General features: G+C 72.4%; 52 protein-coding genes and 2 pseudogenes (2 of these 54 cut by a window edge). 26 read left to right on the top strand and 28 right to left on the bottom strand.

Annotation, left to right across the window (positions count from 1 at the left end; all coding sequences use genetic code 11):
• Both ACQPZO_RS28995 and dacB read right to left on the bottom strand, forming a co-directional pair.
• Window positions 1–805, bottom strand: partial view of a zinc-dependent metalloprotease gene (locus tag ACQPZO_RS28995; RefSeq protein WP_433345191.1) — the 5' portion only. It extends 263 nt beyond the left edge of the window; only the first 805 of its 1,068 coding nucleotides appear in the window; it begins with the start codon at window positions 803–805; its stop codon lies beyond the left edge, outside the window.
• 82 nt (window positions 806–887) lie between these two features.
• The gene (dacB, locus tag ACQPZO_RS29000) at window positions 888–2,702 is read right to left on the bottom strand and encodes a D-alanyl-D-alanine carboxypeptidase/D-alanyl-D-alanine endopeptidase (RefSeq protein WP_433345194.1); all 1,815 of its coding nucleotides are present in this window, start codon (window positions 2,700–2,702) and stop codon (window positions 888–890) included.
• Window positions 2,703–2,857: 155 nt separating this feature from the next.
• Here dacB and ACQPZO_RS29005 point away from each other — a divergent pair, with 155 nt between their 5' ends.
• Window positions 2,858–3,364 carry an inorganic diphosphatase gene (locus ACQPZO_RS29005; RefSeq protein WP_387014221.1) on the top strand — a complete coding sequence of 169 codons (507 nt, stop codon included), beginning with the start codon at window positions 2,858–2,860 and terminating at the stop codon, window positions 3,362–3,364.
• Between the two features lie 32 nt (window positions 3,365–3,396).
• Here the strand turns inward: ACQPZO_RS29005 and eccD are convergent, their stop codons facing one another.
• Window positions 3,397–4,797 (bottom strand): type VII secretion integral membrane protein EccD, encoded by a 1,401-nt coding sequence (gene eccD / locus ACQPZO_RS29010; protein ID WP_433345197.1) that lies wholly within the window; start codon window positions 4,795–4,797, stop codon window positions 3,397–3,399.
• A 100-nt stretch (window positions 4,798–4,897) separates the two neighbouring features.
• Here eccD and eccCa point away from each other — a divergent pair, with 100 nt between their 5' ends.
• From eccCa to ACQPZO_RS29030, 4 genes are all read left to right on the top strand, one after another.
• Window positions 4,898–8,884: a type VII secretion protein EccCa gene (gene eccCa, locus ACQPZO_RS29015; RefSeq protein WP_433345199.1), complete on the top strand. Its 3,987-nt coding sequence runs from the start codon at window positions 4,898–4,900 to the stop codon at window positions 8,882–8,884.
• A 109-nt stretch (window positions 8,885–8,993) separates the two neighbouring features.
• On the top strand, window positions 8,994–10,367 hold the full coding sequence (gene mycP, locus ACQPZO_RS29020; protein ID WP_433345201.1) for a type VII secretion-associated serine protease mycosin: 1,374 nt from the start codon (window positions 8,994–8,996) through the stop codon (window positions 10,365–10,367).
• A 71-nt stretch (window positions 10,368–10,438) separates the two neighbouring features.
• Window positions 10,439–11,251, top strand: coding sequence for a phosphatase PAP2 family protein (locus ACQPZO_RS29025; RefSeq protein WP_433345203.1), 813 nt, complete (start codon window positions 10,439–10,441; stop codon window positions 11,249–11,251).
• Between the two features lie 30 nt (window positions 11,252–11,281).
• The gene (locus ACQPZO_RS29030) at window positions 11,282–11,989 is read left to right on the top strand and encodes a phosphatase PAP2 family protein (RefSeq protein WP_433345204.1); all 708 of its coding nucleotides are present in this window, start codon (window positions 11,282–11,284) and stop codon (window positions 11,987–11,989) included.
• A gap of 17 nt (window positions 11,990–12,006) precedes the next feature.
• On the opposite strand, the gene ACQPZO_RS29035 is transcribed toward ACQPZO_RS29030, so the two are convergent.
• From ACQPZO_RS29035 to ACQPZO_RS29060, 6 genes are all read right to left on the bottom strand, one after another.
• On the bottom strand, window positions 12,007–13,185 hold the full coding sequence (locus tag ACQPZO_RS29035) for a MarP family serine protease (RefSeq protein ID WP_433345206.1): 1,179 nt from the start codon (window positions 13,183–13,185) through the stop codon (window positions 12,007–12,009).
• A gap of 57 nt (window positions 13,186–13,242) precedes the next feature.
• Complete coding sequence (locus tag ACQPZO_RS29040) at window positions 13,243–13,941, bottom strand: NUDIX hydrolase (RefSeq protein ID WP_433345209.1); 699 nt, start codon at window positions 13,939–13,941, stop codon at window positions 13,243–13,245.
• On the bottom strand, window positions 13,938–14,612 hold the full coding sequence (locus tag ACQPZO_RS29045; RefSeq protein ID WP_433345211.1) for a TlpA family protein disulfide reductase: 675 nt from the start codon (window positions 14,610–14,612) through the stop codon (window positions 13,938–13,940). Before ACQPZO_RS29045 ends, ACQPZO_RS29040 begins: the two co-directional genes overlap by 4 nt.
• Window positions 14,609–15,397, bottom strand: coding sequence for an endonuclease III (gene nth, locus ACQPZO_RS29050; protein WP_433345213.1), 789 nt, complete (start codon window positions 15,395–15,397; stop codon window positions 14,609–14,611). The genes ACQPZO_RS29045 and nth overlap by 4 nt, the downstream gene beginning before the upstream one ends.
• Before the next feature lie 107 nt (window positions 15,398–15,504).
• The gene (locus tag ACQPZO_RS29055; RefSeq protein ID WP_433345215.1) at window positions 15,505–16,665 is read right to left on the bottom strand and encodes a CapA family protein; all 1,161 of its coding nucleotides are present in this window, start codon (window positions 16,663–16,665) and stop codon (window positions 15,505–15,507) included.
• Window positions 16,666–16,720: 55 nt separating this feature from the next.
• Complete coding sequence (locus tag ACQPZO_RS29060) at window positions 16,721–17,392, bottom strand: adenosylcobinamide amidohydrolase (protein WP_433345217.1); 672 nt, start codon at window positions 17,390–17,392, stop codon at window positions 16,721–16,723.
• A 217-nt stretch (window positions 17,393–17,609) separates the two neighbouring features.
• Here ACQPZO_RS29060 and ACQPZO_RS29065 point away from each other — a divergent pair, with 217 nt between their 5' ends.
• From ACQPZO_RS29065 to ACQPZO_RS29110, 10 genes are all read left to right on the top strand, one after another.
• Window positions 17,610–18,287, top strand: a complete 678-nt coding sequence (locus tag ACQPZO_RS29065) for a Crp/Fnr family transcriptional regulator (RefSeq protein WP_007073398.1) — start codon at window positions 17,610–17,612, stop codon at window positions 18,285–18,287.
• Window positions 18,288–18,372: 85 nt separating this feature from the next.
• Entirely contained in the window at window positions 18,373–19,116 is a 744-nt protein-coding gene (locus ACQPZO_RS29070) for a metallophosphoesterase family protein (protein ID WP_433345218.1), read from the top strand.
• Window positions 19,117–19,674: 558 nt separating this feature from the next.
• Window positions 19,675–20,280, top strand: a complete 606-nt coding sequence (locus tag ACQPZO_RS29075; RefSeq protein WP_433345220.1) for a TetR/AcrR family transcriptional regulator — start codon at window positions 19,675–19,677, stop codon at window positions 20,278–20,280.
• A 96-nt stretch (window positions 20,281–20,376) separates the two neighbouring features.
• Window positions 20,377–21,234, top strand: coding sequence for a TIGR03084 family metal-binding protein (locus ACQPZO_RS29080; protein ID WP_433345222.1), 858 nt, complete (start codon window positions 20,377–20,379; stop codon window positions 21,232–21,234).
• On the top strand, window positions 21,231–22,973 hold the full coding sequence (locus ACQPZO_RS29085; protein ID WP_433345224.1) for an acyclic terpene utilization AtuA family protein: 1,743 nt from the start codon (window positions 21,231–21,233) through the stop codon (window positions 22,971–22,973). Before ACQPZO_RS29080 ends, ACQPZO_RS29085 begins: the two co-directional genes overlap by 4 nt.
• A complete protein-coding gene (locus ACQPZO_RS29090) occupies window positions 22,970–24,109 on the top strand; it encodes an acyl-CoA dehydrogenase family protein (protein ID WP_433345226.1) in 1,140 nt (379 codons plus the stop codon). The genes ACQPZO_RS29085 and ACQPZO_RS29090 overlap by 4 nt, the downstream gene beginning before the upstream one ends.
• The gene (locus ACQPZO_RS29095; protein ID WP_433345228.1) at window positions 24,106–25,707 is read left to right on the top strand and encodes an acyl-CoA carboxylase subunit beta; all 1,602 of its coding nucleotides are present in this window, start codon (window positions 24,106–24,108) and stop codon (window positions 25,705–25,707) included. The genes ACQPZO_RS29090 and ACQPZO_RS29095 overlap by 4 nt, the downstream gene beginning before the upstream one ends.
• A gap of 13 nt (window positions 25,708–25,720) precedes the next feature.
• Window positions 25,721–27,712: a biotin carboxylase N-terminal domain-containing protein gene (locus tag ACQPZO_RS29100; RefSeq protein WP_433345230.1), complete on the top strand. Its 1,992-nt coding sequence runs from the start codon at window positions 25,721–25,723 to the stop codon at window positions 27,710–27,712.
• A complete protein-coding gene (locus ACQPZO_RS29105; RefSeq protein ID WP_433345233.1) occupies window positions 27,709–28,872 on the top strand; it encodes an acyl-CoA dehydrogenase family protein in 1,164 nt (387 codons plus the stop codon). Before ACQPZO_RS29100 ends, ACQPZO_RS29105 begins: the two co-directional genes overlap by 4 nt.
• A 219-nt stretch (window positions 28,873–29,091) precedes the next feature.
• Window positions 29,092–32,058: an N-6 DNA methylase gene (locus tag ACQPZO_RS29110; protein WP_433345235.1), complete on the top strand. Its 2,967-nt coding sequence runs from the start codon at window positions 29,092–29,094 to the stop codon at window positions 32,056–32,058.
• A gap of 410 nt (window positions 32,059–32,468) precedes the next feature.
• Here the strand turns inward: ACQPZO_RS29110 and ACQPZO_RS29115 are convergent, their stop codons facing one another.
• Window positions 32,469–32,663, bottom strand: coding sequence for a DUF397 domain-containing protein (locus ACQPZO_RS29115; RefSeq protein ID WP_433345237.1), 195 nt, complete (start codon window positions 32,661–32,663; stop codon window positions 32,469–32,471).
• Between the two features lie 11 nt (window positions 32,664–32,674).
• Complete coding sequence (locus ACQPZO_RS29120) at window positions 32,675–33,505, bottom strand: helix-turn-helix domain-containing protein (protein WP_433345240.1); 831 nt, start codon at window positions 33,503–33,505, stop codon at window positions 32,675–32,677.
• A gap of 404 nt (window positions 33,506–33,909) precedes the next feature.
• Between ACQPZO_RS29120 and ACQPZO_RS29125 the strand changes: the two genes are divergently transcribed.
• Window positions 33,910–34,128 carry a hypothetical protein gene (locus ACQPZO_RS29125; RefSeq protein ID WP_433345242.1) on the top strand — a complete coding sequence of 73 codons (219 nt, stop codon included), beginning with the start codon at window positions 33,910–33,912 and terminating at the stop codon, window positions 34,126–34,128.
• On the top strand, window positions 34,128–34,394 hold the full coding sequence (locus ACQPZO_RS29130) for a hypothetical protein (protein ID WP_433351322.1): 267 nt from the start codon (window positions 34,128–34,130) through the stop codon (window positions 34,392–34,394). Before ACQPZO_RS29125 ends, ACQPZO_RS29130 begins: the two co-directional genes overlap by 1 nt.
• A gap of 115 nt (window positions 34,395–34,509) precedes the next feature.
• Here ACQPZO_RS29130 and ACQPZO_RS29135 read toward each other — a convergent pair.
• A pseudogene (locus tag ACQPZO_RS29135) lies at window positions 34,510–34,746 on the bottom strand (endonuclease/exonuclease/phosphatase family protein); the annotation flags it as partial.
• A 180-nt stretch (window positions 34,747–34,926) separates the two neighbouring features.
• Between ACQPZO_RS29135 and ACQPZO_RS29140 the strand changes: the two are divergent.
• Together ACQPZO_RS29140 and ACQPZO_RS29145 are read left to right on the top strand one after the other, a co-directional pair.
• A complete protein-coding gene (locus tag ACQPZO_RS29140) occupies window positions 34,927–35,802 on the top strand; it encodes a sulfotransferase domain-containing protein (RefSeq protein WP_433345244.1) in 876 nt (291 codons plus the stop codon).
• Between the two features lie 138 nt (window positions 35,803–35,940).
• Window positions 35,941–36,411, top strand: coding sequence for a transposase (locus tag ACQPZO_RS29145; protein ID WP_433351324.1), 471 nt, complete (start codon window positions 35,941–35,943; stop codon window positions 36,409–36,411).
• Here the strand turns inward: ACQPZO_RS29145 and ACQPZO_RS29150 are convergent.
• Window positions 36,312–37,238 carry an endonuclease/exonuclease/phosphatase family protein gene (locus tag ACQPZO_RS29150; protein ID WP_433345246.1) on the bottom strand — a complete coding sequence of 309 codons (927 nt, stop codon included), beginning with the start codon at window positions 37,236–37,238 and terminating at the stop codon, window positions 36,312–36,314. The genes ACQPZO_RS29145 and ACQPZO_RS29150 overlap by 100 nt on opposite strands.
• 57 nt (window positions 37,239–37,295) lie before the next feature.
• On the opposite strand from ACQPZO_RS29150, the gene ACQPZO_RS29155 reads away from it, so the two are divergent.
• Both ACQPZO_RS29155 and ACQPZO_RS29160 read left to right on the top strand, forming a co-directional pair.
• Window positions 37,296–37,496: a hypothetical protein gene (locus tag ACQPZO_RS29155; RefSeq protein WP_433351326.1), complete on the top strand. Its 201-nt coding sequence runs from the start codon at window positions 37,296–37,298 to the stop codon at window positions 37,494–37,496.
• Window positions 37,497–37,547: 51 nt separating this feature from the next.
• Window positions 37,548–37,901, top strand: a complete 354-nt coding sequence (locus tag ACQPZO_RS29160; protein WP_433345248.1) for a hypothetical protein — start codon at window positions 37,548–37,550, stop codon at window positions 37,899–37,901.
• A 261-nt stretch (window positions 37,902–38,162) separates the two neighbouring features.
• Here the strand turns inward: ACQPZO_RS29160 and ACQPZO_RS29165 are convergent, their stop codons facing one another.
• From ACQPZO_RS29165 to ACQPZO_RS29175, 3 genes and pseudogenes are all read right to left on the bottom strand, one after another.
• Window positions 38,163–38,387, bottom strand: coding sequence for a hypothetical protein (locus ACQPZO_RS29165; RefSeq protein WP_433345250.1), 225 nt, complete (start codon window positions 38,385–38,387; stop codon window positions 38,163–38,165).
• Window positions 38,388–38,401: 14 nt separating this feature from the next.
• Complete coding sequence (locus ACQPZO_RS29170; protein WP_433345252.1) at window positions 38,402–38,812, bottom strand: VOC family protein; 411 nt, start codon at window positions 38,810–38,812, stop codon at window positions 38,402–38,404.
• Window positions 38,813–38,817: 5 nt separating this feature from the next.
• Window positions 38,818–39,178, bottom strand: a pseudogene (locus ACQPZO_RS29175) (helix-turn-helix transcriptional regulator); the annotation flags it as partial.
• Window positions 39,179–39,276: 98 nt separating this feature from the next.
• On the opposite strand from ACQPZO_RS29175, the gene ACQPZO_RS29180 reads away from it, so the two are divergent.
• On the top strand, window positions 39,277–40,086 hold the full coding sequence (locus ACQPZO_RS29180; protein WP_433345254.1) for a peptidoglycan DD-metalloendopeptidase family protein: 810 nt from the start codon (window positions 39,277–39,279) through the stop codon (window positions 40,084–40,086).
• A 99-nt stretch (window positions 40,087–40,185) separates the two neighbouring features.
• Here ACQPZO_RS29180 and ACQPZO_RS29185 read toward each other — a convergent pair whose 3' ends face one another.
• Window positions 40,186–40,629 (bottom strand): helix-turn-helix transcriptional regulator, encoded by a 444-nt coding sequence (locus ACQPZO_RS29185; protein ID WP_433345256.1) that lies wholly within the window; start codon window positions 40,627–40,629, stop codon window positions 40,186–40,188.
• Between the two features lie 147 nt (window positions 40,630–40,776).
• Here ACQPZO_RS29185 and ACQPZO_RS29190 point away from each other — a divergent pair, with 147 nt between their 5' ends.
• Window positions 40,777–41,517, top strand: a complete 741-nt coding sequence (locus tag ACQPZO_RS29190; protein WP_433345258.1) for a hypothetical protein — start codon at window positions 40,777–40,779, stop codon at window positions 41,515–41,517.
• A 27-nt stretch (window positions 41,518–41,544) separates the two neighbouring features.
• Here ACQPZO_RS29190 and ACQPZO_RS29195 read toward each other — a convergent pair whose 3' ends face one another.
• The 4 genes from ACQPZO_RS29195 to ACQPZO_RS29210 all read right to left on the bottom strand — a co-directional run bounded on the left by ACQPZO_RS29195 (window position 41,545) and on the right by ACQPZO_RS29210 (window position 46,625).
• On the bottom strand, window positions 41,545–42,588 hold the full coding sequence (locus ACQPZO_RS29195) for a hypothetical protein (RefSeq protein WP_433345260.1): 1,044 nt from the start codon (window positions 42,586–42,588) through the stop codon (window positions 41,545–41,547).
• Complete coding sequence (locus ACQPZO_RS29200; protein ID WP_433345262.1) at window positions 42,588–43,526, bottom strand: transporter substrate-binding domain-containing protein; 939 nt, start codon at window positions 43,524–43,526, stop codon at window positions 42,588–42,590. The genes ACQPZO_RS29195 and ACQPZO_RS29200 overlap by 1 nt, the downstream gene beginning before the upstream one ends.
• 130 nt (window positions 43,527–43,656) lie before the next feature.
• Complete coding sequence (locus ACQPZO_RS29205; RefSeq protein ID WP_433345264.1) at window positions 43,657–45,468, bottom strand: alpha/beta hydrolase; 1,812 nt, start codon at window positions 45,466–45,468, stop codon at window positions 43,657–43,659.
• Between the two features lie 221 nt (window positions 45,469–45,689).
• The gene (locus tag ACQPZO_RS29210; RefSeq protein ID WP_433345266.1) at window positions 45,690–46,625 is read right to left on the bottom strand and encodes a quinone oxidoreductase family protein; all 936 of its coding nucleotides are present in this window, start codon (window positions 46,623–46,625) and stop codon (window positions 45,690–45,692) included.
• 78 nt (window positions 46,626–46,703) lie between these two features.
• Between ACQPZO_RS29210 and ACQPZO_RS29215 the strand changes: the two genes are divergently transcribed.
• Both ACQPZO_RS29215 and ACQPZO_RS29220 read left to right on the top strand, forming a co-directional pair.
• The gene (locus tag ACQPZO_RS29215; RefSeq protein WP_433345268.1) at window positions 46,704–47,180 is read left to right on the top strand and encodes a MarR family winged helix-turn-helix transcriptional regulator; all 477 of its coding nucleotides are present in this window, start codon (window positions 46,704–46,706) and stop codon (window positions 47,178–47,180) included.
• 138 nt (window positions 47,181–47,318) lie between these two features.
• On the top strand, window positions 47,319–47,660 hold the full coding sequence (locus tag ACQPZO_RS29220; protein ID WP_433345271.1) for a hypothetical protein: 342 nt from the start codon (window positions 47,319–47,321) through the stop codon (window positions 47,658–47,660).
• Here the strand turns inward: ACQPZO_RS29220 and ACQPZO_RS29225 are convergent.
• From ACQPZO_RS29225 to ACQPZO_RS29255, 7 genes are all read right to left on the bottom strand, one after another.
• Complete coding sequence (locus tag ACQPZO_RS29225) at window positions 47,647–49,212, bottom strand: serine/threonine-protein kinase (protein WP_433345273.1); 1,566 nt, start codon at window positions 49,210–49,212, stop codon at window positions 47,647–47,649. The genes ACQPZO_RS29220 and ACQPZO_RS29225 overlap by 14 nt on opposite strands.
• A gap of 29 nt (window positions 49,213–49,241) precedes the next feature.
• Window positions 49,242–49,721, bottom strand: coding sequence for a hypothetical protein (locus ACQPZO_RS29230; RefSeq protein WP_433345275.1), 480 nt, complete (start codon window positions 49,719–49,721; stop codon window positions 49,242–49,244).
• A gap of 195 nt (window positions 49,722–49,916) precedes the next feature.
• Window positions 49,917–53,504: an adenylate/guanylate cyclase domain-containing protein gene (locus ACQPZO_RS29235; RefSeq protein WP_433345277.1), complete on the bottom strand. Its 3,588-nt coding sequence runs from the start codon at window positions 53,502–53,504 to the stop codon at window positions 49,917–49,919.
• Entirely contained in the window at window positions 53,501–54,313 is an 813-nt protein-coding gene (locus ACQPZO_RS29240) for an MBL fold metallo-hydrolase (protein ID WP_433345279.1), read from the bottom strand. Before ACQPZO_RS29240 ends, ACQPZO_RS29235 begins: the two co-directional genes overlap by 4 nt.
• 122 nt (window positions 54,314–54,435) lie before the next feature.
• Window positions 54,436–54,897: a RidA family protein gene (locus ACQPZO_RS29245; RefSeq protein WP_433345281.1), complete on the bottom strand. Its 462-nt coding sequence runs from the start codon at window positions 54,895–54,897 to the stop codon at window positions 54,436–54,438.
• Between the two features lie 5 nt (window positions 54,898–54,902).
• Complete coding sequence (locus ACQPZO_RS29250) at window positions 54,903–55,058, bottom strand: DUF4177 domain-containing protein (RefSeq protein WP_013736319.1); 156 nt, start codon at window positions 55,056–55,058, stop codon at window positions 54,903–54,905.
• Between the two features lie 42 nt (window positions 55,059–55,100).
• A complete protein-coding gene (locus ACQPZO_RS29255) occupies window positions 55,101–55,586 on the bottom strand; it encodes a hypothetical protein (RefSeq protein ID WP_433345283.1) in 486 nt (161 codons plus the stop codon).
• 347 nt (window positions 55,587–55,933) lie between these two features.
• Between ACQPZO_RS29255 and ACQPZO_RS29260 the strand changes: the two genes are divergently transcribed.
• Window positions 55,934–56,485: the 5' portion of an Rv0361 family membrane protein gene (locus ACQPZO_RS29260; RefSeq protein ID WP_433345285.1), read on the top strand. Its footprint extends 432 nt past the window's final position; 552 of the gene's 984 nt are visible here — the first part of the coding sequence; the start codon lies at window positions 55,934–55,936; the stop codon falls past the right edge of the window.

Consider the following 56,485-nt stretch of genomic DNA (forward strand, 5'->3'; position numbering starts at 1 on the left):
GGATCCGCTCGACGCTGGGGATGACCTGCGGGCCGACGCCGTCCATCACGAACTCGGCGTGCCCCTCCAGCAGGGTCATCAGCGCGGTGAGCCGGTCGAGCACCGCCCGCTGGGCGGGGGTCTGCACGATGTCCAGCACGCTGGCCCGGCTCTCCGGGTCCTTGACCGCGTCGGAGAGGGTGGCCACCCCCCGGCGCAGCCGCTCGACCAGGTGCTCGCCGCCCTGCGAGGCGTCCACGAACGCCTGCACCTCGCCGAGGAAGTACGCCCGCATCCAGGGCACCGACGTGAACTGGGTGCGGTGGGTCACCTCGTGCAGGCACACCCAGAGCCGGAAGTCACGCGGGTCGGCCCCCAGCTTCCGCTCCACCTCGACGATGTTCGGCGCGACCAGCAACAGTTGGCCGGGGTCGCCGGAGAAGACCTCGTACTGGCCGAGGACCCGGCCCGACAGGTACGCCAGCACGGTGCCGGCCTGGATTGCGGTGACCCGGGAGCCGATCGCCTCGGTGAGCGGGCCGGGTTGCTTGTCGCCGGCGAGCCGGCCGACCAGCGGGGTGATCACCTCGCGCAGGCCGGCGATGTTGGTCGCCGCCCAGTCCCGTCGGTCCACCACGCGCACCGGCGGGTGCACCACCTGCGAGCGGAGCCCCGTGTAGTCGGCCACGTGCCCGGCCGCCTCGTCGGTCAGTCGCCGCAGCTCGGAAACCACCTCGGCGGCCTCGGCGTACGACACCCGGGGCCCCGACTTGCTCAACGCCCCCGCGGTCGCGGCGGCCAGATCCCAGTCCACGAACTGCGCCATGCACCCACCGTACCCGCGCCGGGACACCCCCATCTTTCGCCGATGACAGGACATGCCCCCGCAAAAGGGTGCCGGGCCGGGTTCAGCGGCAGCCGCAGCGGGCCAGCGCGGAGGTGATCCGGTCGAGGGCCCGCCGGGTGTCGTCGAGCGAGTCGGACGGCGCCTGGTCGGTGAGCACGGCGAACGTGAGCAGGCGGCCGTCGACGGTGGTGACCAGCCCGGCGATGGCGTGCACCCGGGTCAGCGTCCCGGTCTTGGCCCGGACCACGCCGGCCCCGGCCACCGTGGCCGGCACCTGGTACCGCCCGCCGAGGGTGCCCGACCAGGCGGCGACCGGCAGGCCGCCGAAGACGGCGGCCAGCTCCGGGTGGGTGCCGTTGCCGGCGAGCGAGATCAGGTCGGTCAGCAGGGACGGGCTGATCCGGTTGCTCCGGGACAGCCCGCTGCCGTCGGCGAGGGTGATCTCGTTGGCCGACAGGCCCAGCTCGCCGATCACGATGTCCATCGCCGCCGCCCCGCCGACGAAGGACGCCGGCTGCTCGCGGGCCAACGCGACCTGCCGAGCCATCGCCTCGGCGATCACGTTGTCACTGTCGGTGATCATCAGATCGACCAGCCGGATCACCGGCAGCGACTCGACCTTGCCCAGCTCGGCGCCGGGCGCGGGGGCAGCGGCGGACGGGGCCGCGCCTGCTGCCGGGGCGGTGCCCCGCTTCACCTCGGCGGCGGCGCCGGTGAGCCCGAGCAGCCTGGCGAAGGCGCGGCCGGCCACCAGGTCCGGCTGCGGGACCCGCTCCGCCCAGCCGTGGCCGGCGTCGAAGTTCTTCTTCGCGGCCTGCGGGTCCCGGCGCGCGCCGTCGGTCATCAGCGCGCTGATCGCCGCGCCGAACCCGCCGGTGGGGATGTCCGAGTCCCAACCGGGGCCGTACACCGGGCCGGGAAAGAGCGCGGAGTCGACGGTGACCCCGGTCGGCGCGGTGCCGCCGAGCGCCTGCTTGACCTGCTTGGCCAGGTCGTCGAGGCGGGCCGCGTCGGGGTAGAAGCCGTCGCCGTCCACCGCGAGGGTCGGGTCGCCACCGCCGACGAGGACCACCTCGCCCGGGTTCGCGCCGGCCACCGCCCGGGTGGGGATGCGGTGGTCGGGCCCGCGGGCCTCCAGCACGGTGACGGCGGTGGCCAGCTTGGTCACCGAGGCGGGGACGGTGCCGGCGTCGCCGCCCCGCGAGTAGAGCGACCGGCCGGTCGTCACGTCGGCCACCGACACGTTGACCCGGCCGCCCAGCTCAGGGGCCCGCAGCAGCGGTTCGAGGGCGGCGCGCACCCCGTCCGGGGTGGGCTCGAGGGCGTTGGCGTCCGGGCCGGAGAGCACCGGGACCGGTTCCGGCTCGGCGGCCTCACCGGTCGCCTGCGGGGTGGCCCGGTCCGCGCCGAGCCAGCCGGCGACCGGACCGGGCCGGACCACCGCCAGCCCGGCCCCGACCAGGGCGAGCAGCACCACGGTGGCCAGCACGGCCAGCGGGAGGCGCCGGCGGCGGGCCGGCGGGCGGTCGTACCCCGGGGGCGACCCGGCCGGCGGCCCGCCGCCGGCGCCACCGGCCGCTGCCGGTTCCGGCCTGGGTGCGTCGAAGCCGGCGGCGGGGAAGGCCGGGGCCGGCACCCGGTCGGCCACGGGCGCCCGATCCGAGGGCCGCCACACGGGCGGCGGAGGCCGCTCCCCGGCCCTGGTGATCCGGGCCGTGGCCTCGGGGTCGAAGTCGTCGGCGGGGGGCGGCACGGGGGTGCGGGGTAGGTGCGCCTCGGGCACCGGGACCCGCCCGGTCGCGCCCCCGGAGCCCGGATGCCCGCCCTTCCGCCCGTCAACCCCCTCCGGGCGGTAGTGTGAATCTTCCCTCCCCACAGCCCCCTCCTCCCGCTTGGAAAACAGCTTGGGTGACACTACTTCGGTCCGAAGACTATGCGGCGGCCGGAGCAGGCGGGTGGGCATTCACCTGCCTGGCGAGCGGCGCCACTGGTTTCCGTTAGCCAGCGTGGGCAGACGAGGGAGCGTGGAAGATGGATTTCGACGTCACGGTTGAGATCCCCAAGGGTCACCGCAACAAGTACGAGGTGGACCACGCGACCGGCCGGATCAGGCTGGACCGCACCCTCTTCACGTCCACGCAGTACCCGGCGGACTACGGGTTCATCGAGGGCACCCTGGGCGAGGACGGCGACCCGCTGGACGCGCTCGTGCTGGTCCCCGAGCCGACCTTCCCCGGCTGTCTGATCCGCTGCCGCACCATCGGCATGTTCCGGATGACCGACGAGAAGGGCGGGGACGACAAGGTCCTCTGCGTGCCCTACGAGGACCCGCGTCAGGAGCACCTGCGCGACATCCACCACCTGGGCGAGTTCGACCGGCTGGAGATCCAGCACTTCTTCGAGGTGTACAAGGACCTGGAGCCCGGCAAGTCGGTCGAGGGCGCGACCTGGGTCGGCCGGGTCGAGGCCGAGGCCGAGATCCACAACTCGTACCGGCGCGCCAAGGAGGCCGAGGAGCGCGGCGAGTCCCTGCACTGACACCGGCAGACGTCGACGGGCCCGGGAGCCGCTCAGCCGAGCAGCCCCCGGGCCCGTTCGTACAGGTCGAGCACCGCACAGGCCACCGGCACCACGGAGACCACCAGCGCGGTGTCGGTCAGGTCGGCCAGCCGACCGACGTACGGCGACACGGGCCGCCGGGCGGACGTGGTGCCGGCGACCACGGCGACCAGGGCAACGACCGGCCCGCCGACGGCCAGCAGCAGCCCTCCGGCCGGACCGGAGCCCACGGCGAGCACCCCGCCGAGCAGGGCGGCCCCGGCCAGCCCGGCGGCCACCGGGGGCACCCGGTGGCGCAGCGCCACGAACAGCCGGGAACGCAACAGCAGCACGACGGACGCGACCGCCACCAGCAGCCGGCCGGCCGTCCCGCCCGTCGCGGCGAGCACCGCCGCCGCCCCGGCCGCCAGCACGGCGTGCCCGATCAGCATCCCGGTCAGCATCTCCTCGGTCCGGGCCACGGCGGCGTACACCCGGGTCCGGTCCGGCAGGTCCCGGGCGGCCTCGGCACCGGGGCTCCCGTCGCCGGGCAGGGTGATCGGCGGCAGCGGCATCCTGCCCAGCCGGATGGCCAGCAGCGGCAGCCCGCCCAGCGCGAAGACCAGGACGCAGACCAGCACCGCTGCGGCGTCCTCGGCCGGCAGCGCCAGCCCGCCCAGCGCGACGAGCGCGCCGGCCGCGCCGACGGTGCCGCCGGCCACGAAGACCCGGACCCGGCTGGCCACCCCGAGCAGGCCGAGCAGCGCCACCAGCAGCAGCGCCACCGTGCCGGCCAGCAGCTCGGGGGCACCCAGCCAGCGCAGCGGCGCAAACGCGCCGACCTGGTCACCGGAGCTGACCGCGAGGGCGCCGGCCGTGGCCGCGTACGGCAGGGCGTAGCCGCCCAACGTGGCGCCGGTGGCGCCGTCGCCGTACGCCCGGGAGGCGACCGCGCCGGCGACGGTGAGCAGCAGCGCCACCGCAAGCGCGACCTGCCAGCCGGCCCGGTGCCCGGGCCCGGCGACGAGCACGGCGAGCAGCCCGACGGCGAGCGGGACGGCCGCCCCGGCCAGGGCCGCGGCCCGGGTGGCGGCCGGTGACCAGGCCGCGCCCCGACGGCGGGCCCCGTCGACGATCGCCTCGACCACGTCGTCGTACTCCAGCTCGGGCCACTCGGCGCGGGCCGGCACCAGGTGCAGCACCTCGCCGTCGCGGACCCCCTGGGGCAGCAGCGCCTGGGCGGTGAGCAGCACCACGCCGTCGGTGCGGCGCAGCACCCAGCCGCCGTGCCGCTCCCCGTCGTCGGCCAGCCCCTCACCGGCGTGCCGGAGCACCTCGGGCAGCAGCTCGGCGAGGGGGACCTGCTCCGGCAGGGCGACGTCGACCCGGCGCTGGGGGGCGCTGATCGTGACACGGGCCAGCCCGGTAGTCATCGACGCTTCTCCGTATCGAGGGGGATGGCGGCTGCGCGGACGACAGGACTTTACCTACGATGAGCCAGGCTCGGGTTACCGAGCGCTCTGGGGAGGGCGTGTGTCCACTGTCGTCATCAAGCGACCGCCCCGGCGTCCCGCGCCGGAGATCCCGGTCGGTGAGCTGCCCGTCGAGGCGCCGCCGGAGATCCCCGCCGTCACCGGCAGCCGCTGGCAGCAGGCGCTGATGGTGCTGCCCATGCTGGGCGGGACGGTCGCGATGGCGATGATGTTCGGCCGGGGCGGCGGGGCCTACTCGTACGTGGTCGGGGGGATGTTCGGGCTGTCCTCCGTGGCGATGCTGGTGACCTCGTGGGGCAGCGCCTCCGGCACCCCGAAGAAGTCGGAGATGATGGCCGCCCGGCGGGAGTACCTGCGGCACCTCACCGCACTGCGCCGCCGGGTCAGGCGGACCGCCGGGCAGCAACGGGCCGGGCTGCACTACCGGCACCCCGACCCGGGCCGACTCTGGTCGACCGTGGACAGCCACCGGGTCTGGGAGCGCCGGCCGGCCGACCCGGACTTCGCCGTGGTCCGGGTGGGCCTCGGCCCGCAGACCCTGGCCACCCCGCTGGTCCCGCCGGTCACCCGGCCGTTGGAGGAGCTGGAGCCGATGACCGCCGGCGCGCTGCGCCGGTTCCTGGACGCGTACTCGGTGGTGCCGGACCTGCCGGTGGCGCTGTCGCTGCGCAGCTTCGCCCGGGTCTACGTCCGGGGCGAGTCGGCCGCCCGGGGCGCCGACGGGCGCGTGCGGCCCGACACCGGTTCACCCGACGCCCAGGCCCTGGCCCGGGCCGTGCTCACCCAGCTCGCGGTCTTCCACGCCCCGGACGAGCTGCTGGTCGCGGTCTGCGCCGGCCCGGAGCGGCGAGCCCTCTGGGAGTGGGTGAAGTGGCTGCCGCACGCCCATCACCCCACCCGCGTCGACGCCGTCGGCCCGGTCCGCCTGGTCACCAGCTCCGCCCCCGAGCTGGAACGGCTCCTCGACGACGTGCTGGCCAGCCGGTCCCGGTTCAGCCCGGCCGGCCCGGCCACCGACGGCCCGCACGTCGTGGTGGTGCTCGACGGCGGCGACCTCACCGGCGCCACCGACCTGGTCGGCGACGGCGGCATCGACGCGGTCACCATCGTCGACCTGGACACCCCGCCGCCGCGCCTGCTCGACCGGTACGCCCTCCTGCTCGACCTGCGCGGCGGCCGGCTGGACTCGCACTCCGTCGAGGGGCACGCCGAGGTGGGCACCGCCGACCGGCTGGCACCCGCCGACGCGGAGGCGGTCGCCCGCCGGCTGGCCCCGCTGCGGCTGGCCACCGCCGTACGCGGGCCGGACGCCCCGGTCAACGCCGAGCTGGGCCTGCCCGAGCTGCTCGGCATCGGCGACCCGGCCGGCTTCAGCGCCGAGCAGGGCTGGGGGCCCCGGTCGGCCCGGGACCGGCTACGGGTGCCGATCGGGGTGGGCACCGACGGCGGGGCGATCGAGCTGGACCTCAAGGAGTCCGCCCAGGACGGGATGGGCCCGCACGGGCTGCTGATCGGGGCAACCGGCTCCGGCAAGTCGGAGCTGCTGCGCACCCTGGTCCTCGGGCTGGCCGCCACGCACAGCTCCGAGCAGCTCAACTTCGTCCTGGTCGACTTCAAGGGCGGGGCCACCTTCGCCTCGTTCGACCGGCTGCCGCACACCGCCGCGGTGATCACCAACCTGGCCGACGCGCTGCCGCTGGTGGACCGGATGGTCGACGCCATCAACGGGGAGCTGGTCCGCCGCCAGGAGTTGCTGCGCCGGGCCGGGAACTTCGCCAGCCTGCGCGACTACGAGCGGGCCCGGGCCGCAGGCAACCCGCTGGCCCCGCTGCCGTCGCTGCTGCTGATCTGCGACGAATTCTCCGAGCTGCTGTCGGCCAAGCCGGACTTCATCGACCTGTTCGTGCAGATCGGCCGCCTGGGCCGGTCGCTGGGGGTGCACCTGCTGCTGGCCAGCCAGCGCCTGGAGGAGGGGCGGCTGCGCGGCCTTGACACCCACCTGTCGTACCGGATCGGGTTGCGCACCTTCTCGGCGCTGGAGTCGCGGACGGTCCTCGGGGTGCCCGACGCCCACGAGCTGCCCCGCTCGCCGGGGCACGGCTACCTGCGCTTCGGCACCGAGCCGCTGGTGCGCTTCAAGGCCGCGTACGTTTCCGGGGCGCTGCGTCGCCCCGACGGCGCGGCGGGGCGCGGCGGGGCCGGCGTGCCCCGGCTCCTCGCCTTCTCCACCCATGCGGTGCCGGTGTCGGAGCCGGCCGCCCCCGCCCTGCCCGCCGCTGTCGAGGCGGACACCGGCGCCGCGAGCCTGCTCGACGTGCTGGTGGGGCGGCTGGCCGGGCAGGGCCCGCCGGCCCACCAGGTGTGGCTGGCACCGCTGGGCGACGCGCCCACCCTCGACGAGTTGCTCGGGCCCGTCGGCGCCGACCCGACGCGCGGGCTGGGCTCCGCCAACCCGGAGCTGCACGGCGCGCTCCAGGTGCCGGTGGCCGTCGTCGACAAGCCGTTCGAGCAGCGTCGGGACCTGCTCTGGCTGGCTCTCGGCGGCTCGGCCGGGCACGTCGGAGTGGTGGGCGGCCCGCAGAGCGGCAAGTCGGGCCTGCTACGCACGCTGGTCCTCGCGCTGGCCCTGACCCACACGCCCGTCGAGGCGCAGGTGTACTGCCTGGACTTCGGCGGCGGAGGGCTGGCCGCGCTGCGCGACCTGCCGCAGGTCGGCGGGGTGTCCGGCCGGACGGACCCGACCGCCGTGCGGCGCACCGTCGGTGAGATGGCCACCCTGCTGGCCGACCGGGAGCGCCGCTTCGCCGCGCTGGGGGTGGAGTCGATGGCGGCGTACCGGCAGCGGCGGGCCGCCCTCGCCGTCGCCGGCCAGCCGACCACCGACCCGTTCGGCGACGTGTTCCTGGTGGTGGACGGCTGGGGCGCCCTGCGCGCCGAGTACGACGACCTGGAGCCCCTGGTCACCGAGCTGGCCACCCGGGGCCTGTCGTACGGGTTGCACGTGGTGGCCGGCTCGCTGCGCTGGACGGACTTCCGCCCCGCCGTCCGGGATCTGTTCGGCTCCCGACTGGAGCTGCGGCTCGGCGACCCGTCGGACTCGCTGCTGGTCCGGCGGGCGGCTGCGGCGGGCGTGCCGGAGGAGACGCCCGGCCGGGGCATCACCGGTGAGGGCCTGCACTTCCTCACCGCGCTGCCCCGGCTGGCCGGGCCGGACGGGGAGACCGCCACGCTGGTGAAGGCGGTCGCCGGGGCGTGGACCGGGCCGGTCGCGCCCCGGGTCCGGCTGCTCCCGCCGGTGCTGCCGTACGCGGAGCTGGACCTGGCCGGCACGACCGGGCTGGCGCTGCCGGTCGGGATCGCCGAGGCGGACCTGCGTCCGGTGGTGCTCGACTTCGCCACCGAACCGCACCTGTTGGTCTTCGGGGACGCCGAGTGCGGCAAGTCGTCGTTCCTGCGGGCGCTGGCCGCCACCATCGTGGGCCGGTTCACCCCCGACCAGGCCCGGGTGATCCTGGTGGACTACCGGCGCAGCCTGCTCGGCGCCATCGACACGGAGCACGAAATCGGTTACGGCACCGACGCCGCCCGCACCGCCGACCTGGTCGAGGCGGCCGCCGGGTACATGCGGGACCGGCTGCCCGTCGCGGACATCACCCCGGCTCAGCTGCGGGACCGGTCGTGGTGGTCGGGGCCGGAACTGTTCGTGCTGGTCGACGACTACGACCTGGTGGCCAGCGGGCCGGTCAACCCGCTGCGCGCGCTGGAGGAGTACCTGTCGCAGGCCCGGGACATCGGCCTGCACCTGGTGCTGGCCCGCCGCGCCGGCGGTGCGACCCGCGGCTACGACCAGTTCCTCCAACGGCTGCGCGAGCTGTCCGCCCCCGGCCTGGTGATGGCCGGCAGCTCGGACGAGGGGCCGCTGGTCGGCCAGGTCCGGCCCGGCCCGCTCCCGCCCGGACGGGCCCGGCTGGTGACCCGGCGGGAGGGCGTACGCCTGGTCCAGCTCGCCCATCTCCCTCCGCAGTGAACGCCAGCACCGCCCCGGGCCGGCGGCGTTCCGGTGACCTGTTGCGGGATCGGCGTGTGGCGGAGGGGAAAACCGGTAATCTCCGAGCAGCATGTGTCCGCCGCGATGAATGGCTGGGAATGTGACTGGGGATCGGCAGGGCTGTTCGACGACGGCGCGACGGCTCACCCGCCACGCGCTGCTCGGCGCGATGGCGCTCGCGGTGTCGCTCATCGGTCCGGTTCCGCCGTCGGCGCTCGCCGCGCCGGCCCGCCACGCCGCACCCGCCCGCCACGCCCCGCTCGCCGCGCCGCCGGTCGGGGCGACGCCCTGGCGGGTGTCGCCGGTGGACACGTCGGCGCGGGTCGACCAGGTCCGCGACGAGCAGTGGCAGCTCGACGAGCTGCGGGCGTCGACCGCCTGGCGCACCTCGACCGGGCGCGGCGTCACCGTGGCGGTGATCGACTCCGGGGTGGACGGTTCGCACCCGGACCTGGCCGGTCAGGTGCTGCCCGGCATCGACCTGGTCGACGACGGCGACACCGACGACGGCCCGGACCCGGTCGGGCACGGTACGACGGTGGCCGGCCTGATCGCCGGGCGCGACGACGACAAACGCGGCGCGGTCGGGCTGGCCCCCGACGCGAAGATCCTCCCGGTGCGGGTCCTTGACGACGAGAACCGGTACGACGACGCGATGATCGTCGCCAAGGGGGTCCGGTGGGCCGTGGACAACGGCGCCCGGGTGATCAACCTGTCCCTCGGCGGCGGCGGCGACAGCCCTGCCCTGGCGGCGGCGCTGGACTACGCGTTCGCCCGGGACGTGGTGGTGGTCGCCTGCACCGGAAACCTGGCCGCGTCCTCCGACACCAAGGTCTGGTACCCGGCCCGGGAGCCGGGCGTGATCGCCGTCGCCGGCCTGGAACGCGCCAGCGACAACCTCTGGTCCGGCTCGATCACCGGCCACGCCACGATCCTCACCGCGCCGGCCACCGGCCTGGTGGGGGCCCGGCCGGGCGGGTACTGGCGGGTGCAGGGCACCAGCTTCGCGACCCCGCTCGTCGCCGCCACCGCCGCCCTGATCCGGGCCCGCTGGCCGCAGATGTCCGCCGGTGAGGTGGTGAACCGGCTGATCAGCACCGCGCGGGACATCGGGCCCGCCGGCCGCGACGACCGCTTCGGGTACGGCATGGTCGACCCGGTCGCCGCGCTCACCGCAGACGTGCCGTCGGTGCGGCGCAACCCGCTCGACGACCACTCCTCCCCGGGCGTGGTGGGCTTCGGCCCGGCACCCGGCACCGCCGAGGAGGAGCCGGTCGCCGGAGCCGGCGCGGACCCGCTCGGCTTCACCGCGCCCCGCCAGCAGACCCGTTGGACGGCCCGGCCGGCCGGCGGGTCGGACGACTCCGACCCGGAACGGCTCTGGACGAGCGTCGCCGTCTCCGCCGCCCTGGCCGCCGGGGCCGTGCTGGTGGGCCGTCGCCTCCGCCGGTCGGTCCGCTGACCGATGGCCGCCGTCGAGTTCGATCGGCGCCGGTCGGCCTGATTCGGCACCCGGCCGGGTAGGGATGTGGCATGAGCACGTCCGGTCAGCACACCCCCGGGTCAACGTCCCCGTCGTGGCGGGCCCGCCGCCTCGACCAGGACCGGTCGCTGGGGCTGCGGCTCACCCTCGCCGCCGCCGCAGCCTTCCTGGTCCTGGTGCCGTTCGCCCTGCTCGCCCTGCTGGTGCTGGGTTCCTGGGCACCGCTGCACCGGCTGGACGCCTCGGTGACCCACGCCCTGCACGGGTATGCCGTCGACCATCCCGGCTGGGTGGGATTCATGACCGTGTGGACCCACGCCTTCGGCCCCGGCCCGCTGCGGGTCGCCGTACTCGCCGTGGTGGTGTGGCTGTTCGCCCGGCACGCCCCGCGGCTGGCCTGGTGGGCGGTCACCACGATGGCCGTGGGCGGGCTGCTCAACGCGCTGCTCAAGCTGCTGGTGGGCCGGGACCGGCCGGACCTGCTCGACCCGGTGGCCCGGGCCGCCGGCTACTCGTTCCCCTCCGGGCACGCGCTGAACGCCACCCTGGCCGCCGGGGTGCTGATGCTGATCTTCCTCCCGTACGCCCGGGAGCGCCCCGCCGCACGGTGGGCGCTGTGGGCCGCCGCCGTCGTGGTCGCCGGCCTGACCGGGGTGAGCCGGGTGGCGCTGGGCGTGCACTGGACCAGCGACGTGGTCGGCGGCTGGCTGCTGGGCGCCGCGACGGTGGCCGCCACGACGGCCGCCTTCCGCACCTGGCGGGCCCACACGGGCCGCCGCCCGTCGCACCCGGCGACGGAGGGCGTCGAGCCCGAACTGGCCGACGGGGCGAGCCGGCCGGGCCCGGGCGGCGGGCAGGCGTAGCGGCAGACCCCGTCGGGTACTGGCGGGACCATGTCCGATGTGCTGGTTCAGAGCCTCAAGCGGGTGCTGCTCCCCGTGGGCCTGCTGCTCTCCGTCATGGTGCTGCTCGGGGTGCTCGTCACCCGGGTGTTCGAGCGCACCTGGCCGTTCACCGTCGAGGACGCGGTCAACCGCGAGCTGGCCGCCGACCGCACGGAGGTCTGGAACAACGTCTCGCTGGTGTTCAGCACGCTGGCCAGCACCCAGGCCATCGTCCTGGTCACCGCGATCGTGGCGGTGGTCCTGCGGCTGGTGCTGCACCGCTGGCGGGAGCCGGTCTTCCTGTGCGCGGCGGTCAGCGCGCAGGCCCTGGTCTTCCTGCTGACCACGATGGCCATCGACCGCCGCCGCCCGGCGGTCGAGCACATGGACACCTCCCCGCCCACCTCCAGCTTCCCGTCCGGGCACACCTCGGCCGCGGTGGCACTCTACGTCGGCATCGCGGTGCTGCTGGCCCTGCGGGCGCGCAGCACCCCGGCGAAGGTCGCCTGGTGGACGCTGCTGGTGCTGGTGCCCGTCGGCGTCGCGCTGACCCGGATGTACCGGGGCATGCACCACCCGAGCGACGTGGTGGCGTCGTTCCTCAACGGCGGCACCTGTGTGTTGATCATGGCGCGGGCGGTGCTGGACCGCGGGGTGCGGTGGGGCCGGAAGAAGCTGCCCACCGCCGGCCGGACGGCCAAGGTCCCCGCCGCCTGACCGGGGCGGTGGCCGCGTCAGGTGCAGTCGCCGGTGCCGACGGCGCGGGTGCGCTCGGCGCCGGCCAGCGCCACCGGGCGAGCCTCGGCTGCGGTCACCGCGAAGCCGGTGTTCGGGTCGTCCGCCGCCGCCGCGAAGATCACCCCGAGCACCAGGCCGTTCGAGGAGAGCAGTGGGCCGCCGGAGTTGCCGCTGCGGACCAGCGCCCGGATCGTGTAGATCTCCCGGGTGACGTCGCCCGAGGAGTAGATGTCCGGACCGGTGATCCGGTCGACGTCCCGCACCCGGGCCGACTGGGCGTTGTACGGCCCGTCCAGCGGGAAGCCCAGCACGATCGCGTCCGCTCCGCTGCCCGCGTTGCTGGCGGCGAAGCGCAGGGACGGGCCGGGCAGGCCCGGCACCCGCAGCACGGCCAGATCCCGGTCGGGGTCGTAGACGACGACCTCTCCGTCGTACCGGTTGCCGTCCAGCTCCACGGCCACCGACCGGGTGCCGGCCACCACGTGCGCGTTGGTCATCACCCGGTCGTCGGCGTACACGAAGCCGGAGCCCTCGATGCGGCGGGCGCAGCTCGGCGCGGAGCCCAGCACCTTGACCACCGAGCGCCGGCCGTTGGCGACCACCTGGGAACCGGCGAGCGCGGGGTCGGGCGGTTCGACCTGCCGGGCCCGGGTGGGCGCGAGGTCACCGAAGACGTCCGGGAAGCCGTTCGTGTCGACCGTGTCCCGCAGCGCGTTGGACAACTCCTGCGCCTCGTCCGGCAGCACCCGGTCGACCACGGTGAGCAGCGCGCTGTTGCGCACCGAGGAGGCGAGCCAGGGCAGCGACGACGAGCCCAGCGGCACGGCCACCAGCCAGGCCACCAGCATGACGGCGACGAGCGAGACGAGCGCCCCGCCGATGTCGTCGGCCCGCCTGCCGACGTCGCTGGTGATCGTCTGGCGCAGGTGGGAGCCGACCCAACCGGCCAGCGCCTGGCCCACCACGGCCAGCCCGAAGACCGCGACGAGGGAGATCAGTACGCGGGCGCCGCTGTCCGCGAACTGGCGGGCCAGCAGTGGGCCGGCCTGGAGTCCGACCAGGGCGCCCACGAAGAAGCCGGAGAACGACAGCACCCCGATGACGAAGCCCTGACGGTATCCGCTGATCGCGAACACGAGCATGAGCAGTAGCAGGACGAGATCCACGGCGGACACGCCCCAAGGGTACGGGCACCGGGCTCGGCGGCGGACCGCCGCTCGCGGAACGTGACGTCAGGTGAGCGGGCCGGCCATCTCGTCGACGGAGTCGGTGCCGGCCGACGGCGCCGGGGCGGCACCGGTGGGCGGCAGGTCCACGACCCGGTCGCGCGGCCAGGGTCGGGACCAGCCGCCCATCTCCAGCAGGGTGGCGAGCACCCCGGCGGTGAAGCCCCAGACCAGCATGCCGCGCACCGAGAAGGCCGGGCCGATCCAGCCGCTCGGGTGGCGTACCCGCATGCGGTTGGCCGGGTCGACGAGTTCGGCGACCGGCAGCCTGGCGACGTGCGCGACCTCGGCCGGTTCCCGGGGGTGCACCGGGTGCGGCCGGTGCCACCAGCCGAGCACCGGGGTCACCACGAAGTCGCTGACCGGGATCCACAGCTTCGGCAGCTCGGCCAGCACGGTGACGCTGGCCGGGTCGAGGTCGACCTCCTCGTTGGCCTCGCGCAGCGCGGTGGCGGCGGAGTCGGCGTCGGTCGGGTCGGCCGCCCCGCCCGGGAAGGCCGGCTGCCCGGCGTGGTTGCGCAGGGTCGCGGCGCGCTGGAGGACCAGCACGTCCGGGCCGGTTCCCGGCTCCTCGGCCAGCAGCACCAGCACGGCGCTCTCCCGCCCGCCGCTGCTCGGGGTGGCGATCCGGGTGAAGTCCTCGACCCGCGCGCTGCCGAGCCGGGCCAGCAGCGGGTCGATCCAGGGTGGGGGCTGCCGGGTCATGCGGGCACCACCAGCCCCAGGTGTTCGCGGACCAGCTCGGCGAGGCGGGCGTCGTCCAGCGCGCCGGAGGTGTCGACGTGCCGGACCCGGCCGTCGGCGTCGACGAACACGGTCAGCGGGATGGCGTTGCGGTTGAGCCCCCGGCTCAGGCTGTCGCCCTGGTCGAACAGGACCGGGAAGCGGATGCCGAAGTCCTCGCCGATCGACTGGGCGGCGTCCCGGCTGTCCCGGGCGTTCACCCCGAGCACCTGGAGCCGGCCGGCCGCGCGCTCGCTGAGCCGCTGGAAGGCGGGCAGCTCCTTGCGGCAGGGCGGGCACCAGGACGCCCACAGGTTGATCACAGCCGGCCCCCGGACGTCCCGCAGCGCGACCGGGTCGCCGCCGGTGAAGCAGGGCAACGTCAACTCGGGCAGCACCGACCCGCCGGCCGGGGCAGCACCGGCCCCGGACGACACGGACGCGGACGGCACGGCTCCGGACGGCACGGCTCCGGACGCGGTCGGCGTCGGGGTCGCCGCGGCCGGTGGCGCGGTCAGGGCCGCGCAGGCGGCGAACGGCGACGGCCGGGTGTTCTTCCGGGGCTCGGGCGGCGTGGGGTCGCCGGCCGAGGCCGTGCAGCCTGCGGCGAGCAGGGCCAGCGGCAGGAGCAGGGCGGCGAGGCGGCGCTTCACGGTGCCTCCGCCACGACCGCCTGCTGCGGCACCAGCTCCGGGTCGACGCCCGCGGCGGCGGCCAGGTCCCGCGCCCGGGGGCCCTTGAGCAGCTTCGCGGCGAGGGCGGGCTCGGTCGGCCCCGTGCCGTACGACGGGCAGAGCTTCGCCAGGGTGCAGGCCCCGCAGGCCGGCTTGCGGGCGTGGCAGACCCGCCGGCCGTGGAAGATGATCCGGTGCGACAGCATCGTCCAGTCGCGCTTCGGGTACATCGCGCCGATCGCGTGCTCGATCTTGACGGGGTCGGTCTCGTCGGTCAGCTGCCAGCGGTGCACCAGCCGCTGGAAGTGGGTGTCGACGGTGATGCCGGGGACGTCGAAGGCGTTGCCGAGGATGACGTTGGCGGTCTTGCGGCCGATCCCGGGCAGCGTGACCAGATCGACGAGCTTCCCCGGCACCCGGCCGTCGTACCGCTCGACGAGGCCCCGGCCCAGCTTGATCAGCGAGTCGGTCTTGTTCCGGTAGAAGCCGGTGGGCCGGATCAGCTCCTCCAACTCCGCCCGGTCGGCGCCGGCGTAGTCGGCTGCCGTCGGGTACCGGCCGAACAGCTTCGGGGTGACCTCGTTGACCTTCTTGTCCGTGCACTGCGCGGACAGGATCGTGGCGACGGCCAGCTCCAGCGGGTTGGCGTGGTCCAGCTCGCAGTGCGCGTCGGGGTGGGTCTCGGTCAGCACCCGGCCGATCTTCCGGGCGCGGCGCGTGCGGCCGAGTGCGGTCTCGGCGGCTCCGGGGGGACTGGTGGTCACGACGGAAAGCCTACGTCGACCCGGTGACGGCTCGTCGCGTGCGCACGGGCGGCGCGTCGCCTCTGCGGCGGGTGCGGCCGGGTCACCCGGGCGGGTGACGCGCCCGGTCACCCCTCGGTGATGCGGCCCTTGTCGTCGAACCGGGCGCCGGTCTGCGGGAAGTCCGTCCGGGTGAGCTGCTTGATCAGGCCGAGGCCCCGGTCGTCCGGGTCCATGGTCGGCTTGCCGATCGAGTTCATGTACGTCGAGGCGAACGATCCGCCGGCGAAGCTCCCGTCCGGCTTGAGCGACACCTTGAGCACACCGCCCCAGCCCAGCCGGCCGTTGTTGCTCAGCGAGTTGCCGCCGCCGGCGAAGTTGCCGAGGCTGTAGGCGATCAGCCGGCCCTGGTAGAACTCGATGCCGCGCAGCACGTGCGGGCCGTGGCCGATGATCAGGTCCGCCCCGGCGTCGATCATCGCGTGCGAGAACTTCACCGGGTCGCCCCGGTTCTCGCCGAGGAACATCTCGGTGCCCGGCCGGACCCGGGTCTTGTCGGCTCCCTCGCCGCCCATGTGCACCTGCACCACGACCAGGTCGGCCATGGTGGCGGCCTTCTTGACCACCGCGCGGGCGGCGTCGATGTCGACCAGGCTGTTGGACCAGACGTACGACGAGAAGCCGGCCACGGCGATCTTGACGCCCTCGACCTCGACCACGGTGATCTGGTCGGGCGCGCCGGTGTGCGCCAGGTCGTGCTTCTCCAACGCCCGCTGGGTGTTCTGGTAGCCCTTGGGGCCGTAGTCGTACCCGTGGTTGTTGGCCTGGTTGAGCAGCTCGAACCCGGCGTCGCGCAGGTGGGCGGCGTACTCCGGCGGGGCGCGGAACTGGAAGCACCGGGTCGAGTTGGCCCCGCACTTGCCGGTGCCGGTGTCGACCGTCAGCGGCTCCTCCAGGTTGCCCATCACCAGGTCGGCGGCGAGGGCGTCCTTGACCGAGTCGAAGAACCCCTTCCCGCCGCCAGGCGGGAGCCGGTTCGGCGCGTTGCCCATGATGATGTCGCCGGTGGCGGAGAGCGAGACGCTCTTCGCCTCGCCCTTCGGCGTGCCGACTGGGGTCGGGGTCGGGGCACCGGCCGTGCCGGTTTTGCCGCCCTCGGCCCCGGGTTGCCAGACCGGCTCGCCGCCGGGTTGCGCGCAGCCGGCGGCGAGCAGCGCGGTGAGCAGCACGCCGAGGGCGCGCGTGGCCCGTCGGCGCGAGCGGATTCCGGAGGGGGCGGCAGCATACATCGCCCGCGACCCTACCGGGCGGACAACGCGCTGACGATGGCCGATTGGTCGGACTTCAGGCCGTACGTCGTTGCGACCACGGGACCACGAGACCCGCCCCGCCGGCCAGCACGGCGGCGTGCACGGCCCGGGCCAGCGGCGCCCCCCAGGTGGAGCGGGGCCCGCCGTACGCGGCCGGGGCCCCGTCGACCGGGCAGAGCACGGTGACCGCGTCCGTGGGGGTGCCGGTGGCCGCCAGCCCCAGCTCCCGGATCGCCTGCACCTTCGCCTCGGTCACGGTGGCCACCGCGTTGACCAGCGCGGCGTCGCCGAGCCGGGCGGGCACTTGGACCACGATGTTGACGGTGCCGACCCGCGTCCCGGCCTCGGCGGGCGCGGCCGGAGCGGGCTCGGCCGCCTGGAGCGGGGTGCCCAGCCCGACCGTGGCCCAGACCCGCACCCCGGTGTCGGTCCGGGCGATTACCTCGGCGACGTCGACCCCGGTCAGCAGCCCGACGCCGGGCCCGTCCAGGCCGAGCTGGCCGGCAAGTTCGGCCAGGTGCTCGGCCGGGTCGTCCCGGTGGTACGACATCGGCACGGTCGCGTTGACCACCCAGTCCCGTACGCCTATCCCGCCGCCGAGCGGCGCGGAGCTGACCGCGAGCAACGGCCGTTCGGCGCGCCAGACGAGCAGCGGTACGTCCCACCCGTCCTCGTGGCGACTGGTCAGGGTCGGCTCGGTCAGCACGCCGCAGACCCTACGTCCCGGGCGCGTCGAGGGTGGCCGGGGGACGCCGGACCGAGGATCATAGTGGTTGATCAGGGCGGGCAGGTTACATCCAACGATCAAGATTCCAGGGGTGCACCTCTGATTACCGCTCACGTGCGCCTAGACTGGCCGAGCGCGAGGGATCAGCGGACGGCGGACCAGGCCGACGGACGGCACGCGTAGGCGGAGGTGCGCGATGGACGAGGTATTGGCCCGTAGCGGGATCTTCCAGGGGGTCGACCCGGAGGCTGCCGAGGCGCTCGCCAAGGAGATGGAGACGATCGAGGTCCGCAAGGGCGAGGTCGTGTTCAACGAGGGCGAGCCCGGGGACAGTCTCTACATCCTCCTGTCCGGCAAGATCAAGGTCGGGCGGCGTGCCGCCGACGGTCGGCAGAACCTGATCGCCGTGATGGGCCCGTCGGACATGGTCGGCGAGCTGTCGCTCTTCGACCCGGGCCCCCGGACGGCAACGGCCACCGCGGTGACCGACACCCGGCTGGTGCGGCTGCGCAAGCAGGCCCTGCGGCCGTGGCTGAACAACCGGCCCGAGATCGCCGAACAGTTGCTGCGGGTGCTGGCCCGCCGGCTGCGCCGGACGAACGACTCGCTGGCCGACCTGATCTTCACCGACGTGCCGGGACGGGTCGCGAAGAACCTGCTCCAGATGGCCGGCCGGTTCGGCACCCGCGACGGCGGCGTGCTGCGGGTGACCCATGACCTGACCCAGGAGGAGATCGCCCAACTCGTCGGCGCCTCCCGGGAGACCGTCAACAAGGCGCTCGCCGACTTCGCCTCGCGCGGCTGGCTGCGGCTGGACGGCAAGAGCATCATCATCCTGGACCCGGAGCGCCTGGCCCGCCGCGCCCGCGTCTGACCGTGCCCGCTCGGCCCTGTCCCGGTCCTGTCTGCCCGGGGCAGAATCGCTGGACGGCACGGCCGGCGGGCGGGACGGTGGGGCGATGCTGGAACATGTCGCAGTCCTGTCCGACATCCACGGCGCGCTGCCCCCGCTGGAGGCGGTGCTGGCCGAGCCGGACGTCGCCGACGCCGACCTGATCGTGCTCACCGGCGACATCGCCGCCGGCCCCCAGCCCGTCGAGGTGCTGGACCTGCTGGCCGGGCTCGGTGACCGGGTCCGCTGGGTGGGCGGCAACGCCGACCGGGAACTGGTCGAGGCGCGGGCCGGCAAACCATCCAAGATCGACGTGTCGAACTGGGCCGCAGAACAGCTCCGCGAGGACCAGGTCGCCCGGCTGGCCGCGCTCCCGCCGACGGTGACCCTGTCGGTCGCCGGGCTGGGCGAGGTGCTCTTCTGCCACGCCACGCCCCGCGACGACGAGGAGGTCGTCCTCGTCGACTCCCGGCTGGCCCGCTGGGCGGAGGTCCTCGCCGGGGTCCCCGCCGAGGTCCGCACGGTGGTCTGCGGGCACACCCACATGCCGTTCGCCCGGCTGGTCGACCGCCGCCTGGTGGTCAACCCGGGCAGCATCGGCATGCCGTACGGCGGCCCCGGCGCGGACTGGGCGCTGCTCGGACCCGGGGTGCAGCTGCGGCGGACGGAGTTCGACGTCGACGCCGCGTGCGCCCGGGTGGCGGCGGAGTCGGGCTTCCCCGACGCCACGGCCTGGGCGGACGAGTACCTGCGCTCCCGGCACAGCGACGCCGACGCCCTGGCGGTGTTCGGCCCCCGCGACGGCCGCTGACCCGACACCTGGCCCAGCACCCGCCGCCCACGCAACCCGCGCCGCGCCGCCCGGCCCCGCGCGCTTCTCGCTTCTCGATCCGCCCTCGCAACCGCGCAGAGGAGACACCGCCTCGGGCACTATGGAGCTGCCCCGCCCACGCGCCCAGCCGGCAGCGCGACCCGGAGCAGACGCGGAGCGCCCCGCCCTCTGCCGCCCCGCCACCACGCCCGCCCTGGGCTGCCCCCGCTCGTGCGGGCTGCCCCACACCCATCACCCTGCCCTGGACTGCCCCGTTCATGCGGGCAGCTCCATAGGCAACGGAACGTGAGTCATGGCTGGGCCACGTGTGCATGTCGAACGCCCTGCCCATCGCCGTTCGGCCAGCGATCGCCGGCCTACAGGGGAACGCGGGCGGGCAAGCGGGCGGATGCGCGGGAGCACACGGTCGGATGCGCCGGCGGGCAGTCCAGATGCGCGGGCGAGCGGGAGCGGGTACACGGACGGATACACGGCGACGCTCAGGATCGTGAAAAAGTCAGGCTTGACTGTTTGTTTCGGCGGCGGCACGCTGTCCCCGTGACCGTCGCATCGACCCGCGTCCCTCAGCAGGAGCGCAGCCGCGCCACCCAGGCCCGGTTGCTGGAGGCGACTGTCGAGTGCCTCGTCGAGCACGGCTGGTCCGGCACGACCACCACCGTGGTGGCGGCCCGGGCCGGCGTCTCCCGGGGCGCCCAGTTGCACCACTACCCCACGAAGGCCGCCCTGGTCACCGCTGCGGTCGCGCACCTCGCCGAGCGCCGGGCCGAGGAGCTGCGCATCGAGGCCGAGGCGCTGCCCGCCGGGCCGCAACGGCTCGACCGGGTGGTCGACCTGCTCGGCGTGGCGTTCACCGGGCCGCTCTTCGTCGCCGCCCTCGAACTGTGGGTCGCCGCCCGCACCGACGCCGAGTTGCGGGGCGCCCTGGTGCCGCTGGAGGCCCGGGTGGGCCGGGAGATGCACCGGCTGACCGTCGCGCTGCTCGGCGTCGACGAGCGCCGTCCCGGCGTCCGGGAGGCCGTGCAGGCCACGCTCGACCTGCTGCGCGGGCTCGGGGTGGCCAACCTGCTCACCGACGACTCGGCCCGCCGGGCCGCCCTGCTCAGCACCTGGAAACGCCAGCTCGCCGCCCTGCTCACGCCCTGACCGGCCCGCCGAGGCCCGACCCCGCCCAGGGCCGCCGAGGCCCAGCCCGACCCGCCCTGGGCCCCGAGGCCCGGCCCGACCAGCCCTGGAGGTCCCATGGTCGACCGCACGGACCTGCTCACGGAGTTGCTCGCCGACCTGACCGGCGAGTCTGGGGAGCTGGACGCCCTGGTCGCCCCCCTGCCGTCGGGCGACTGGGCGCGGCCCACCCCGGCGGCCGGCTGGACGGTCGCCCACCAGATCGCCCACCTGGCCTGGACCGACCACGTCGCCCTGCTCGCCGCCACCGACCCCGGGGCGTTCTTCGCCTCGGTCACCTCGGCCCCCGACCCGGCCCGGCTGGTCGATGACGGCGCGGAGCAGTTTCTCGCCCCGCCGGCCGAGCTGCTGGCCCGCTGGCGGGCGGGTCGCGCCGCGCTGGCCGAGGCCCTCGTCGCCGTCCCGACCGGGGAGAAGCTGCCCTGGTACGGCACCCGGATGTCGGCCACCTCGATGGCCACCGCCCGGATCATGGAGACCTGGGCGCACGGCGAGGACGTGGCCGACGCACTCGGTGTCACCCGGGCCCCGACCGCCCGGCTCCGGCACGTCGCGCACCTCGGCTTCCGTACCCTCGGGCACGGCTTCACGGCCCACGGCCGGGCGGCGCCGACGGCGCCGGTGCGGCTGGAACTCGCCGCGCCGGGCGGCGGCACCTGGGCCCACGGCCCGGCGGACGCCGCCGACCGGGTCACCGGGCCGGCGCGCGACTTCTGCCTGCTGGTCACCCAGCGCCGGCACCGCGCCGACCTGGCCCTGGTCGCCACTGGGCCGGTCGCCGACGAGTGGCTCGACGTGGCGCAGGCGTTCGCCGGCCCGCCGGGCGCGGGCCGCGAGCCCCTGGCCGAGCGGACCGAGCAGACCGAGCAGGCCGAGCAGGCCGAGCAGGGCCGATCGGCCGGGGCGACGGCGTGACCGCGCCGCTGCGGGTCGGCAACGCGTCCGGCTTCTACGGCGACCGGTCCACCGCCTGGCGGGAGATGCTCGACGGCGGCGAGTTGGACGTGCTGACCGGCGACTACCTGGCCGAGCTGACCATGCTGATCCTCGGTCGGGACCGGCTGCGCGACCCCGACCTCGGGTACGCGAAGACGTTCCTGCGCCAGTTGGAGGGCTGCCTCGGCACCGCGTTGGAGCGCGGGGTGCGGATCGTGACCAACGCCGGCGGGTTGAACCCCGCCGGGCTGGCCGCCGCGATCGGCACGCTCGCCGACCGGCTCGGCCTCACCGCCCGGATCGGGTACGTCGAGGGCGACGCCCTCGCCCGCCCGGACGCGCTCACCGCGAACGCGTACCTGGGGGCGTTCGGGATCGCCGCCTGTCTCGACGCCGGGGCGGACGTGGTGGTCACCGGCCGGGTCACCGACGCGTCCCTGGTGGTCGGGCCGGCCATCGCCCGGTTCGGCTGGGGGCGCGGCGACCTCGACGCGCTGGCCGGGGCGACCGTCGCCGGGCACCTGATCGAGTGCGGGGCGCAGGTCACCGGCGGCAACTTCAGCTTCTTCACCGAACTGCCGGACGGCGGCCACCGCCCCGGCTTCCCGATCGCGGAGATCCACCCGGACGGCTCGTCGGTGCTCACCAAGCACCCCGGCACGGGCGGCGCGGTCACCGTGGAGACGGTCACCGCCCAGCTCCTGTACGAGGTGGGCGGCCCGGACTACCTCGGCCCGGACGTGGTGACCCGGCTGGACACCGTCGAACTGGGCGCGGACGGGCCGGACCGGGTCCGGGTCACCGGGGTCCGGGGCACCCCTCCGCCGGACACCCTGAAGGTCGGAGTGAACAACCTCGGCGGGTTCCGCAACTCGATGACGTTCGTCCTGTGCGGGCTGGACATCCCGGCCAAGGCGGCCCTGGTCCGGGGTCAGGTCGAGGCGGCGGTCGGGACGGACGGGCTGGAGTTCGTCCTGGCCCGCACCGACCACCCGGACGTGGGCGACACGGAGGCGGCGAGCGCGCTGCTGCACGTACACCTGCGCGACGGCGACAAGGCCCGGGCCGGGCGGGCGTTCTCGGCCGCCGCGGTGGAGCTGGCGCTGGCCTCCTATCCGGGCTGCACGCTGACCACGCTGCCCGGCGACGCAACCCCGTACGGGGTGTTCACCGCCGACGCGGTGCCGCAGGGCGGGGTCGAGCACGTCGCCGTCCTCCCGTCCGGCGAGCGGGTCCCGATCGCTCCCCCGCCCGTGACGGGTACCCCGGGGGTCCCGGTGCGGCACCGGCCACCGACCGGGGGCGGTCCGCCGTCGCGCACCACCTGGCGGGGGGCGCTGGGCGAGCTGGTGGGGGCGCGCTCGGGCGACAAGGGCGGCGACGCGAACCTCGGTGTCTGGGCCCGCACCGACGCGACCTGGGCGTGGCTGCGCGGCTGGCTGACCGTCGAGCGGCTGGCCGAGCTGCTGCCGGAGACGGCCCCGCTGATCGTCGAGCGGTACGAGCTGTCGAACCTGCGGGCGGTCAACTTCGTGGTCCGGGGGCTGCTGGGGCAGGGGGTGGCCGCCTCCACCCGGTTCGACCCGCAGGCCAAGGCGCTCGGCGAACTGCTCCGCTCCCGCGTGGTCGATCTGCCTGCCGACCTGCCCACCGGGCCACCGCCCGAAAGCGCCGGGCCGCCGGAGAGCGCCGGGCCGGCCGGGGAGGTGACCCGATGACCCTCGTGGACACCCCGGAACGGCGGCAGCTACGTGAGCTGACCAGGGCATTCGTCACGAAGGAGGTGCTGCCGCACCTGGATGGCTGGGAGCGGGCCGGCGAGGTGCCCCGGCAGCTGCACGCCACTGCCGCGAAGCTGGGCCTGCTCGGCATCGGGTTCCCCGAGCGGGTGGGCGGCAGCGGCGGTGACCTGCTCGACTCGATCGTCGTGACCGAGGAGATCATCCGGTCGGGCGGCTCGTCCGGGCTGGTCGCGGCGCTGTTCACGCACGGCATCGCGCTGCCGCACATGGTGGCCTCCGGCGACGACGACCTGGTCGACCGGTACGTCCGGCCCACGCTCGACGGGGCGATGATCGGCGCGCTGGCCATCACCGAGCCGGACGGCGGGTCGGACGTCGCCGCGATCCGTACCCATGCCCGCCGCGACGGCGACCACTACGTGGTGAACGGGTCGAAGACCTACATCACCAGCGGCGTACGGGCGGACTTCGTGACCACGGCGGTCTGCACCGGCTTCCCCGGCAGCGGGGAGCTCACCCTCCTGGTGATCGACAAGGGCACGCCCGGGTTCACCGTCGGCCGGCGGTTGGAGAAGCTCGGCTGGCACTGCTCGGACACCGCCGAGCTGTCCTTCGTCGACGTGCGGGTGCCGGTGGCCAACCGGATCGGCGAGGAGAACACCGGGTTCCTGGCGATCGTGCAGCACTTCGCCGCCGAGCGGCTGTCGCTGGCCACCCAGGCGTACGCGACCGCGCAGCGCTGCGTCGAGCTGGCCGTGGGCTGGTGCCGGGACCGGTCCACGTTCGGCCGGCCGCTGGCCAGCCGGCAGTTGATCCGGCACCGGCTGGCCGAGATGCACACCCGCACCGAGGCGGCCCGCTCGTACGTACACGATGTGGCCGCTCGGGTCGCCGCCGGCGAGCCGGTGGTGACCGAGGTGGCGATGGCGAAGAACGTCGCGGTGGCCGCCTGCGATTTCGTCGTCGACGCCTCGTTGCAACTGCACGGGGGGTACGGCTACCTGCGCGACGCCGAAGTGGAGCGGCACTACCGGGACGCCCGCATCCTCGGCATCGGCGGCGGCACCACCGAGATCATGAACGAGATCATCGCGAAGGGCATGGGCCTGTGACCACACTGGACAGCGCGCTCGACCCGTCCTCGCCGGCCTGCTCCGCCAACCGGGAGGCGCTGCTGGAACGCCTCGCCGAGCTGGACGCGGCCCTCGACCGAGCCCGCGCGGGCGGCGGCGAGAAGTACGTGACCCGGCACCACAGGCGGGGCAAGCTGCTCCCCCGGGAGCGGATCGAGCTGCTGCTCGACCCGGACAGCCCGTTCCTGGAGCTGTCGACGGTCGCCGCGTACGGGACGGACTTCCCGGTCGGGGCCAGCGTGGTGACCGGCATCGGGGTGGTCGAGGGCGTGGAGTGCCTGATCGTCGCCAACGATCCGACGGTACGCGGCGGGGCGGTGAACCCGTGGTCGCTCGCGAAGACCCGGCGGGCCGGCGAGATCGCCCTGGCGAACCGACTCCCGATGATCAACCTGGTGGAGTCTGCCGGGGCGGACCTGCCCACCCAGGCGGAGATCTTCATCCCGGGTGGCCGGGTGTTCCGCGACCTGACGAGGCTCTCGGCCGAGCGGATCCCCACGGTCAGCGTGGTCTTCGGCAACGCCACGGCCGGCGGCGCGTACGTGCCGGGAATGTCCGACCACGTGATCATGATCCGGGACCGGTCGCAGGTCTACCTGGCCGGGCCGCCCCTGGTGAAGATGGCCACCGGCGAGGTCACCGACGACGAGTCCCTCGGCGGCGCGGCGATGCACGCCACCACGTCCGGCCTCGCGGACTTCCTCGCCGAGGACGAGCGGGACGGCATCCGGCTGGCGAGGCAGTGCGTGCGCCGGCTCAACTGGCGCAAGCAGGGCCCGCCGCCGCGCAACCCGGTCCCGCAGCCGCCGAAGTACGACCCGGAGGAGCTGCTCGCCGTCGCCAGCGCCGACCTGAAGGTGCCGTTCGACCCACGCGAGGTGCTGGCCCGGGTGCTCGACGGCAGCGAGTTCGACGAGTTCAAGCCCGCGTACGGGACGGCCCTGGTCACCGGCTGGGGCGAGCTGCACGGGTACCCGGTCGGCGTGCTGGCCAACGCCCGGGGCGTGCTGTTCAGCGAGGAGGCGCAGAAGGCCGCCCAGTTCATCCAGCTCGCCAACGCGTCCGACACCCCGCTGGTCTTCCTCCAGAACACCACCGGCTACATGGTCGGCACCTCCTACGAGCAGCGCGGCATCATCAAGCACGGCGCCCTGATGATCAACGCGGTGTCGAACTCGAAGGTCCCGCACCTGACGGTCAACCTGGGCGCGTCGTACGGGGCCGGCAACTACGGCATGTGCGGGCGGGCGTACGAGCCACGGTTCCTGTTCACCTGGCCGAACGCCAAGTCGGCCGTGATGGGGCCGGCGCAGCTCGCCGGGGTGCTGTCGATCGTGGCCCGGCAGGCCGCCGCCGCCCGGGGGAACGAGTACGACGAGGACTCCGACGCCGCGATGCGAATGATGGTCGAGCAGCAGATCGAGTCCCAGTCCGGGGCGCTCTTCCTCTCCGGCCGGCTCTACGACGACGGGGTGATCGACCCCCGGGACACCCGTACCGTCCTCGGGCTCTGCCTGTCGGCGATCCACAACGGACCGGTCAGGGGCGCCGAGCACTTCGGCGTCTTCCGGATGTGAGGGGCTACCGTTCATGATCACTCGACTTCTCGTGGCCAACCGGGGCGAGATCGCCCGGCGGGTCCTCGCCACCTGCCGGATGCTGGGCGTCGAGACGGTGGCCGTGCACTCCGACGCCGACGCGGACGCGCCGTTCGTCGCCGAGGCCGACCAGGCCGTACGCCTGCCGGGGAACACGCCCGTCGAGACGTACCTGCGGATCGACCTGCTCCTCGACGCGGCCCGCAAGGCCGGCGCGGACGCCGTACACCCGGGTTACGGCTTCCTCGCCGAGAACGCCGAGTTCGCGGCGGCGGTGACCGACGCGGGGTTGACCTGGGTGGGCCCGCCGGCCAAGGCGATCGCCGCGATGGGCGACAAGATGGCGGCGAAGGCGCTGCTGGCCGACGCGGGCGTGCCGATGCTGCCGACCTGGACCGACGCCGACGGGATCACCGACTTCCCGGTGTTGGTGAAGGCGTCCGCCGGGGGCGGCGGCCGGGGCATGCGGATCGTCCGGGAGCCCGCTGGCCTGGCCGAGGCGGTGGCCTCCGCCCGGCGCGAGGCGGCCGGCGCGTTCGGCGACGGCACGGTCTTCGTCGAGCGGTACGTCGAGCGGGGCCGGCACGTCGAGGTGCAGGTCTTCGGCGACGTCCACGGCACGGTGCTGGCCCTCGGGGAGCGGGACTGCTCGATCCAGCGCCGGCACCAGAAGATCGTCGAGGAGGCCCCGGCGCTCCTGCCCGACGGGGTGCGGGAGCGGCTGCACGCCGCGGCGGTCGCCGCCGCCCGGGCGGTCGGCTACGTCGGCGCGGGAACGGTCGAGTTCCTGCTCGCGCCCGACGGGGAGTTCTTCTTCCTGGAGATGAACACCCGCCTCCAGGTGGAGCACCCGGTCACCGAGGCGGTCACCGGCCTGGACCTGGTCCGCCTGCAACTGCTGGTCGCCGAGGGCGAGCCGCTGCCGCTGGCCGCCACCCCGCCGGTCACCGGTCACGCGATCGAGGTGCGACTCTGCGCCGAGGACCCGGGCCAGGGCTTCCGGCCCGCCACCGGCACCCTGCACCGCTTCGCGGTCCCCGGCGTCGCGGGCGAGTTCACCCCGACCCGTGGCCTGCGCCTCGACTCGGGCGTCATCGACGGCTCGACGGTCGGCGTGCACTACGACTCGATGCTGGCCAAGCTGGTCGTCTGGGCCCCGACCCGAGCGGAGGCGGCCCGGCTGCTGGCCGGCGCGCTGGCCCGGGCCGAGTTGCACGGAGTGACCACCAATCGGGACCTGCTGGTACGGGTGCTGCGCAGCCCCGAGTTCCGCGCCGCCGAGGTGGACACCGGCTTCCTGGACCGGCACGACGAGGTGTTCGCCCCGCTGTTGCCGCCCGACGGGGTGCCGCTGGCCGCCCTCGCCGCCGCGCTCGCCTCGGCGGCGGCCCGCCGGTCGGCGGCCACGGTGCTCGCCGGGCTCCCCTCGGGCTGGCGCAACGTGCCGGCGTTCCCGCAGGTCGCCCGGTTCACCGGCCCGGACGGCGAAATCGAGGTCCGGTACCGGCTGGACCGCGCGGGCACGCTCGCCGAGTGGTCGACGCATCCGGCGGCCGGGGACGCCTCCGGCGACAACGCCCCGACCGTCACCCTCGTCGGGGCCACCCACGACCGGGTAGCGCTCGACGTCGACGGGGTGCGGCGGGCTTTCCGCGTACACCGGGTGGGGTCAATGGTCTTCGTGGACGGCCCGGACGGGGCGGCGAGCCTGGCCGAGCTGCCCCGCTTCCCGCTGCCCACCGTGGAGCTGGCCGCCGGGTCGCTGCTCGCGCCGCTGCCCGGCGCGGTGGCCCGGGTGCACGTGGCGGTCGGTCAGCGGGTCGCCGCCGGTGACCTGCTGCTGACCCTGGAGGCGATGAAGCTGGAGCATCCCGTGCTCGCCCCGACCGACGGCGTGGTGGCCGACCTGCCGGTGCCGGCCGGCGGCCAGGTCGACACGGGGGCCGTGCTGGCCGTGGTCAACTTTGAGGAGGACGCCCGATGAACTTCGACCTCACCGACGAGCAGGACCAGCTCCGCGACGCCGTCCGGGCGCTGGGCCGCAAGTACGGCCACGGCTACTTCGTCGGGAAGGCCAAGGCCGGCGAGCACACCACCGAGCTGTGGGACGAGGCCGGCCGGCTCGGCTACCTCGGCGTCAACATCCCCACCGAGTACGGCGGCGGGGGCGGCGGCATCACCGAGCTGGCCATCGTCTGCGAGGAACTGGCCGCCGCCGGCTCCCCCCTGCTGCTGCTCGTCGTCTCCCCCGCCATCGTCGCCACGATCATCACCAAGCACGGCACCGAGGAGCAGCGCGAGCGCTTCCTGCCCGGCATGGCCGAAGGCATCCTCAAGGTGGTCTTCGCGATCACCGAGCCGGAGGCCGGGTCGAACTTCCACCGGCTCGGCACGGTGGCCCGCCGCGACGGCGACGACTGGGTGCTGTCTGGCCGCAAGTGCTACATCTCGGGCGTCGACGAGGCGCGGTACGTGCTGGTGGTGGCGCGTACCGAGGATTCGTCCACCGGCAAGCTCAAGCCGGCGCTGTTTGTGGTGCCGACCGACGCGCCCGGCCTGACCTACTCCAAGCTGGACATGGAGATCGTCTCCCCGGAGAACCAGTTCCTGCTCTACCTCGACGACGTGCGGCTGCCCGCCGACGCCCTGGTCGGCGGCTCGTTGGACGCCGGCCTGCCCGCCCTGTTCGCCGGGCTGAACCCCGAGCGGATCACCGTGGCCGCGATGGGTGCCGGCACCGGCCGGTACGCCATCGAGCGGGCCAGCGACTACGCCGCCACCCGCAAGGTGTGGGGCGGCCGGAGCATCGGTACGCACCAGGGGGTGTCCCACCCGCTCGCGCATGCGGCGGTGCAGGTGGAACTGGCCCGGCTGATGATCCACAAGGCGGCGACGCTGTATGACGCGGGGCGCGACCTGGAGGCTGGGGTGGCCGGGAACATGGCGAAGTACGCGGCCGGGGAGGCCGCCGCGCTGGCCGTGGATACGGCGGTGCAGGCGTTGGGCGGGGCGGGGATGACGACGGAGTACGGGGTGGCGACGCTGTTGGGTGCGGTGCGGGCGGGGCGGATCGCGCCGGTCAGTCGGGAGATGATCCTCAACTTTGTGGCGCAGCACGTACTGGGGCAGGACAAGTCGTACTGAGGAGCATTTGCTCAGGGCTGGAGGTACTGGGCAGGGGAAAGAACGCCCCTCTTACTAGACGTGGTAGTTCGTTGCAAAGTCAAACACCGGCTAATGCCAAAAATCGCTCCGGATCGTGCACGTTTGGCAAGCCAGCAAGTTTCGGACCTTCCGGGCTAAGCTCCCGAAGCGCATCACCGTCCCTGCGGTCTCCCATAGAGGCTGATGCAGCAGTAACCTGTGAAGGTCAACTTCGCAGCGTCGACGGGCGTGGGGACCGAAAGCTACGTGATTAATGATGAAATCAAGAACAGCGTTGACCGCATCTGGGACACATTTTGGTCGGGTGGGATGTCCAACCCACTTGAGATAACCGAGCAGATCGCCCATCTGCTCTTCATTAAGCGGCTCGACGAGTTGCACACCCGGGAACAAGAAAGGGCCAATCGGCAGGGCAAGCCGATGGAGCACTCGATCTTCCCAGAGGGCTGCGACGATCTGCGCTGGTCAAGATTCAGGGAAGCCGATCCGGCCGAGATGTTCGAGATTGTAAGCAAGAGGGTCTTCCCTTTCCTGCAGACGCTTCGCGCCGACCTATTGGCCTACGCACGCCATGCAAGGGATGCCCGGTTCACCATCCCTAACCCCGTTGCACTATCCCGAGTGGTTTACCTACTCGACGGCATCCAGCTAGAAGACCGAGAACTTAGCAGTGCTCTCTACGAATACATGCTTAACAAAGTCACCGCAGCGGGAAACAACGGACAGTTTCATACACCTCGACACATTATTCAACTGATGGTCGAAATGACAACTCCAGGGCCGAACGACCAGATCTGCGACCCGGCCTGCGGCACGGCTGGCTTCCTCGTCGCGGCCGCCAATTACATTAGAAATAGGCACGCGGACGTGATGTCCGACCCGGCGCAGCGGACGCATTTCAACGAGGACACCTTCCACGGTTTTGACTTTGATAGCACAATGTTACGTATTGGTAGCATGAATATGATGCTGAACGGTGTAACTAACCCGGGGATCCGCTACAGCGACTCACTAGCTGACGATTACAGCAACAACCCGAGACAGTACTCGTTAATTTTGACCAACCCACCTTTTGCTGGCAGTGTCGATTACGAGACCGTATCTAAGGACCTCCAACGAATTGTCAAGACCAAGAAGAGCGAACTGCTGTTCCTAGCACTCTCCCTCCGTCTGCTCGAGCCCGGCGGGAGGGCAGCAGTCATCGTACCCGAGGGCGTGTTATTCGGGTCCAGCAAGGCACACAAGGAGCTGCGACGGACCCTAGTCGAGAACCAAAAGCTCGACGGGGTGGTCAAACTACCGGGAGCGGCCTTCCGGCCATACTCTGGCGTCTCCACCACGATCTTGCTCTTCACCAAGACGAACAACGGTGGAACCGACAACGTCTGGTTCTACGAAATCACGGCTGACGGTTGGAGCCCCAACGATAAGCGAGATCCCCTACTACCTGCAGAGAAGCTTGGCCCAGTGACGCGAGTCAAGCTAAGTAAGGACGACCACAGCAAGAACAACCTTCCTGACGTCTTGGCTCGCTGGTTCAACCGAGAAGGTAGTGAACGCAATCGCAAGCGCACAGACCAAAGCTTCATCGTCAAAAAACAAGACATCATTGACCAAGACTACGATCTCACTCTTCAGCGCTATCAGCGGAGCCCTGAGCAGGAGCAACTTCGCCAAGGTGAAGGGCATCGACTTGGAGACCTCGCAGAGGTTTTCTCTGGCTGGGTTGAGGCTTTCGATCTAGACTCGGCGGACAATCAGACCGGAGTACCCAAAGAGGCCAGAGTTCTCCAACCATCGCTTCTTTTGTCGAAGCTACCGCCGGTCGAAACGCTTCCAATACGAAAGGCGACGGGAGAGCCGAAGAGACGTCTTCGAGCCGGGGACATAGTAGGGCGAGATTTGGCCGAGTTACGGCATTGGACCGTGCTGCCACAATCTTATGACGGACTACAGGCAGGGCGAGGAATTGTCGTAATTCGACCAAAGCAAAAAGTTCTGCCCGCCGAATATCTAGCCGCATTCCTGTCAAGCCAGCAAGCGGAACGACAGATTCCGCGCTATAGCGTGATCCCGCGAATTCAAATGGCGGGCTTGGCGGAACTGCGAATCCCTCCCTGCGACGGTAGCATTTCTTTAATCAGCTCTGCCATCTCAAAAATTGACAATGCGGTTGAGGAAATCCGCCTGATGCAGGCGGCAGTACGCGAGTCGCAGGCAAGGGTATTCGAGAAATGCTCCAGCGCGGAACGCCGCCGTCGTCTAGAAAAGGCAGCAGAGCTAGGCGCCTTGACAGCACATAACCTGCGAAAGCAGCGGCACCCTTATCAGGTGTTTCAGGACACCTATCCATATGCAATCGCCCGAGCTGTCCGGCAGATGCGACACAGCACGACCGTTCGGGAGAGTCATGAGAGTGCTATACAGTGCGCCGAGTCCCTCATCCTCTCTCTCGGCATTGCATCGCTTTCAGTGTGCGCGGAGAGGGGCTGGCATGATCTAGCGGAGGTTGCCGAGTGGTCGAGGTCTGTAGAACGCGGGGGCGTCTCACTAGGCCATTGGGTAGGAGTCATTAGGGCCGTAGGAAACTTCGCTCGAGAAAGACGAGATGACCCGGCGGGACTTGCAGAGGCAACGGCAGGCCAAAAGGGGGGAAACGGTTTAATATCGGACCTCAGCGCTCTCGTGACGATGCGGAATAAGATTCGCCATGGAGGCGGCCCTCGCACGCAAGCAGAGATAGAAAAAAGCTTGAAAGATCTTGAACACCTTCTGCTACATGCGCTTACTGGAAGCGCCTTCCTTGCTAGGACTAGATGGGTCTACACGACTAAGCTGCGCTGGTCATCTGGCGACAATTTATTTAAAATTTCCGGGCTCGCAGTCATGGGGGACCATCCTGACTTCGAGTCTATAGAATTCGAAGCCCCTCGCCCCCTCGATGACCAACGGCTCTATATGATTAGCCAAGCTGGGGAAAAGTTCGAGTTGGCCCCGTTCTGCGTCCTTGACGATTGCCCTTCCTGCCTCGCCCCTGAACTCTATTACCCGAATCGACTAGCCGGCTCCTCCGCGCTGCTTAAGAGTTTGGACAGAGGCCACGAACTCGAAAGTTCGCCCGTTTTCGTGGCATTGCAGACATGGATGCTGCACCACAGATCTTGAAAGGCCCGTCTTGCCGCAGACCTGGGCGACTGCCGAGAGACGATCACCTGCCACTCCGGACATCGCCGCCTCCACAAACGACCTGTCCGCGCTAAACCAAATTTCGGGCGCCCGAAGCGCACTGCCACGTTCGAGGCGAACCAGACCAAGCGGCCCATGACGCCATCCATCCATCGCGTAGGGGTAGTCAACCTCTTCCCGATCAATCTGAATACCTGGCGGCTCCACCGTGGCTTGCCATCCGACCGGCAGCACGGCGACCACCTCCCGAAGGTGAGACATCAGCGGAACTTCGCCAGGTTCAGAACAACCTCTGACCTGCGTAATCACCGATACTCGCTTTGTCACTGGGGCTGCATAGCCTCGGCGCACCGTGTCCCGGGCAGCAAGCGGAGGACCGGGCCTGGTAATCAGGCGTCGAAGCTTCCATCCTTGACGCCCTTGACGAAGCCGGCCCATTGGCCTGCGGTGAAGGACAACAGCGGGCCGTGCCGGTCCTTGCTGTCGCGGACCATGACCCCCGGGGACGGGGTGGCAACCTCTACGCAGTTGCCGCTTGAGCCGGACCTGGTGCTCTTACGCCAAGTTTCGCGAGGCAGGTCCATGCTGCGTCCTCCTACGTGATCAGCTCCGCCGCAATCGTCCGGAGCGTATCTCGTGTTGGCTTGGGTGCCAGAGCAAGGGCTTGCAGCTGCTCATGCGCGGCGGCGTAGGCCGCAATCTCGGCGGGGCGATCTAGGTACAGGGCGCCCGTCAGCGTGTCGACGTACACCATCCGCTCCTCGGCTGCCTCTGGGTACGGCTCCGGCATCGGTGAGAAGTCGAGAATCACGAAGCTTCCGTCGAAGCCGACCCCGGCTGAGTACGGGAGCAGTTGGATCTGGATGTTGCTTCGGGTCGACTCCTCGATGAGCCGTGTGAGCTGACCATGCAGCACCTCGGGGCCGCCGACCATGCGTCGGGCTGCTCCCTCGTCGATGACCACGCGCAGCATCGGCGGGTCGTCGGAGGCCAGGATGGCCTGCCGCTCCATGCGCAACGCGACCTGACGCTCCACCTCGCCGTCTCGCATCGGAACCGGCGCACCCTGGAAGGCCGCTCGGGCGTAGTCCTCGGTTTGCAACAAGCCGGGTGCCATCTGGCACTCGTAGGTGCGAATCACCGACGCCTCGGACTCCATACCGACGTAGGCCGTGAACCAGTCGGGCAGGACATCGCTGTACCGCTGCCACCACCCGCGCTGCTTCGCCTGGCGGGCTACCGCGATGACGGCTTCGGCTTGGTCGCCCTCTACGCCATACAGAGCCAGCAACGCCCGCACGTCGTTCGGGTGTGGCCGGACCTCGGCGGTTTCGACCCGACTGAGCCAGCTCCCATCATGGTCAACTCGACGGGCCGCTTCGACTGATGTCATGCCGGCCCGGTCGCGGAGCTGTCGCAGGGTCATCGCCAGTCGTCGACGCCTGACAGTGGGGCTCTGACGTTGAGGCATCCTGCCATCTTGCCATGACCGGGACAGAATCAGGGTTCGCAGACACGCCGAAGGGAGAACAAGGAGGCGCATATTGCGGTTTCATTCTTCTGCGTGCGATGGTGTCGCCGGGTGTGGTGGTCGGATGACCGTGCGTGGCCCGGCTGCCACGCCCCCCCTCACACGAGGAGGCATGAGATGGGCAGACGCGTCACCTACGGCCAGTACCTCGCCGCCGTCGCGGCGACCCTCGCTCGCCGGCACAAGCCGGTGTGGTCGTGGATTAGGTGGCGGTACGTCTGCAAGTGCGGGAACGAGCTGCCCTGCCGGCATAGACACAAGGTCCCGATCAACCGGGGCCACTGGCCGGGTGAGGACCAGTGACCGAACACGGCCCCGTCCTGCCCGCCTGGCTCTGCGCCGGCTGCTCCGCCCCCTGGCCCTGCGCCACCCGCCGAAACGAACTACTCCAGGAGTTCGCGGCCTCGCCGATCTCCCTGGCGCTCTACATGGGCTCGTACTACGTGTCCGCCAGCCAGGACATGAGCTGGGCCCCGGCCGGGACACTCCACCGCCGCTTCCTCGGCTGGCTGCGGTGATCGACTTCCGGGCCGGAATAGTCCTCCACGTGACCCGGGCGGCGAGCCCGCAGTTCGTTCAGCCGATCTTCTTCCGGCTGATCCGGGTGCACAAGGACTGGATCACCTACGACCGCTGGATCTGGCTCGACGGCTACCAGCTCGACGCCAAGGGCGACGCGGTGGCGCAACGGTCGATCTTCGTACAGCCGGCGGGCTTGATCGTCCAAACGCAGCCACTCCCGGCACACCGCCCGGGACCGCGCAGATCCGCTGCGCGAACCTAGTGTGCCCAGGTCAGCAGGGACGCGGCCATGCTCAGCCTCTCCACCGCGCTCGCCATGAACACAGCCGTGTAGAGGCGTGGGCGGGGCGAGGATGCACAGTTGATGCTGACCTCACCGTGCCAGTCACCACGCGGTGATCCGAGCAGGCGCCGATCGTGCAGGTGGTCGGAATGGCCAGCGAGTCGGCGGTGTAGCTGCCCGCGAGCCGGTTCTCCCGTACGAAGATCAAGTCGATCTTGTTGCCGAGGCCGCACGGCCCGCCGGTGTTGCCGTCCGCGACGGTGGTCTCGCCGTAGCCGACGCAGCGGGAGTCCAGGTCGTCCAGCTCCCGGTAGAAGCCGGTGTTGCTACTGCAGCCCGATCGCACCAGAGAGCGCGACGAAGGCGTACGAGGGGGTGCCGGGATCTTCGAATCGGCCCGCAGGCTGGTCGACGGTCGCCCGGTTCGATAGGTTAAGTCGACTATGGATGGACTAACGGAAAGCGGGGAGGACCGTTGCGCCAACCGACGGTTCGGTACCAGAACGAGCTCATGGACAGCGGACGGTGGGAGGGTTTTCCGCTCCGCGAAGGTGACATCGTGGTTTCGACCCCCGCAAAGTGCGGGACGACGTGGACCCAGACGATCTGCGCCTTGCTGATCTTCCAGACATCGGAGCTGCCGGCACGGCTGGACGACCTCACCTACTGGCTCGACATGTTGACTCGCAGCCGGGACGACATCTTCGCGTTCTACGAGGCGCAGCGGCATCGCCGTTTCATCAAGACTCATACGCCCTTCGACGGGCTGCCCATCCATGATGGGGTGACCTACGTCGCGGTCGGTCGGGATCCGCGGGACGTCGCGATCTCCTGGGACGCCCATTCCCAGAACGTCGCCCAGGAGGCCTTCGACGCGATGCTGGCGGCCAGCGGTAACCCGGCGCAGGAGCCCGCCGGTACGGCTCCGGCGCCTGCGGAGTCCGCGTACAACCGGTTCTGGGCCTGGCTGGAGGACACCAATGTGCAGGTGGGCCTGCCGTCGATGCTGCACCACCTGTCGGGGTTCTGGGCCGAGCGGGAGCGGCCCAACGTGCTGCTGCTGCACTACGACGATCTGAAGTCAGATCTTGAAGGCCAGATGAGGTTCCTCGCCGGGCGCCTCGGAATCGAGGTGCCGGAGTCGCGATGGCCGGATCTGGTACGGGCAGCGACATTCGACTCGATGCGCGGCCGGGCAGAGGCTCTGACCCCGGTCGCGGCGATGTGGAGCGATCCGAAGCGGTTCTTCAACCAGGGTGTCAGCGGCCAGTGGCGGGACCTGCTCGACGAAGATGACCTGCGACGATACGAGGATCGGGTCGCGAAGCTGGCCGAGCCCGACCTCATCGACTGGCTGCACCGCGGCCCCATCGTCCCCGCCCGCTGAACCTACGCCGTTATCCTCCTCGCTATCCCGCCTTGACCGTGTATCAGTTGGGGTTGTTGAAGTGCAAGGTCGTTCGTTGACTGGGTGTGGATTGTGGAGAAGTACTGCCCGGACGCGTTGTGGCACCTCGCGCAGCCGATGCTGCCCCCGCACCCCGAAAAGCGTCAAGGTGGTAGGCGGTCCCGTAGCGATGATCGTGCGACGCTCGCGGCGATTCTGTACGTGTTGGAGTCCGGCTGCTCCCGGCGCAAGCTGCCCGGTTCGTTCCCGGTGCACTGGCGCACCACGCACCGCCGGTTCGCCCAGTGGGTCGCGTCACCTACGACTACTGGATTTGGCTCGACGGCTACAACTCAACGCCAAGGGCGACGCGGTGGCGCAACGGTCGATCTTCGTACAGCCGGCGGGCTTGATCGTCCGAACGCAGCCACTCCCGGCACACCGCCCGGGACCGCGCAGATCCGTTGCGCGAGCCTAGTGTGCCCGGGTCAGCAGGGACGCGGCCGTGCTCAGTTGATGCTGACCGTCACCGTGCCGGTCACCACGCGGTGGTCCGAGCAGGCGCCGATCGTGCAGGTGGTCGGAATGGCCAGCGAGTCGGCGGTGTAGCTGCCCGCGAGCTTGCTCTCCCGTACGAAGATCAAGTCGATCTTGTTGCCGAGGCCGCACGGCCCGCCGGTGTTGCCGGCCCCGACGGTGGTCTCGCCGTAGCCGACGCAGCGGGAGTCCAGGTCGTCCAGCTCACGGTAGAAGCCGGTGTTGCTGGCGTTGTTGGCCACGTTAAGACTTGGCGCGTACCAGTTGTTCAGCCGGCCGTAGTGGGGCTGGGCGTTGAAGTCCCCGGCGATGAGCACCGTGTCACCGTTCGCCGCGAAGGCCTCCAGCCGGCTGCGCACCGAGTTCAGTTGCTGCACGTTGATCGCCGTGCCGTTGATGACCGTGTTCGACGGCGTGATGTGCGTGGCGCAGAACCGCAGGTGCGGGCGGGCGGACAGCGGGGCGCAGAGCAGGGTCCGCCGCTCGGCACTACCGTCCGACGGCAACGTGTAGCGGTTCGCCGCACCGAGCGCCGCCTTGCTGAAAATGGCGTTGCCGAACGCCTGCCCGTTGCAGACCGTGTCGCGGGACGACTCGAAGCGGGCGAAGTTGGTGGAGTCCTGCGGCCAGCCGGAGGCCCTGAGGTCGGCGACGATCGCCTGGTACTGCTGGTAGCAGAGCTCGTTGAGGCCGACGAAGTCGGCGCCCCGGGCGCGGATCGAGCCGGTCAGGGCCGGAATGAGGCCGTCGGTGGTCGAGGCCCGGTGCATGGTCCAGCCCGCGACGTTCCAGACCCATACGTCGTGTGTTGCCGTGGTGGCCGCCGAGGCCGGGGCCGCCGAGGTGAGGGCAAGGACGAACGCGCCGAGCACGGCGACACAGAGCCTCATCAACCGCATGCGTCTCCCCCATCGAACTGATCGTGGCCGATTGATTGGAGATGATGACACAGGCAGATCGATCAGGCGAGCCCGCAGTTCGTCCGACCGATCTTCTTCCGGCTGATCCGGGTGCACAAGGACTGGATCACCTACGACCACTGGATCTGGCTGGACGGCTACCAGCTCGACGCCAAGGGCGACGCGGCGGCGGCGCAACGGTCGATCTTCGTACAGCCGGCGGGGTCGGTCGTCGCGGCGGGGTGCTTGCCGCACTGATGCCCATGCTGGTCATGACTTGGCGAACCGGCACGCCACTAGGCTGAGCTGATGATCGAAGACCGCCGGCGGCCCTCCCGCCTCAGCGGTTTCCGGATCTGCTTCCTCGGCGGCGCCTTCTTCCTCGCGTTGCTGGCGGTCCTCCGGCCGATCACCCGCTACGAGGACTGCCCCAACTACGGCGGAAACGGCAACGCGAGCGCGTTCGCGAACCCCGCCTGGGACTTCTACCTGACGGCCCTGCTGTTCGGCTGGGTGTTCCTGGTCGTCCTGGAACAGACGTTGTCGATCACCCGGCGCGGACGTGGTCGCGCCGACTTCGCACTCCGGGCGGCCGGCGCGATCACGTTGGCGACGATCGCCTCGTGCGGCCTCTTCGTCAACGTCGCGGTGCTCTGCCACTGACCGACACGCCGGACGGGACGCCGGTACGCGACAGACGATCTTCGTGCTGACCGTCGGGCGCCGCCTGCGACACCGAACGTCACCGGCGGCGCCCCGAATTTCGGCTGATCGGCCCGGCGGCGGCCCGCAGCGCCCAGAAGTTCGACCGGTACTTCCGCTCGGCCCGGAACCCGTCCGAGACGACCCGCGGCGGCTACTCACCCCGCCCCACGTTCAGACGGAGCGATCCGCACGCCCGCCGGCCACCCCGAACATCACGGGTCAGGGCTGGAGAACGGCGCGTCGCCCGCTGCGCCGCTTGGCGGCGTACGGCAACACGAACATGTACAGGCCGGTGAACAGCAGCAGGGCGAGCGGGGGCAGCGGCAGGTAGAACACCCACTCGGGCAGGAGACCGCCCGCCGCCATGAAGCCGAGGATCACGGTCGCCGTGAAGGCGATGGACACCCAGCGGTGCGCCTGTCGAACCCATTTGTTCCAGTTCAACGTGACCTCCCCGGCTAGCGCAGTTCCTGGATGCGGACCAGGTTGCCCGCTGGGTCGCGGAAGGCGCAGTCGCGGGTGCCGTACGGCTGCTCGGTCGGCTCCTGGACGACCTCGGCGTCGCCGGCCTGCAGCTTCTCGAAGGTGGCGTCGAGGTCGGAGGTGGCCAGCATGATCCAGCCGTACGTGCCCTTGGCCATCATCTCGTCGATGACACGGCGCTCGTCGTCGGTGATACCGGGGTCGGTGGACGGCGGGGCCAGGAGGATGGACGTGCCGGGCTGGCCGGCGGGGCCGACCGTGATCCAGCGCATCTTGCCGCTTCCGACGTCGTTGCGGACCTCGAAGCCGAGGGTGTCGCGGTAGAAGGCCAGGGAGGCGTCCGGGTCGGTGTGTGGCAGGAAGGTCGTGTGAATGGTGATGTCCATGGCAATCAGGCTAGGTGCAGCGCCGTGACCTGCGCTTCTCGATTCCTGATCGGTCTGGTCACCTGTTTCGCCACGCACGACGGGATGCCCGCCGTGGTGCGCTCCGCCTCGCGGCGGTAGACGCTGGGCGGCACGCCGACCAGCTCGGTGAAGCGGGTGCTGAAGGTGCCCAGCGACGCGCAGCCGACCGCGAAGCAGACCTCGGTGACGCTGAGGTCGCCGCGACGCAGCAGCGCCATCGCCCGCTCGATACGCCGCGTCATCAGATAGCTGTACGGCGACTCACCGTAGGCGAGCCGGAACTCGCGGCTCAGGTGCCCGGCCGACATGTGCGCGCCCCGCCAGCACCTCGACATCCACCGGCTGTTTCCTCACCCACGCTGGCCTGCCCCTCGATCCCCCTCGACCTGACTGTTATCGATCTATACGATCCCTCTGTCGAAGATCGTCGATTGCCTGCCTCGGTGGGCTCGTCGGAGGTGAGTCCCCTGCGCCGCTTAACGCAGATCCTGGTCACTGCCATGGTTTCCTGTCTGGCCGTAGCCCTGTCCGCCGTACCGGCACACGCCGCCGCCCAGGTCAGGGTGTCTGTGCCCAGTGGGCTTCCGCTGAACATCCGTAGCGCCCCGGCTTTGAGCGGGGCGGTGACCGGCAGCCTCGCCAACGGCACCGTCGTCACCATCACCTGCTACGTCCGAGGGGATTCCGTCGAGGGCATCGGCGGTGTCACCAACATCTGGGACCGGCTCTCGGGCGGCGGGTGGGTCACCGACGCATTCCTGGAGACCGGATCGAACGGTCCCGTCGTCCCGCTCTGCGGGAGCTCCGCCCAGTTCAAGCTGCCGTTCCCCGCCGGACGTGCCTACACGATCACCCAGGCGGCGGGCAGCAGCTTCTCCCACAACGATGCCTACAACCGGCACGCCATCGACTTCGGCATGCCGGTTGGCGTGCCGATCCTCGCGTCCGCTGCGGGCACCATCCGCTTCGAGGGCTGGGCGACCGGCGGCGGCGGGATCATGGCACTCGTCGACCACGGCAACAACCGATGCTCGCAGTACGCACACCTGAGTGCCACCATCATCAATACCGGTAACCGCGTTGCGCAGGGGCAGCGGATCGGAACATCGGGGGCGACCGGCAACGTAACCGGCCCTCACCTGCACTGGAACATCGTCAACTGCGACTCGCAGACCAGCCGCGAGATCCCCAACAGCGTCGAGGTTGGCACCAGGTACGTGGTGGGTAGCGCTCCGGTCAGCAAGAACGGCTGACCGGAGCCGCCGAAGGAGCCCGAGCAGAACGTCGGTGGCCGCCAGGCTGGCGGCCACCGACGTCTGCTCGCATGAATGGTGACGTCCATGGCAGTCACGCTAGGTACGGCTCTGGGCCGGCGCTTCTCGCTTCCTGATCGGTCTGGTCACCTGTTTCGCCAGGCACGACGGCATCCCCGCCGTCACGGCCGTCGCCTGTTGCCGGTAGACGCTGGGCGGCACGCCGACCAGCTCGGCGAAGCGGGTGCTGAAGGTGCCCAGCGACGCGCAGCCGACCGCGAAGCAGACCTCGGTGACGCTGAGGTCGCCGCGACGCAGCAGCGCCATCGCCCGCTCGATCCGCCGGGTCATCAGATAGCTGTACGGCGACTCACCGTAGGCGAGCCGGAACTCGCGGCTGAGGTGCCCGGCCGAGATGTGCGCGCCTCGGGCGAGCGCCTCGACGTCCAGCGGCTGCGCGTACTCCCGGTCGATCCGGTCGCGGACGCGGCGCAGCCGCGCGAGGTCGAGCAGGTGCTGCGCGGCGGTGGGTCTGCTGGTCACCTGCGCGATCCTGCCACCCCCACCGTGCGTCACCCAGCACCGCCGACGCCGGTCAAGATCTAGACGATCGAGATCTTGGAAGAATCCGGCCCCCAGAGGGGCCATTTCGTTCCAAGATTCGCGTTGACGGGCCGGGATACTGGGGGCGTGCGGGGGGATATCGAGTTTGAGCAGGCCGTGGAGCGGTTGTATGGCGCCTTCGCGCGCCATTTGTTGCCGGGCGACATGACCGCCTGCGAGCACTGCGTGGATCAGGCCGAGGTGGCGCTCTTCGCGCGTACGCCGCTGCGGGAGCTGGCCCCGGGCCAGCTCGGCCCCTACCTGATGAACCCGGGCACCTGGGGGGACGAGACGGAGTTCCCGCACCTGGTGCCCCGGCTGCTGGAGGCGTACGCGACCGGCGAGATGGAGCACTGGCTCTGGCCGGACCGCGTGACCCGCCGGATCAGCGGCCGGTGGCAGGACTGGCCGGCCGCGGAGCGGGACGCGGTCGAGCACTTCGTCCGCGTCTGGTGGCACCGGACCCTTGGCGGGTACCCGTCCGTCACGCCCGCGCAGGACCTGCTGGATGCGGTCGCGGAGCTGGGGGTCGACGTCGGGCCGTACCTGGCCGAGTTCGCGAGCGTCCCGGGGGAGGCCCCCGCCCGGCATCTGGCCGACGTCATCAGCGACTGGGCGTACGGCAGCTCCCTGCGCGACGGCGCGCAGGAGTCGATGCAGCGCTGGCTGGTCGGGCCGACGCCGGTCGACGTCCTGCTGTCCGCAGCGGTTGCCTCGGCCAGCCCGGAGATCGCCGCCGAACTGGCCGACGCCGCCGAGCACGCCCGCCTCATCGGGGAGAGCCTGCTCGCGGAGGGCGTGCTGCCGGACGCCGTCCCCGAGCGCTGACCGAAACGCACCCAAGGCCGGGAGGAGTCAGCCCGTCGCGCGGCAGGCGGCGTCGATGCGGTGCAGCGGGCGGACCCGGCGTCCGAGCCCCTCCAGCAGCGAGTCCTCCACGTGGAAGTCGTGCACGCGCAGCCGGTGCCGGGGCAGTTCCTCCTCGCTCGGGCAGAGCACCTGCGCCTTCACCTGGTCGATCGGCACGTACCGCACGCCGCCCTGCTCCTGGAGCAGCACCATGTTCACGTCGTCGACGACGACCACGTGGCCGCGTACGTCCTCCATCGCGCCGGACTCGGTCTGCACGGTGCTGACGGTCAGCGGGAGCACCGGCGTGCTGATCACCGGCAGCGCCGCCCACACCAGCATGACCAGCACGGCGGCCTCGGTGGCTGAGGCCAGCGGCCGGATCACCGCCCCGGGCAGCGGCCCGGCGATGCCGAGCGCGAGCACCGGCGGGACGACGAGCAGCGCCATGACCAGTTGTTCCCGCTGCTGCCAGGCGTCCAGCAGGGTCGGCGTCAGCAGGAAAAGGTACCCGCCGAGCAGGGCCGCGACGATCAGCACCCGGGCCGCGCGCAGGTCGTGCAGCCGCTCCGGGCGGAGCTGGAACGCGGCGGCGAACGCGGGCAGCAGCAGCGGCAGGTAGAGCAACGGCCAGGTGATCAGGGCGAGCAGGAAGCTGGCCAGCACGAACCAGGCCGGGGTGATGTCCGCCCAGCGGGCGAAGAGCGGGCGGCGGTACCCGGGCAGCCGGTCCACGCTCACCCCGAGGACCGCGCCGAGGGCGAACACCGCGACCAGGCCGGTGGAGAGCAGGCGGGCGGCCGTGGTGAGGAAGCCGGCGAGCAGGTTGACCGGCCCGACGTTGGCGACCAGCAGCAGGGTGGTCTGGAGCTCCCCGCCGGCCTCCACGCCGAGCCGGAGCACCGAGAACACGGCGGGCACGGCCACCACTGCCGTCCAGAAGGACTGGCTGGCCCGGGCCCGGCGCTCGTCCAGGTGCCGCGCCTCGCCGGCCCGGGGCGTCGGCGTTCCGGCGTCGACGTCGACGCCGGTGACGGGCGGGGCGGTCATTACCGGGGCGCCTTGTCGTCGAAGTCCACCAACTCCGGCACCTTGAGCGGCGGGGGCTGCACCTTGGGCGCCCTCAGCCACGGCCCGAGGGTCTGGTGGTACGCGGTGAGCCAGGGGCTGCTCAGCCCCTTACGCCCCTGCTGGTAGCTCTTGTCGAGGAAGAACGCGACGAGGTCGCGCAGCGCCGGGTCGCTGATCGGCACCCCGACGCCGATCTGCTCGCTGGTGCCGAAGGGCATGTCGATGATCGTGAAGTCTTTCGGGTGCTTGGAGAGGAATCCGGCGAGGATGGTCTCGTCCGAGCTGACCGCGTCGTAGCGCCCCTCGAGGATGCCGTCGATGCAGTCGCCGACCTCCTTGACCACGAACACCCTGATCTGGTGCCTGCCCAGCTCGGCCTCGGTGGTCGAGCCGCCGCTGGTGCAGACCTTGTAGCGGGGGTCGCGCAGGTCCTCGATGGTGTGGATGCTGTCCTTGAGCCGGGTCGGGACCATCGCCTCCTGGGTCGTCACCAGGTACGGCCCGGCGAAGCTGACCAGCTTCTCGCGTTCCTCGGTCATCGAGAAGGTGGAGACCACCAGGTCGACCGCCCCACCCTGGAGGGCGGGAATGCGGTCCTCCGTGGCCACCGGCACCCACTCGATCCGCTTGTCGCCCTCGTAGCCGAGCTGGGCGGCGATGTACCGGGCGATCTCGACGTCGAACCCGCTGTAGGTGCCGCCGTGCAGCTCGCCCATCAGCGGGCCGGTGGTGGAGACGCCGATCTTCAACGTCGGCTGGCCGTAGATGTGCGTCTTGCTCAGCGTCTCCTTCACGGACGGGATCTGCGGCTCCTGCCGGCTGTCGCAACCGGCGGCAGCGGCAAGGGTCAGGGTCAGCGCGACCGCCAGGGTGGTGGCGACCGAGCGGACCCGGGACCGGCTGAGGAACATTTTCATCGGCGACCTCGCTGACGGGTGCCCTGCGGGACACCGAGAGTAGCGGCTCACGTCCATCCACGTGGTCATCCGTGCGGCCAGGCCCGGGGGTACGACGGACGCCCGATCGCCGCCGTACCCCCGGTTGTCCTCAACGGACGGTCAGCGAGCCGATCCCGGGCAGCGGGGCCACCACCGGCGGCAGCCGCTTCGGCTCGCCCCGGGCCGGGGCGCCCCGGTTGGCCAGGGCGCTCTTGGACGCCGGGGCCCGCTCGGCCGCCGCCTCCCCGGGTTGCTCCACGAACGGCTGGATGTCACCGACGCAGACCTTGCCCTTGACCGGCAGGGTCCCCCTGATCAGGTAGGCGTCGATCGCGCCGGTCGCGCACGCCGAGCTGCCGTACGCGGTGTGCCCCCAACTGTCGCTGCTGAGCAGGCGGCTGTTCGGCAGCAGCGCCGCCGAGCCGACCGCGCCCTGGTAGTTGGTCGCCGGGTCCCAGTAGTTGCCGACCACCAGCACCGGGGCGCTGGTCCGCCTGGTGAACGGGCCCGTGTAGGCGTCCTCGTCACGGACCGTCCAGGTGTTGCGGGCGCACGACGCGGTGCCCCAGGCCCAGAGCCGGCCGAAGTACGGTGCCCGCTCGTCCTCCTTGGCGGCCAGTGCCGGCCAGGCACCGGCGTCCTTCGGGTGGTACGCGTCGGTGCAGTCCACCCCGAGGAACGTCTCCAGGCCGTTGTTGTACGGGAAGTCGTACCCCCTGCGGACCTGCTGGCCGGCGGTGGCGGCACGCCGGGCGATCGCCGTCCGGGCCTCGGCGCGGCGGGCGGCGGTGGCCGCCGCGGGGTCGGTGAGCACCAGCAGTTCGGCGGTGATCGCGACGATGTCCTCGTAGCCGGACGGGCTGTAGAGGGCGTTCAGCGCGACACCGACGAAGTCGGCGTAGCCGACCGTGAACGCCTCTCCGGAGTCCGGATCCTCGATCACCACCGGCTTCTTGCGCAGGCGCTTGGCCACCAGCTCGAACGAGGCGACCGGGTCGCCGGCCGCGAGCGGGCAGGCCGCCGTACCGGCCTTGTCGCAGCGCACCAGGATCTCACGCAGCGCCGCGTACGCGCCGTCGGCGCTGCGCAGCCGGGTCTCCTGGAGCTGGTTGCGCGCCTTGCCCTGCCCGACCCAGGCGTTCGGGTTGAGCACGCCGTCGACGACCAGGGCGCGGACCCGGTCGGGGAACATGTTGGCGTAGTACTGGCCCAGGGCCGTGCCGTAGCTGAAGCCGAGGTAGGTCAGCTTCGGGTCGCCGACCGCCCGCCGCAGCACGTCCATGTCCCGGGCGACCTCGGCCGTGGACATCGCGCCGGTCAGCGGCTTGCCGGTGGTGGAGCAGCCCTTGCCGACCGCCTTCGACGCGGCCACGTACGCCTTCTCCTCGGCCTTCGTCCACGGGAAGGCCACGTTCAACCCCGCGTACGCCTTGGTCTGCTCCTTGACCGACGGGAAGCACCGGACGTTCTGGCTGGCCGCGACGCCGCGCGGGTCGACGCCGACGATGTCGAACCGGTCCAGCAGGTCGTCGCCGAGGAAGTACGGCGCGGCGAGCGCGATGTCCGTCCCGGAGCCGCCGGGGCCACCCGGGTTGACGAAGAGGCTGCCGATCCGGCGCTGCTGGTCGCGGGCCTTGACCCGCAGCACCGCCACCTCGGTGGTGGCGCCGGTCGGGGAGTCGTAGTCGCGCGGAAGGTCGACGGTGGCGCACTCGGCGTAGTCGTAGCAGGCGTACCAGTCGAGCTTCGGGGTGGGCACGCGATCGACCCGCCGGGCCTCGACCGGGTCGGTCCGGTCCGACGTGGCCGGACGACCCCAGCCGGTGGTCTGCGGTGCCGCCGAGGCGGGCGCGAGCGCCGTTCCGGCGAGGACGACGCCGGCGATTCCTGCTGCGGCCAGGGACCGGGTTCTCCGTGGCATGCGGTTGCCTTCCGGTGGGGAACAGGACGCGTCGAGAAAGCCTCGACATGCGTCACTCTAGGGACCCGAGCCCAGGAGTACCGCCCACAAAAGGCCCAGGAAAGGGTCATTTCCCCGACTGTTGTAACGGATTCCGCGGCCTTGACGCTGTACACGGCGCTCGTCCACTGTAAGCCGTGTGTGGTTTCCGGAGTGCTTGACGACCAGCCGCCACGGATCAGTCAGGGGATGAGGACGACCTTGCCGAGGTTCGCGCGAGCCTCGATGATGCGGTGTGCTGTCGCAGCATCGGCGAGGGGTATCTCCGCGTGTATGGCGGCACGTAGCTGAGCCGTTCGGTTGAGTTGCCACAGTTGCTGATGGTGTTGGTCGTAGAGTTCGCGGTGGGTCTGGGCGAAGTGGGCCATGGCCAGCCCTGTGATGGTCTTGGAGCCGGCGAGCAGTTCGTAGGCGGGTACGGTGCCGCCCCCGGAGCTGAAGAAGACGAGGCATCCACCAGGGCGTAGTGCTGCCACGGCGGGGCGGAGAAGGTCACCTCCGACGCCGTCGAGAACGACGTCGACGGGGTCCCCCCAGTTGTCGCTGCCGTACGTGACGACGTGGTCGGCACCGAGGCCGTACAGGAAGTCGGCCTTGGCTCGGGAGCTGACGGCCGCCACGACCCGTCCGGCTCCCCTGTGCCTGGCAAGCTGGATCGCGAGGTGGCCCACCCCGCTGGCCGCTCCGGTGACGAGCACCGAGTCGGCGGGTGTGACGCGGGCGGCGGCCAGGGCGGCGAGCGCGACATGCCCGCTGCGTACCAGCGCCACCGCCTGTTTCGCGCTGGCATCGTCCGGGATGCGGCTCGCCATGAAGGCCGGGGCGAGCACTTCGTCGGCGTAGGAGCCGGTGAAGGTCAACGAGGTGACGCGATCACCGACTGCGAAGCCGGACACCTGCGAGCCGATGGCGATCACCCGGCCGGCGATCTCGCCGCCGAGGATGCCGGGTAGTGGCGCGCCGTCGCCGCCGTCTCGGACCTTGCGGACCACGGGCAGCGTCACGCCGATCGCCTCGGTGCGCACCAGGAGGTCGCCCGGCCCCGGCTGAGGGGTGGGCGCCGATTCGAGGCGGAGCACCTCCGGGCTGCCGTGCTGGTAGTAGCGGACTCGACGCATGCCCCCTCCAGACTGTTGGGTGTACCCCACAGTATCGGATATCCTTGGGGAGTCCCAACGGATAGGTAGCATGGAGGGGTGACAGACGGTTCGCAGGCTCCCGCACGTATCCGCACCCTGCCCAGTTGGCTGCTGGGTCGCGCCGCAGCTCGTGGTCACCGGCTCGTGGCCGAGGCGTTGGCGCAGGCGGGGCTGAGAATGATGCACCACGCGGTGCTCTGCGCCGTGGCGGAGCGGGAGCCGGTTTCACAGGCCGACCTTGGCCGATCCCTGCGAGTTGACCCCAAGGACATGGTCGCGATCCTGAACGACCTACACGAAGATGGCCTGATCGTTCGGGCTCCCGACCCGGGCGACCGGCGAAAGAACGCCGTATCCATCTCTGAGGCCGGCACCCGGCTCCTGCGGCGCACCCAGAAACTCGGCGACGACGCCAACGACCAACTGACCGCCGCTCTTACCGCAGCTGAACGCGAGCAACTCGTCCAACTGCTCGAACGCATCGTGTCGCCAGTCGAAGCCTGTCAACCCTCGGACGAGACGCCTGGTCGATGACGCCCTCCGCCGCGCTTCGCGTCCGGCTGCGCCGTCGTCCACTGCGGAAAGGGCATCCGGCCGTTCGGGCGAGCGCCTGGAAGGCCGGCGGCCCGGGACGGCGGTTGACACGCGCGCCGGCTGCGCCATCCTTGACGGGTGACCCGATTTCCTCGGCCCGACGCGCTCGCCGGGGCGGTCGCCGCCTCGGTCGCGGCGCTCACCCTGCTGGTAACGCTGGCCTGGTGGCGTCCGCGCAGCATCCTGGCGGTGGTGCTCGCCCTGCTCTGTGTCCTGCTGGTGATGGTCGCCGGGGTGTTGGTGACCGAGGCGCGGCAGCCCCGCGAGCGCCCAGGCGACGGGCCGGCGGAGTGGCCGACGCCGGGGATCGCCGGCCTGGGCGGCGTCGACGCGGACACGCTGGAGGCCCTCGACAGCCGGAGCGCGCTCCGGGCGGTCCAGGAACGCCGCCGGCGCACGGGCGGGGTCAGCGACCGGTGAGGGTCGGCTCGTCGAGCCCATCGACGCCGCGCCCGGCCAGGCAGCGGTACGTCCGGTCGGTGTCCGCTTCCTCCGGCGGCAGCACCTCCAGGTGCCAGCCGCTGGTGTACGCGATGCCGCTGGTCAGCCGGAACGTCACCGCGTTGCAGACCCGCCGCACGGCCGGGTCGGCGCTGACCTGGGCGTGTCCCGCGTCGACCAGGGTGGCGGGCAGCTCGCCGGCCGCATAGGTCTCCCAGGTGTGCCGGCCGTCGCAGGGCAGCCGGGGGGCCTCGGCCCGGGTGCCGCGCACCCGCACCGGCCCGAAGCACTCCAGCTCGGCGACGCACCGCGCGCCCGTCGGCAGCCCGCCGGTTCCCGGCGAACCCGGCACGCAGCCCGGCAGCGCGCCCCACGGCGCGATCGTCGACGTGGCGACCGCGCTGGCGACCGGCGTGGGCCTCAAGACGGCCGGGGCGCCACCGGCCACCCAGGCTCCCCCGCCGGCCGACGCGGCCAGCGCGAGCGCCCCGGCCCCGCCGAGGAACCAGCGCCGCCGCCAGCGCCGGCCGGACGTCGTCGACACGGTGGGGTGGTCGTCCTCGACCGGGGGACGCGGGGCGGGCCGGCCCGGCCGGCTGGTGCCGTACAGGCCACCCGAGGTGGACGGGCTGCCGGTGCTGGTGCCGGTCGTCGGGCCGGACGGGCCGCCGGACACGGGAGCCCCGCTGACCGGCGCGCTGACCGGGTCCAGCGGCAGGGCGGCGAGCAGGCCGCGCAGCTCCACCGCGGACGGGCGGGCACCCGGGTCGTTCGCCATGCCCGCCCGGAGCACGTCGAGCAGTTCCTCCGGCGCCCCTGGCAGCCCGGGGATCGGCTGGTGGAACAACTCCAGCACGGTGACCAGGCTGGGATTGCGCTCGGACTGCCAGCGGGGCGGGCGACCGTGCATCACGGCGTAGAGGGTGGCGCAGAGGGCGTACACGTCGACCGCGGGCGACGGCGGGCTGTGGTTGAACATCTCCGGCGGCGCGTACGCGGGGGTGAGCACCTCCAGGGTGACCGACGCGTCACGCACCTCGGCCAGCACGGCGAGCCCGAAGTCGGCCAGCACCGCCGGATTGAAGTGGGAGTGCAGGATGTTCGCCGGCTTGACGTCGCGGTGCAGCACCCCGTTGGCGTGCGAGTGGGCCAGCGCGTCGGCGATCTTCACACCGAGGTCGCGGGTCTCCGCCGGGCCCAGCGGCGAGGTGCGCATCCGCTCGGCGTACGACCCGTCGCACAGCTCCATGATCAGGTAGGGGTGCCGGTCGACGGTGACCCCGACGTCGAACAGGTCCACCACGTGCGGGTGCGACGACATCCTCCCGGCCGCCCGGGCCTCGCGCAGGAACCGGGCCTGGTCCCGGTCGTTGTCCAGGGTGCGGTTCTCCACCTTGACCGCGACCTCGCGCCCGACGGAGATCTGGGTGGCCCGGTACACGGTGGCATAACCACCCCGGGCAAATGCCTCCAAATCGGTTAGACCGGGCACGATGGGCAGCCGCAGGGCGCCAGGCGAGGTGTCGGTCACTGTTCGAAAATACCCAATGGCTCGGCTGCTCAGCGGTTCGCGCCAGCGGGCGGGACGACACCGTCCACCGCGCCCGACCGGTCACCGTTCGTGGCCGGTGGCATCGCAGCAGGCCGGCGGGCGTCCCAACGCAGGGCCACGGCGGTGGCGACCGCGCCCAGCCCCTCCCAGAGCGCCACCGTGAAGAACCGGCCCGGCGCGATGTCGGCCAGCACCGCGATGGTGAACACGGTGAAGGTGACCAGCCGGAAGAAGACCGTGAACCGGTAGAAGGGCCGCCACTCGGTGGCCGTCGCCAGCAGGTAGTAGACCCCCATGTTGAACGACGCCATGGAGGACGCCGTCAGGAAGGTGCCCGTGTAGTCACCGGCGGCCCGGCTCTGCGGCACCTCGAAGCCGAGCATCCGCAGCTGTGCCTCCGGCCAGAGCAGCCCGAGCGCGCCCATCAGCAGCGCCAGGACGCCGAAGACCGCGATCGTCCAGCCGGCACTGGAGCGTGGCAGCCTCATCGCGTCCTCCCCAGGACCGGCACGGTCGCCACAGTGGACCGCCACCCGAAATGACACCGTAACCGGTGCCACCCGCCGTCGCATCGGCGGAACCGGCAGACTAACCGACCCGGGAGCCGGCCGTCCGGCGGGACGCGACGCCGAACGCGACGAGGCCCGCCGCGACGCGCCGAACGCACCGGACCGGCGTCTCACTCACCCCCGCAGGCGGACCCGCAACGCGTCCGCCGCCAGCCGCTCGCTGCGCTGCTCCGTCGCGTACGCCAGGCGGACGGCCTCCTCGGCGCTGGCCAGCGCCTCGGCGGGCCGGCCGCAGGCGGCCAGCGCCTCGGCCAGCACGCTCGCCGCGATCACCTGGCTGCGCACGTCCTCCGCCGGGACGGCGACCGCCCGGTGGGCCCAGTCCAGGGCCTGCTCGTGCTGGCCGTGGGCGAGCAACGCCGAGGCGTACCGGGCCATGGTCTGACGGCGGGAGAACAGCAGCGACGGCGCGTTCGTGGAGGCGGTGGCCACCGGGGCGAGCAGCCCCACGGCGGTGGCCGAGTCACCGGCGGCCAGCCGGGCGGTGGCCAGCAGCACCCGGGGGCCCACCTGAGCGGGCGCCTGCGGGTTGTGCGGCTCGACGGCGGTCAGCACCGCGCGCGCCGAGCGCTCGGCGGTGTCGCAGTCGCCCATGTCCAGCGCCACGAAGCCGCGCAGCGTGCCGGCCATCCCGGTGAGCAGCGGGTGCGAGGTCCGTTCGGCGTACGACATCGCGTCGCCGAGCAGGTCCGCGGCGTGCTCCGGCTCGCCCAGCCCCCGGGCGACCACCCCGCGCGCCACCAGGGCGAAGCCCTGCCCCCAGTCGTCGGAGACCTCGGCGAAGTCCCGGTACGCCCGGCGGGCCGCCCGGTCGGCCTCGGCGATCTCGCCCAGCTCCGCGCCGGCGAACGCCTCGACCGCGCGCAGCGTGCCGACCGCCCACGCCTCACCGACCCGCTCGCCGAACGGGAGGAAGACCCGCGCGAGCCGGCACGCCTCCCCCAGCCGGCCGGCGAGCAGCCGGGCGAACGCCGTGGTGCCGCGCAGCCAGGCCCGCCCGTACGGGTCCTTCAACTCGGCGAAGAGCCGGGCGGCCCGGCCGAGCACCGCGTCGGTGCCGGCGAAGTCACCCCGGGTGGTGGTCACCCAGGCCAGGTTCTGCAACGACCACGCCTGCCCCCGCCGGTCCTGCGCGGTCAGGCTGACCTGGTACGACGCCGCGAGCCGGCTGCTCGCCTGCCCCAGCCGGCCGGCCACGAAGTCGGCCATGCCGAGCCGACGCATCGCCGAGGCGCGCAGGGCCGGCAGCTCACCGGCCGTGGCCACCTGCAACGCCTCCTGCCAGCAGGCCGCCGCCCGGGCCTGGTCGCCCTGGGCCTGGTGGGCCTGCCCGGCGAGCAGCAGTGCGCTGGTCCGGGCGACGGCGTCGTCCCCGGCGTTGGCGGCGATCTTCTCCGCGTAGGCGAGCGCGTCGGCCGCCCGGCCGACCTGGAGCAGGGCGCGGGCGTGCGCCACCCGGTCGGCCGCCGACAGCCCGTCCCGGGCCAGCTCGGCGGCGCGCTCGGCGTACTCGACGGCCACGGCCGGCTCCCCGGCCTGCAACGAGCGGCGGGCGGCCCGGCCCAGCGCGGTCACCCCGAGCGTGGCGACGGTGCGCGCCGGCGCGTCCGGGCGCAGCTTCACCGCGTCGGCGAGCGCGGCGGCCCGCTCCACGTGCTCGGCGACGAACGCGTCCCGGGCCGCGTCGGTGAACCCGCCCGGGGCGGCGGGCCCGCCCGGGCCGCTGGGCGCCGCCCAACGGGCCAGCGCGGCGTGCCGCTCGGCCAGCTCGGCCTTGCTCACCCCGGAGTACGCGGCCTCCCGCATCAGCGGTGTGGCGAAGGAGTACCCGGTGCGGGTCCGGTGCAGCATCCGGCGTTGCAGCAGCTCCTCGACGGCCCGGTCGAGCTCCACGGCCACCACGGCGGCCGGCCGGCCGGCCCACCCGGCGCGCTGCTCGCGCAGCGCCTCCAGGGCACCCGCCGGCACGGTGTCGCCGACCACGGCGGCGTCCCGCAGCACCGACCGGGCGTCCGGCGGCAGCGCGTCGATCCGGGCGGCGAGCACGGCGGCGAGGTCCCGGGAGAGCAGCCGGCTGCCGAGCGAGCCGGGCGCGAGCCGCCAGCCGGCGTTGGCGGGGGCGGACCGGTCAGCCACGGCGGTCAGCGCGCCCCGCTCCATCAGCAGGGTGACCAGCTCGGCGAGGTAGAACGGATTGCCCTGGGCCGTGATGAGCAGCCGGTCGGCGTCGGGCTGCGGCAGCTTCCCGCCGCCGAGGTAGCTGGTGAGCAGCCGGGCCGCGTCGGCGCCGCGCAGCGGGGGCAGCGCGTGGACCTCGGCGTCCGCCACCCGGGTCAGCGCCCCGGCGGTACGCACCAGCTCGGGGCGGCCGAGCAGGAGCACCAGCACCGGGCCGGTGATCCGGGACAGGGCCAGCCCGAGCGCCCGGATGGTCTCGGCGGTGGCGTCGTGCAGGTCGTCGACGATCACCACCAGGGGCGCCTCGGCGGCCAGGGCGCTGAGCAGGTCGGCCACCGCGTTCGGCACGGCGTCCGCGTCGACGGGCGGCTGGGCGGAACCCCACTCGCCCTGGTCGGCCGGGCTGCCGGCGGGCAGGTCGGCGTACCCGAGCAGGGCCAGGAGCTGGTCGACGGCGACCGGGGCGACGTCGTCGCCGAGCCGGCCGAGGCGGTTGCCGAGCCGGCGCAGCCGCTCCTCCACGGCCGGGCGGGTCAGCGCGGTGGCCGGGTCGTTGGGCAGACCGACGGCGGCCCGGACCAGGTCGGCCAGGGGCGCCAGCCGGCGGCGCTCGCCGAACGCGGCGCAGCGCACCGAGAGCACCCGGGCCCCGGTGTGCGCGGCGTACCGGCCGGTGCCGACGTCGTAGCCGGCGGCGAGGCGTTCCACCTCGGCGGAGAACCGGGACTTGCCGATCCCCGCCTCGGCGGTCATCAGCAGCACCCGGGGCTCGCCGCGGTCGATCACCTCGGCGAGCCGGCCGGCCACCCGGCCGACCTCGGTCTCCCGGCCGACGAACGGCGCCTCGTCGCCGAGGCCGGACCGGGTGCCCGGCGCGTCGAGCAGGCCGAGCAGCTCGTACGCCTCGACCGGCTCACGCTTGCCCTTGAGCCGCAGCGGGCGCAGCGTCCGCCAGGACGCCACGTGCCGGGTCGCGGCGGAGGTACGGGCTCCCGCGTAGATCGCGCCGACGGCGGCGGCGTCGGCGAGCCGGGCGGCGGTGTTCACGGTGTCGCCGATGACCGTGTACTCGATCGCCGCCTGGATGCCGGCGATCACGTCGCCGGTGTTCAGCCCGACCCGCAGGCCGAGCGGCGCACCGCCGCCCCGCTCGTCGTCGAGCACCCGGCGCACCGCCCGCTGCATGGACAGCGCGGCGCGGACGGCACGTTCGGCGTCGTCCTCGTGGGCGACCGGGGCGCCGAAGACCGCCATGATCCCGTCGCCGGTCAGCTTGTCGACGTGCCCGCCGAAGGTCTTCACCGCCCCGGCGAGGGAGGCGAGCACCCGGTCGGTGACCGCGCCGACCCGCTCCGGGTCGAGGTCCTCCGACCAGGAGGTGAAATCGGACAGGTCGCCGAAGAGCACGGTGACCACCCGCCGCTCGGCGGTCGGCAGGGCCGCGGCGGCCGGCAGGGCGACGCCACAGTTGTGGCAGAACCGCGCCCCCGGGACGGCCAGCGTGCCGCAGACCGGGCAGGTCACGGCCGCTCCACCCCTTCCGGGGCGACCCCCAGGTACTCCAGCTGGGCCCGGACCGACCACTCGGCCGCCCACCACAGCGAGCGGTCCACGTCGGCGTACACCCGCGCCACCACCTCGGGCGCGGTGGTGACACCCTCGGCGACCGCCCGCCGGACCTGGTCGAGCCGGGCGCGGCGGTGGGCGAGGTAGAACTCGGCGGCGACCCCGCAGTCGGCCAGCGCCGGGCCGTGCCCCGGCAGCGCCGGCACCCCCCGGTACGTCGACAGCAGCTCCAGGCTGGTCAGGTAGTCCCCGAGGTGCCCGTCCGGGTGGGCGACGACGGTGGTGCCCCGGCCCAGGATGGTGTCGCCGGTGAGCACCACCCGCTCGCCGTCGTGCTCCACGAGGAAGCAGATCGAGTCGGCGGTGTGGCCCGGCGCGGGGAGCGGCCGGATGACCAGGCCCGCCTGGTCGAGGTCGCCGCCCGGGTCGAGCGGCGGCCCGCCGTGGCTGTGCGCCGGGTCGACGGCCCGCACGGGCGCGCCCCCGAGCAGCTCGCGCAGCCGGGGCGAGCCCTCGGTGTGGTCCGGGTGGCCGTGGGTGATCAGCACGGTGGCGACCGGCCCGTGCGCCGCGATCGCGCTCAGGTGCCCGTCGTCGGCCGGCCCGGGATCAACCACCACGGCCGGCTCGCCGGGCCCGGACCGCAGCACCCAGGTGTTGGTGCCGTCGAGGGTCATCGGCCCCGGGTTCGGCGCGCGCAGCAGCGTCACCCACCCGGGCAGCTCGCCCGCCAGCGCCCCCACGGCCGCCGTGATGTGCCCCGTCATGTCAGCGATCGTACGACCCCGCCCGCCGCTCCCCGCGATCTTGCACTTACGGCCCAGGATTTGTGCCCGTTCACGGCTTTCATCCGGGCCCTGAGTGCATGATCGCGGGGAGCCGCGGGGGATCAGGCGACCTCGACGATCAGCTCGACCTCGACGGGGGCGTCGAGGGGGAGTTCGGCGGCACCCACCGCGGAGCGGGCGTGCCGGCCGGCCTCGCCGAAGACCGCGCCGAACAGGTCGGACGCGCCGTTGATCACGCCCGGCTGGCCGGTGAAGCCCGGGGCGCTCGCCACGAACCCGGTCACCTTGACGATCTTGACGACGTTCTCCAGGCCGACCAACGCGTCGACGGCGGCGAGGGCGTTCAGGGCACACCGCTGCGCCAGGTCCTTGGCCTGCTCGGCGGAGACCCCGGCGCCCACCTTCCCGGTGGCCAGCAGCTTGCCCTGTGCCACGGGGAGCTGCCCCGAGACGTAGACGTGCTGCCCGGACTGGACGGCCGGCACGTAGCTGGCCACCGGGGGCGCCACCTCGGGCAGGGTCAGCCCGAGCTCGGCGAGCTTGGCGTGCGGTCCGTTGCTCACGTCGCTCACGCCTTCGGGCGCTTGAGGTACGCGACGAGCTGCTCCGGGTTGGGTCCGGGGACCACGGACACGAGTTCCCAACCGTCCTCACCCCAGTTGTCGAGGATCTGCTTGGTCGCGTGGACCAGCAGCGGCACGGTCGCGTATTCCCACTTCTGCATCTGCGCAGGGCTCCCTAGAAGGCGGTGAACTTTCCGCCCAGCCTACGATCCGGCGCCGCCGGGCGGCGCGGGACGCTGCTCCGGGGCGGCCGGCGGTTCGCCGCAGGGCCCCCCGTGGTCATACCGCTGGGGGCAGCGGGACCGGTCGGGCAGCAGGAGGTCGCAGAAGACCCGGTGCCGGTTGTTCTGGTCGTCGGCGGTGGAGACGGTGGTCTCGCCGGCGTCCAGCTCGGGCAGGAAGCCCAGCGAGATCGCGACCTTGCCGGCCAGAGCAGCCGCCGCCGCCAGGTCTGCCACCCGGATCGGCAGGTGGATGACGTACCCCGGTTCCTCCTCGTCCCGGGAGCGCTCGGCCGGGCGGCTCAGGGTCCGCAGCATCTCCCCCGGGTCGGTGAGCCGCCGGTAGGACCGTTCGTTGAACGGCAGGCCCGTGACCGGTCCCTCCTCGCCCGCAGGGCCGGTCCCGCCCCGCCGGGCGCTGCCGCAGGACGGGAACTGGGCTCGGGAGATGTTCTCGGTGTCGCGCATGTACTGCCTCCGGGCCTCGCACCTGATCAAGTCGTCACCATGTGGCTCGGACATCTGCCGATCCGTCCCCCGCGCCGGCACGAACGTAGGACCGATTCCCGACAGGAACAACGGGACGCGCATGTCCGGACACCTCAAGTCACATATGCGACAGATCGGGGGTCCGGTACCGGATGGCGGGGATCGGCACTCCATGATCGATGCACCGCCCCGCCCGGCCCGGGGACCCACCCGCCGGGCCGTTCACCGCTACCCTTCCGACGGACGACGCGCACGGCCCGTCCGCCTTCGTTCGACCAGCCCTCGCGTCCGCGCGACGACGACGGGCCGCACCCCGGGGGATCGACATGACCCAACCGCCCGACGACGGCGCCACCGGCACGCCCAGCGGTCCGCCTTCCGGCGACCGCGCCCCCGGCCCGCCCGGCCAGGCCCCACCCGGCCACCTCCCGCCCGGCCAGGCCCCGCCCCAGCAGGCCCCGCCCGGCACCACACCCGGCCCGATCGGCGGACCCGCCCAGTTCGGTGGCCCACCCCAGTTCGGCGGCCCACCCCAGTTCGGCGGCCCACCCCAGTTCGGCGGCCCACCCCAGTTCGGCGGCCCACCCCAGTTCGGGGGACCCGCCCAGTTCGGTGGCCCACCCCAGGCCGGTGGCCCACCCCAGGCCGGTGGCCCACCCCAGGCCGGTGGCCCCACCCAGTTCGGAGGCCCACCCCACTTCGGGGGACCCGCCCAGTCCGGTGGACCCACCCAGTTCGGGGGCCCACCCCCGGCCGGTGGCCCGGCCCAGTTCGGCGCGCCCGGCGGGCCGGGTAGCCCGGTGGGCGCGTTCCCGCCGCCCCAGCCGGGCTACCCGCCGTACCCCGCCACCGCCCCGGCGGCGCCGAAGAAGCGGCGC

It is taken from the genome of Micromonospora sp. CA-111912 (genome assembly GCF_050948415.1).
GTDB lineage: Bacteria > Actinomycetota > Actinomycetes > Mycobacteriales > Micromonosporaceae > Micromonospora.

What these genes read in the sequence shown, in the direction of transcription:
- ACQPZO_RS29145 (WP_433351324.1), top strand. Translation starts at nt 35,941, where the DNA reads ATGCTGCCCCCGCACCCCGAAAAGCGTCAAGGTGGTAGGCGGTCCCGT.
- ACQPZO_RS29205 (WP_433345264.1), bottom strand. Translation starts at nt 45,468, where the DNA reads ATGCCACGGAGAACCCGGTCCCTGGCCGCAGCAGGAATCGCCGGCGTC.
- mycP (WP_433345201.1), top strand. Translation starts at nt 8,994, where the DNA reads ATGGCTGGGAATGTGACTGGGGATCGGCAGGGCTGTTCGACGACGGCG.
- ACQPZO_RS29100 (WP_433345230.1), top strand. Translation starts at nt 25,721, where the DNA reads ATGATCACTCGACTTCTCGTGGCCAACCGGGGCGAGATCGCCCGGCGG.
- ACQPZO_RS29140 (WP_433345244.1), top strand. Translation starts at nt 34,927, where the DNA reads ATGGACAGCGGACGGTGGGAGGGTTTTCCGCTCCGCGAAGGTGACATC.
- ACQPZO_RS29055 (WP_433345215.1), bottom strand. Translation starts at nt 16,665, where the DNA reads ATGTATGCTGCCGCCCCCTCCGGAATCCGCTCGCGCCGACGGGCCACG.
- ACQPZO_RS29250 (WP_013736319.1), bottom strand. Translation starts at nt 55,058, where the DNA reads ATGCAGAAGTGGGAATACGCGACCGTGCCGCTGCTGGTCCACGCGACC.
- ACQPZO_RS29230 (WP_433345275.1), bottom strand. Translation starts at nt 49,721, where the DNA reads ATGAGGCTGCCACGCTCCAGTGCCGGCTGGACGATCGCGGTCTTCGGC.
- ACQPZO_RS29195 (WP_433345260.1), bottom strand. Translation starts at nt 42,588, where the DNA reads ATGACCGCCCCGCCCGTCACCGGCGTCGACGTCGACGCCGGAACGCCG.
- ACQPZO_RS29070 (WP_433345218.1), top strand. Translation starts at nt 18,373, where the DNA reads ATGCTGGAACATGTCGCAGTCCTGTCCGACATCCACGGCGCGCTGCCC.
- ACQPZO_RS29115 (WP_433345237.1), bottom strand. Translation starts at nt 32,663, where the DNA reads ATGGACCTGCCTCGCGAAACTTGGCGTAAGAGCACCAGGTCCGGCTCA.
- ACQPZO_RS29005 (WP_387014221.1), top strand. Translation starts at nt 2,858, where the DNA reads ATGGATTTCGACGTCACGGTTGAGATCCCCAAGGGTCACCGCAACAAG.
- eccD (WP_433345197.1), bottom strand. Translation starts at nt 4,797, where the DNA reads ATGACTACCGGGCTGGCCCGTGTCACGATCAGCGCCCCCCAGCGCCGG.
- ACQPZO_RS29065 (WP_007073398.1), top strand. Translation starts at nt 17,610, where the DNA reads ATGGACGAGGTATTGGCCCGTAGCGGGATCTTCCAGGGGGTCGACCCG.
- ACQPZO_RS29255 (WP_433345283.1), bottom strand. Translation starts at nt 55,586, where the DNA reads ATGCGCGACACCGAGAACATCTCCCGAGCCCAGTTCCCGTCCTGCGGC.
- ACQPZO_RS29090 (WP_433345226.1), top strand. Translation starts at nt 22,970, where the DNA reads ATGACCCTCGTGGACACCCCGGAACGGCGGCAGCTACGTGAGCTGACC.
- ACQPZO_RS29160 (WP_433345248.1), top strand. Translation starts at nt 37,548, where the DNA reads ATGATCGAAGACCGCCGGCGGCCCTCCCGCCTCAGCGGTTTCCGGATC.
- ACQPZO_RS29200 (WP_433345262.1), bottom strand. Translation starts at nt 43,526, where the DNA reads ATGAAAATGTTCCTCAGCCGGTCCCGGGTCCGCTCGGTCGCCACCACC.
- ACQPZO_RS29040 (WP_433345209.1), bottom strand. Translation starts at nt 13,941, where the DNA reads ATGACCCGGCAGCCCCCACCCTGGATCGACCCGCTGCTGGCCCGGCTC.
- ACQPZO_RS29025 (WP_433345203.1), top strand. Translation starts at nt 10,439, where the DNA reads ATGAGCACGTCCGGTCAGCACACCCCCGGGTCAACGTCCCCGTCGTGG.
- ACQPZO_RS29030 (WP_433345204.1), top strand. Translation starts at nt 11,282, where the DNA reads ATGTCCGATGTGCTGGTTCAGAGCCTCAAGCGGGTGCTGCTCCCCGTG.
- ACQPZO_RS29240 (WP_433345279.1), bottom strand. Translation starts at nt 54,313, where the DNA reads ATGACGGGGCACATCACGGCGGCCGTGGGGGCGCTGGCGGGCGAGCTG.
- ACQPZO_RS29210 (WP_433345266.1), bottom strand. Translation starts at nt 46,625, where the DNA reads ATGCGTCGAGTCCGCTACTACCAGCACGGCAGCCCGGAGGTGCTCCGC.
- ACQPZO_RS29120 (WP_433345240.1), bottom strand. Translation starts at nt 33,505, where the DNA reads ATGACCCTGCGACAGCTCCGCGACCGGGCCGGCATGACATCAGTCGAA.
- ACQPZO_RS29170 (WP_433345252.1), bottom strand. Translation starts at nt 38,812, where the DNA reads ATGGACATCACCATTCACACGACCTTCCTGCCACACACCGACCCGGAC.
- ACQPZO_RS29105 (WP_433345233.1), top strand. Translation starts at nt 27,709, where the DNA reads ATGAACTTCGACCTCACCGACGAGCAGGACCAGCTCCGCGACGCCGTC.
- ACQPZO_RS29080 (WP_433345222.1), top strand. Translation starts at nt 20,377, where the DNA reads ATGGTCGACCGCACGGACCTGCTCACGGAGTTGCTCGCCGACCTGACC.
- ACQPZO_RS29150 (WP_433345246.1), bottom strand. Translation starts at nt 37,238, where the DNA reads ATGCGGTTGATGAGGCTCTGTGTCGCCGTGCTCGGCGCGTTCGTCCTT.